The 57,671-nt window shown below is 62.9% G+C and carries 46 protein-coding genes, 1 other RNA gene and 1 pseudogene (1 of these 48 running past the window's edge); 30 read left to right on the plus strand and 18 right to left on the minus strand.

The features are described from left to right. Nucleotides 1–40 precede the first annotated feature (40 nt). Together FEM01_RS21615 and FEM01_RS21620 are read left to right on the plus strand one after the other, a co-directional pair. Nucleotides 41–8,044: an immunoglobulin-like domain-containing protein gene (locus FEM01_RS21615; RefSeq protein WP_346763675.1), complete on the plus strand. Its 8,004-nt coding sequence runs from the start codon at nucleotides 41–43 to the stop codon at nucleotides 8,042–8,044. A gap of 158 nt (nucleotides 8,045–8,202) precedes the next feature. Further along, nucleotides 8,203–8,544: a tryptophan synthase subunit beta gene (locus tag FEM01_RS21620; RefSeq protein WP_138221540.1), complete on the plus strand. Its 342-nt coding sequence runs from the start codon at nucleotides 8,203–8,205 to the stop codon at nucleotides 8,542–8,544. 194 nt (nucleotides 8,545–8,738) lie between these two features. On the opposite strand, the gene FEM01_RS21625 is transcribed toward FEM01_RS21620, so the two are convergent. The 4 genes from FEM01_RS21625 to FEM01_RS21640 are packed head-to-tail and all read right to left on the minus strand — an operon-like array spanning nucleotide 8,739 to nucleotide 11,874. Next, nucleotides 8,739–9,482 (minus strand): penicillin-binding protein activator LpoB, encoded by a 744-nt coding sequence (locus FEM01_RS21625; RefSeq protein WP_138221497.1) that lies wholly within the window; start codon nucleotides 9,480–9,482, stop codon nucleotides 8,739–8,741. Between the two features lie 3 nt (nucleotides 9,483–9,485). Continuing rightward, on the minus strand, nucleotides 9,486–10,073 hold the full coding sequence (lpoB, locus tag FEM01_RS21630) for a penicillin-binding protein activator LpoB (RefSeq protein WP_138221498.1): 588 nt from the start codon (nucleotides 10,071–10,073) through the stop codon (nucleotides 9,486–9,488). A gap of 21 nt (nucleotides 10,074–10,094) precedes the next feature. Further along, nucleotides 10,095–10,466, minus strand: a complete 372-nt coding sequence (locus FEM01_RS21635) for a YcfL family protein (RefSeq protein ID WP_138221499.1) — start codon at nucleotides 10,464–10,466, stop codon at nucleotides 10,095–10,097. 16 nt (nucleotides 10,467–10,482) lie between these two features. Continuing rightward, complete coding sequence (locus tag FEM01_RS21640; protein ID WP_138221500.1) at nucleotides 10,483–11,874, minus strand: COG3014 family protein; 1,392 nt, start codon at nucleotides 11,872–11,874, stop codon at nucleotides 10,483–10,485. A 299-nt stretch (nucleotides 11,875–12,173) separates the two neighbouring features. Here FEM01_RS21640 and FEM01_RS21645 point away from each other — a divergent pair, with 299 nt between their 5' ends. Then, the gene (locus FEM01_RS21645; protein WP_138221501.1) at nucleotides 12,174–14,084 is read left to right on the plus strand and encodes a cytochrome c/FTR1 family iron permease; all 1,911 of its coding nucleotides are present in this window, start codon (nucleotides 12,174–12,176) and stop codon (nucleotides 14,082–14,084) included. Between the two features lie 88 nt (nucleotides 14,085–14,172). Continuing rightward, the gene (locus FEM01_RS21650; protein WP_138221502.1) at nucleotides 14,173–14,625 is read left to right on the plus strand and encodes a YaiI/YqxD family protein; all 453 of its coding nucleotides are present in this window, start codon (nucleotides 14,173–14,175) and stop codon (nucleotides 14,623–14,625) included. A gap of 68 nt (nucleotides 14,626–14,693) precedes the next feature. Here FEM01_RS21650 and elbB read toward each other — a convergent pair whose 3' ends face one another. After that, the gene (gene elbB, locus FEM01_RS21655; RefSeq protein ID WP_138221503.1) at nucleotides 14,694–15,359 is read right to left on the minus strand and encodes an isoprenoid biosynthesis glyoxalase ElbB; all 666 of its coding nucleotides are present in this window, start codon (nucleotides 15,357–15,359) and stop codon (nucleotides 14,694–14,696) included. A gap of 113 nt (nucleotides 15,360–15,472) precedes the next feature. Here elbB and FEM01_RS24455 point away from each other — a divergent pair. Further along, nucleotides 15,473–16,099 (plus strand): annotated as a pseudogene (locus FEM01_RS24455) (sterol desaturase family protein); the annotation flags it as partial. Between the two features lie 501 nt (nucleotides 16,100–16,600). Here FEM01_RS24455 and FEM01_RS21665 read toward each other — a convergent pair. Further along, a complete protein-coding gene (locus FEM01_RS21665; RefSeq protein ID WP_138221504.1) occupies nucleotides 16,601–17,245 on the minus strand; it encodes a DedA family protein in 645 nt (214 codons plus the stop codon). A 208-nt stretch (nucleotides 17,246–17,453) separates the two neighbouring features. On the opposite strand from FEM01_RS21665, the gene hemB reads away from it, so the two are divergent. Beyond that, a complete protein-coding gene (gene hemB, locus FEM01_RS21670) occupies nucleotides 17,454–18,464 on the plus strand; it encodes a porphobilinogen synthase (RefSeq protein WP_138221505.1) in 1,011 nt (336 codons plus the stop codon). Between the two features lie 20 nt (nucleotides 18,465–18,484). Beyond that, the gene (gene ppk1, locus FEM01_RS21675) at nucleotides 18,485–20,719 is read left to right on the plus strand and encodes a polyphosphate kinase 1 (RefSeq protein WP_138221506.1); all 2,235 of its coding nucleotides are present in this window, start codon (nucleotides 18,485–18,487) and stop codon (nucleotides 20,717–20,719) included. A 315-nt stretch (nucleotides 20,720–21,034) separates the two neighbouring features. Here ppk1 and ppx read toward each other — a convergent pair whose 3' ends face one another. After that, nucleotides 21,035–22,537 carry an exopolyphosphatase gene (gene ppx / locus FEM01_RS21680; RefSeq protein WP_138221541.1) on the minus strand — a complete coding sequence of 501 codons (1,503 nt, stop codon included), beginning with the start codon at nucleotides 22,535–22,537 and terminating at the stop codon, nucleotides 21,035–21,037. A 241-nt stretch (nucleotides 22,538–22,778) separates the two neighbouring features. Between ppx and trxA the strand changes: the two genes are divergently transcribed. The 5 genes from trxA to FEM01_RS21705 all read left to right on the plus strand — a co-directional run bounded on the left by trxA (nucleotide 22,779) and on the right by FEM01_RS21705 (nucleotide 28,257). Next, a complete protein-coding gene (gene trxA / locus FEM01_RS21685) occupies nucleotides 22,779–23,108 on the plus strand; it encodes a thioredoxin TrxA (RefSeq protein WP_138221507.1) in 330 nt (109 codons plus the stop codon). 310 nt (nucleotides 23,109–23,418) lie between these two features. Continuing rightward, nucleotides 23,419–24,678 (plus strand): transcription termination factor Rho, encoded by a 1,260-nt coding sequence (gene rho / locus FEM01_RS21690; RefSeq protein WP_011536308.1) that lies wholly within the window; start codon nucleotides 23,419–23,421, stop codon nucleotides 24,676–24,678. 201 nt (nucleotides 24,679–24,879) lie between these two features. Beyond that, entirely contained in the window at nucleotides 24,880–26,346 is a 1,467-nt protein-coding gene (gene ubiD / locus FEM01_RS21695; protein WP_138221508.1) for a 4-hydroxy-3-polyprenylbenzoate decarboxylase, read from the plus strand. Continuing rightward, complete coding sequence (locus FEM01_RS21700) at nucleotides 26,346–27,314, plus strand: CDP-6-deoxy-delta-3,4-glucoseen reductase (RefSeq protein ID WP_138221509.1); 969 nt, start codon at nucleotides 26,346–26,348, stop codon at nucleotides 27,312–27,314. Before ubiD ends, FEM01_RS21700 begins: the two co-directional genes overlap by 1 nt. 292 nt (nucleotides 27,315–27,606) lie before the next feature. Next, complete coding sequence (locus FEM01_RS21705) at nucleotides 27,607–28,257, plus strand: gamma-glutamylcyclotransferase (RefSeq protein ID WP_138221510.1); 651 nt, start codon at nucleotides 27,607–27,609, stop codon at nucleotides 28,255–28,257. Between the two features lie 97 nt (nucleotides 28,258–28,354). Here the strand turns inward: FEM01_RS21705 and FEM01_RS21710 are convergent, their stop codons facing one another. Beyond that, complete coding sequence (locus tag FEM01_RS21710) at nucleotides 28,355–29,332, minus strand: NADPH:quinone oxidoreductase family protein (RefSeq protein WP_138221511.1); 978 nt, start codon at nucleotides 29,330–29,332, stop codon at nucleotides 28,355–28,357. A gap of 157 nt (nucleotides 29,333–29,489) precedes the next feature. Between FEM01_RS21710 and FEM01_RS21715 the strand changes: the two genes are divergently transcribed. Next, complete coding sequence (locus FEM01_RS21715) at nucleotides 29,490–29,894, plus strand: flagellar basal body-associated protein FliL (protein ID WP_138221512.1); 405 nt, start codon at nucleotides 29,490–29,492, stop codon at nucleotides 29,892–29,894. Here FEM01_RS21715 and FEM01_RS21720 read toward each other — a convergent pair whose 3' ends face one another. Then, complete coding sequence (locus FEM01_RS21720) at nucleotides 29,895–30,347, minus strand: EVE domain-containing protein (RefSeq protein ID WP_138221513.1); 453 nt, start codon at nucleotides 30,345–30,347, stop codon at nucleotides 29,895–29,897. A 177-nt stretch (nucleotides 30,348–30,524) separates the two neighbouring features. On the opposite strand from FEM01_RS21720, the gene FEM01_RS24245 reads away from it, so the two are divergent. Next, nucleotides 30,525–30,680 carry a hypothetical protein gene (locus FEM01_RS24245; protein ID WP_171031010.1) on the plus strand — a complete coding sequence of 52 codons (156 nt, stop codon included), beginning with the start codon at nucleotides 30,525–30,527 and terminating at the stop codon, nucleotides 30,678–30,680. Between the two features lie 19 nt (nucleotides 30,681–30,699). On the opposite strand, the gene FEM01_RS21725 is transcribed toward FEM01_RS24245, so the two are convergent. The 4 genes from FEM01_RS21725 to FEM01_RS21740 form a co-directional block, all read right to left on the minus strand. Further along, nucleotides 30,700–31,308, minus strand: coding sequence for a 5-formyltetrahydrofolate cyclo-ligase (locus tag FEM01_RS21725; RefSeq protein WP_138221514.1), 609 nt, complete (start codon nucleotides 31,306–31,308; stop codon nucleotides 30,700–30,702). Between the two features lie 64 nt (nucleotides 31,309–31,372). Continuing rightward, nucleotides 31,373–31,552, minus strand: a non-coding RNA gene (gene ssrS / locus FEM01_RS21730) — 6S RNA. Nucleotides 31,553–31,569: 17 nt separating this feature from the next. Beyond that, nucleotides 31,570–31,887: a cell division protein ZapA gene (locus FEM01_RS21735; RefSeq protein ID WP_138221515.1), complete on the minus strand. Its 318-nt coding sequence runs from the start codon at nucleotides 31,885–31,887 to the stop codon at nucleotides 31,570–31,572. Beyond that, complete coding sequence (locus tag FEM01_RS21740) at nucleotides 31,884–32,093, minus strand: TIGR02449 family protein (RefSeq protein WP_138221542.1); 210 nt, start codon at nucleotides 32,091–32,093, stop codon at nucleotides 31,884–31,886. Before FEM01_RS21740 ends, FEM01_RS21735 begins: the two co-directional genes overlap by 4 nt. A 153-nt stretch (nucleotides 32,094–32,246) precedes the next feature. Between FEM01_RS21740 and FEM01_RS21745 the strand changes: the two genes are divergently transcribed. The 10 genes from FEM01_RS21745 (at nucleotide 32,247) to gcvP (ending at nucleotide 44,609) form a co-directional block, all read left to right on the plus strand. Continuing rightward, nucleotides 32,247–32,801: a YecA family protein gene (locus FEM01_RS21745; RefSeq protein WP_138221516.1), complete on the plus strand. Its 555-nt coding sequence runs from the start codon at nucleotides 32,247–32,249 to the stop codon at nucleotides 32,799–32,801. A gap of 22 nt (nucleotides 32,802–32,823) precedes the next feature. Continuing rightward, nucleotides 32,824–34,158, plus strand: a complete 1,335-nt coding sequence (gene pepP, locus FEM01_RS21750) for a Xaa-Pro aminopeptidase (RefSeq protein ID WP_138221517.1) — start codon at nucleotides 32,824–32,826, stop codon at nucleotides 34,156–34,158. Beyond that, nucleotides 34,155–35,354, plus strand: coding sequence for a 2-octaprenyl-6-methoxyphenyl hydroxylase (ubiH, locus tag FEM01_RS21755; protein ID WP_138221518.1), 1,200 nt, complete (start codon nucleotides 34,155–34,157; stop codon nucleotides 35,352–35,354). Before pepP ends, ubiH begins: the two co-directional genes overlap by 4 nt. Next, nucleotides 35,351–35,833 (plus strand): DUF4442 domain-containing protein, encoded by a 483-nt coding sequence (locus FEM01_RS21760; RefSeq protein ID WP_138221519.1) that lies wholly within the window; start codon nucleotides 35,351–35,353, stop codon nucleotides 35,831–35,833. The genes ubiH and FEM01_RS21760 overlap by 4 nt, the downstream gene beginning before the upstream one ends. Nucleotides 35,834–35,842: 9 nt before the next feature. Continuing rightward, entirely contained in the window at nucleotides 35,843–37,060 is a 1,218-nt protein-coding gene (locus FEM01_RS21765) for a 2-octaprenyl-3-methyl-6-methoxy-1,4-benzoquinol hydroxylase (RefSeq protein ID WP_171031011.1), read from the plus strand. Between the two features lie 133 nt (nucleotides 37,061–37,193). Further along, complete coding sequence (locus FEM01_RS21770) at nucleotides 37,194–38,195, plus strand: extracellular solute-binding protein (protein ID WP_138221521.1); 1,002 nt, start codon at nucleotides 37,194–37,196, stop codon at nucleotides 38,193–38,195. A gap of 136 nt (nucleotides 38,196–38,331) precedes the next feature. Beyond that, the gene (locus tag FEM01_RS21775; RefSeq protein ID WP_138221522.1) at nucleotides 38,332–39,954 is read left to right on the plus strand and encodes an ABC transporter permease; all 1,623 of its coding nucleotides are present in this window, start codon (nucleotides 38,332–38,334) and stop codon (nucleotides 39,952–39,954) included. Between the two features lie 121 nt (nucleotides 39,955–40,075). Further along, nucleotides 40,076–41,158 (plus strand): glycine cleavage system aminomethyltransferase GcvT, encoded by a 1,083-nt coding sequence (gene gcvT / locus FEM01_RS21780; RefSeq protein ID WP_138221523.1) that lies wholly within the window; start codon nucleotides 40,076–40,078, stop codon nucleotides 41,156–41,158. 47 nt (nucleotides 41,159–41,205) lie between these two features. Further along, on the plus strand, nucleotides 41,206–41,589 hold the full coding sequence (gcvH, locus tag FEM01_RS21785; protein WP_138221524.1) for a glycine cleavage system protein GcvH: 384 nt from the start codon (nucleotides 41,206–41,208) through the stop codon (nucleotides 41,587–41,589). A 146-nt stretch (nucleotides 41,590–41,735) separates the two neighbouring features. Then, nucleotides 41,736–44,609, plus strand: coding sequence for an aminomethyl-transferring glycine dehydrogenase (gene gcvP, locus FEM01_RS21790; protein ID WP_138221525.1), 2,874 nt, complete (start codon nucleotides 41,736–41,738; stop codon nucleotides 44,607–44,609). Between the two features lie 65 nt (nucleotides 44,610–44,674). Here gcvP and FEM01_RS21795 read toward each other — a convergent pair whose 3' ends face one another. The 3 genes from FEM01_RS21795 to FEM01_RS21805 form a co-directional block, all read right to left on the minus strand. After that, complete coding sequence (locus tag FEM01_RS21795; protein WP_138221526.1) at nucleotides 44,675–44,989, minus strand: DUF2388 domain-containing protein; 315 nt, start codon at nucleotides 44,987–44,989, stop codon at nucleotides 44,675–44,677. A gap of 93 nt (nucleotides 44,990–45,082) precedes the next feature. Then, nucleotides 45,083–46,765 carry a GspE/PulE family protein gene (locus FEM01_RS21800; RefSeq protein WP_138221527.1) on the minus strand — a complete coding sequence of 561 codons (1,683 nt, stop codon included), beginning with the start codon at nucleotides 46,763–46,765 and terminating at the stop codon, nucleotides 45,083–45,085. A gap of 81 nt (nucleotides 46,766–46,846) precedes the next feature. After that, nucleotides 46,847–47,188 (minus strand): hypothetical protein, encoded by a 342-nt coding sequence (locus tag FEM01_RS21805; RefSeq protein ID WP_138221528.1) that lies wholly within the window; start codon nucleotides 47,186–47,188, stop codon nucleotides 46,847–46,849. A 126-nt stretch (nucleotides 47,189–47,314) separates the two neighbouring features. Here FEM01_RS21805 and FEM01_RS21810 point away from each other — a divergent pair, with 126 nt between their 5' ends. Further along, a complete protein-coding gene (locus tag FEM01_RS21810; RefSeq protein ID WP_138221529.1) occupies nucleotides 47,315–47,785 on the plus strand; it encodes an Lrp/AsnC family transcriptional regulator in 471 nt (156 codons plus the stop codon). Nucleotides 47,786–48,034: 249 nt separating this feature from the next. On the opposite strand, the gene FEM01_RS21815 is transcribed toward FEM01_RS21810, so the two are convergent. After that, nucleotides 48,035–49,414: an inorganic triphosphatase gene (locus tag FEM01_RS21815; protein ID WP_138221530.1), complete on the minus strand. Its 1,380-nt coding sequence runs from the start codon at nucleotides 49,412–49,414 to the stop codon at nucleotides 48,035–48,037. A 142-nt stretch (nucleotides 49,415–49,556) separates the two neighbouring features. Here FEM01_RS21815 and argE point away from each other — a divergent pair, with 142 nt between their 5' ends. Next, nucleotides 49,557–50,699: an acetylornithine deacetylase gene (gene argE / locus FEM01_RS21820; RefSeq protein ID WP_138221531.1), complete on the plus strand. Its 1,143-nt coding sequence runs from the start codon at nucleotides 49,557–49,559 to the stop codon at nucleotides 50,697–50,699. A 125-nt stretch (nucleotides 50,700–50,824) separates the two neighbouring features. Further along, a complete protein-coding gene (gene argA / locus FEM01_RS21825) occupies nucleotides 50,825–52,123 on the plus strand; it encodes an amino-acid N-acetyltransferase (RefSeq protein WP_138221532.1) in 1,299 nt (432 codons plus the stop codon). Between the two features lie 258 nt (nucleotides 52,124–52,381). On the opposite strand, the gene FEM01_RS21830 is transcribed toward argA, so the two are convergent. Beyond that, the gene (locus FEM01_RS21830; protein ID WP_138221533.1) at nucleotides 52,382–53,758 is read right to left on the minus strand and encodes a glutamine synthetase family protein; all 1,377 of its coding nucleotides are present in this window, start codon (nucleotides 53,756–53,758) and stop codon (nucleotides 52,382–52,384) included. A 667-nt stretch (nucleotides 53,759–54,425) separates the two neighbouring features. Here FEM01_RS21830 and FEM01_RS21835 point away from each other — a divergent pair. The 3 genes from FEM01_RS21835 to FEM01_RS21845 form a co-directional block, all read left to right on the plus strand. Further along, the gene (locus tag FEM01_RS21835; RefSeq protein ID WP_138221534.1) at nucleotides 54,426–55,784 is read left to right on the plus strand and encodes a glutamine synthetase family protein; all 1,359 of its coding nucleotides are present in this window, start codon (nucleotides 54,426–54,428) and stop codon (nucleotides 55,782–55,784) included. Between the two features lie 48 nt (nucleotides 55,785–55,832). Continuing rightward, on the plus strand, nucleotides 55,833–57,194 hold the full coding sequence (locus FEM01_RS21840) for an aspartate aminotransferase family protein (protein ID WP_138221535.1): 1,362 nt from the start codon (nucleotides 55,833–55,835) through the stop codon (nucleotides 57,192–57,194). A gap of 169 nt (nucleotides 57,195–57,363) precedes the next feature. Then, nucleotides 57,364–57,671: the 5' end (the start) of a polyamine ABC transporter substrate-binding protein gene (locus FEM01_RS21845; RefSeq protein WP_138221536.1), read on the plus strand. It continues 790 nt past the right edge of the window; only the first 308 of its 1,098 coding nucleotides appear in the window; its start codon is at nucleotides 57,364–57,366; its stop codon lies off the right edge, out of view.

The raw sequence follows: 57,671 nt of genomic DNA on the forward strand, positions 1-57,671 counted from the left end.
TGAGTACCAGGTCAACGTCGATGCTTCCGGTAAGGGCACACTGCAAGTCCCGAACACCAACGTCGATGACGTGTACAAAGACGAAAGCACCGTCACTGCGACCGTCACCAAGGTCGAGGGCGGCAACTTCGAGAACGTTAGCCTGAACGGCGCTTCGGCGACCGCGACTGTGGCCGACACTCTCGACACCACTACCGTCACCGTGACGGCAGATCCAGCGAAAGAAGGCGACGCAAACGTCACCTTCAACTTCCAGCTGAGCAATCCGCCGCAGACTGGCAGCGCTACTACGCTCACCGTGAACGTCGGCGGCACCGAATATCAGGTCAACGTCGATGCCAGCGGTAAAGGCACGTTGCAAGTGCCGAACACCAACGTCGAAGACGTTTATAAAGACGAAAGCACTGTCACTGCGACCGTTACCAAAGTCGAAGGCGGCAACTTCGAGAACGTCAGCCTGAATGGCGCTTCGGCGACCGCGACCGTGGCCGACACTCTCGACACGACCACCGTCACCGTCACAGCAGACCCAGCGAAAGAAGGCGACGCAAACGTCACCTTCGACTTCCAGCTGAGCAACCCGCCGCAGACTGGCAGTGCAACCACCCTGACCGTGAACGTTGGCGGCACTGAGTACCAGGTCAACGTCGATGCTTCCGGCAAGGGCACTCTGCAAGTCCCGAACACCAACACCGATGACGTCTACAAAGACCCGTCGAGCCTGACTGCGACTGTCACTAAGGTGGACGGCGGCAACTTCGAAGCCGTCGACCTAAGCAAATCCAGTGTCACGGCCAACATCGAAGACACTATCGATACCACCACCGTTACTGTCACCGCAGATCCGGCGAAGGAAGGTGATGCGAACGTCACCTTCAACTTCCAGCTGAGCAATCCGCCACAGACTGGCAGTGCAACCACCCTGACCGTGAACGTCGGCGGCACCGATTACCAGGTCAACGTCGATGCTTCCGGTAAAGGCACGCTGCAAGTGCCAAACACCAACATCGATGACGTCTACAAAGACGAGAGCACTGTTACCGCGACCGTCACCAAGGTCGAAGGTGGCAACTTCGAGAATGTCAGCCTGACCGGCGCTTCGGCGACCGCGACCGTGGCCGACACCCTCGACACCACGACCGTTGCGGTCACTGCTGATGCCGCGAAAGAAGGCGATGCGAACATCACCTTCCACTTCCAGCTGAGCAACCCGCCACAAACCGGCAGCACCACCACGCTGACCGTCGATGTCGATGGCGTGAGCAAAACCGTCAATATCGATTCGACTGGTAAAGGCACCCTGGTGGTGGCCAACACCAACGGCGAAGACGTCTACCTGGACGCCAGCTCGGTTACCGCCAAGGTCACCGCAGTCAATGGTGGTAACTTCGAAAATGTCAGCCTGACCGGCGCCACGGCGACCGCGACCATCGCCGATACCCTCGACACCACCACCATCGCGGTGACTGCTGATCCGGCCAAGGAGGGCGATGCGGCTATCACCTTCCACTTCCAACTAAGCAACCCGCCACAGAATGGCAGCGCGACCACGCTGACCGTGGACGTGGGTGGCGTCAGTAGGACCGTCAACCTCGATGCTACCGGCAAGGGCACCCTGGTGGTGGCCAATACCAACGGCGATGACGTCTACCTGGACGCCAGCACCGTGACGGCCAAGGTCACAGCGATCAGCGGTGGCAACTTCGAGAACGTCAGCCTGAGTGGCGCTTCGGCGACCGCAACGGTGGCCGACACCATCGATACCACCACTGTTTCGGTCACTGCCAACCCCGCGAAGGAAGGCGACGCCAACGTCACCTTCAACTTCCAACTGAGCAATCCGCCGCAAACCGGCAGCCCCACCACGCTGACCGTCAAGGTGGGCGCGGTTGACTACCAAGTGACCGTCGATGCGACTGGCAAAGGTACCCTGAACGTACCGAACACCAACGTAGAAGACGTGTACAAGGACCAAAGCACGGTCACCGCGACCGTCACCAAGGTCGAAGGTGGCAACTTCGAGAACGTCAGCCTCAGCGGCGCTACGGCGACCGCGACCGTGGCCGACACCGTCGACACCACCACCATTGCGGTCACGGCCGACCCTGCCAAGGAGGGCGACGCCAATGTCACCTTCCACTTCCAGATGAGTAACCCGCCGCAAACCGGCAGCGCCACCACGTTGACCGTCAACGTGGCCGGCACCAACTACAGCGTGAATGTCGACGCCAGCGGCAAAGGCACGCTGCAGGTGCCGAACACCAACGTTGAAGACGTGTACAAGGACAGCTCCACGCTGACCGCCAGCGTGACCAAGGTGGACGGCGGCAACTACGAGGCCGTCGACCTGACCACGGCCACCGGCACCGCCGAGATCAAGGACACCCTCGACACCACCACCGTGGCGGTTACCGCGGACGCTGCGAAAGAAGGCGACGCCACCCTCAGCTTCCACTTCCAGTTGAGCAACCCGCCGCAAAACGGCAGCACCACTACCCTGACCGTCGATGTCGGTGGCGTCAGCAGGACTGTCAATATCGACGCCTCGGGCAAGGGCACCCTGGTGGTGGCCAACACCAATGGCGAAGACGTGTACCTGGACGCCAGCAGCGTCACCGCCAAGGTCACCGCCGTCAACGGCGGCAACTTCGAGAACGTCAGCCTGAGCGGCGCCTCGGCCACTGTTACGGTCGCCGACACCATCGACACCACCAGTGTCGCGGTCACCGCCGTGAATGCGAAGGAAGGCGATCCGACCGTCACCTTCAACTTCCAGCTGAGCAATCCGCCGCAAACCGGCAGTCCGACCACCCTGACCGTCGATGTGGGCGGCAACCAGTACACCGTCAATGTCGATGCCACCGGCAAAGGCACGCTGAACGTGCCGAACCCGAACGGCGAGGACGTTTACAACGATGCCAGCACCCTCAAGGCAACCGTCACGGCTGTGAATGGTGGCAACTTCGAGGCTGTCAGCCTGACCGGCGCGACCGCGACCGCAACCATCGCCGACACCCTCGACACCACCACCGTGGCCGTCACTGCGGTCAATGCGAAGGAGGGCGACGCGACCGTCACCTTCAACTTCCAGCTGAGCAACCCACCACAGTCTGGCAGCCCCACGACGCTGACCGTGAATGTGGCCGGCACTAACTACACCGTGAACGTCGATGCCACTGGCAAGGGCACCCTGAGCGTGCCGAACCCGAACGGTGAGGACGTTTACAACGACGCCAGCACCCTCACCGCCAGCGTGACCAAGGTCAACGGCGGTAACTTCGAGAACGTCAGCCTGACCGGTGCAACGGCAACTGCAACCATCGCCGACACCCTCGACACCACCACCGTGGCGGTCACGGCCAACCCGGCCAAAGAAGGCGATGCCAGCATCACCTTCAACTTCCAGCTGAGCAATCCGCCGCAAAACGGCAGCACCACCACGCTGACCGTCGATGTCGGTGGTGTTAGCAGGACCGTCAATATCGATGCCACCGGCAAGGGCACCTTGGTGGTGGCCAACACCAACACTGAAGACGTCTATCTCGACGCCTCCTCGGTCACGGCCAAGGTCACTGCGGTCAACGGTGGCAACTTCGAGAACGTCAGCCTGACCGGCGCCACGGCGACCGCAACCGTCGCCGACACGATCGACACCACGACCGTGGCGGTCACTGCTGTCAACGCCAAGGAGGGTGACGCGACCGTCACCTTCAACTTCCAGTTGAGCAACCCGCCGCAGACGGGCACCACCAGCACCCTGACCGTCAACGTCGGTGGCACCAACTACTCGGTCAAGGTCGACGCTAGCGGCAAGGGCACCCTGACGGTGCCGAACCCGAACGGTGAAGACGCCTACAACGACGCCAGTACCCTCAAGGCCACGGTGACCGCCGTGAACGGCGGTAACTTCGAGAACGTCAGCCTGACCGGTGCCACCGCCACCGCGACCATCGCCGACACCATCGATACCACCAGTGTCACGGTCACCGCCGTGAACGCGAAGGAAGGCGATGCCACCGTCACCTTCAACTTCCAGCTGAGCAACCCGCCGCAAACCGGCAGCCCGGCCACCTTGAGCGTGAACGTCGGTGGCACCAACTACACGGTGAACATCGACGCCACCGGCAAGGGTACCCTGGCGGTACCGAACCCGAACGGCGAGGACGTCTACACCGACGCCAGCACCCTGACTGCTATCGTCACCTCGATCAATGGCGGCAACTTCGAAGCCACCAGCGTGACCGGCGCGACCGCAACGGCCACCATCGCCGACACCATCGACACCACTACCCTGTCGATCAGCGGCACCTCGGCGGTGGCCGAGGGTAACAACGCCACCTACACGCTGAGCCTGACCAATCCGGCCAAGACCGATGTGACGGTCAAGCTGGTGTACTCCGGGACTGCCACCAACGGTTCGGACTACACCGGTGTGGCCACTGTCGTGATCAAGGCCAACACCTCGTCGACGACGTTCACCATCCCGACCATCAAGGACAACGTCACCGAAGGGACTGAGCAGTTCACGGTCAAGATCGACTCGGCCGCCGGCGGTAGCTTCGAGAACCTGGCGATCAGCACGGGTGCCGGTAGCGTCACCACGCAGATCTTCGAGCCAGCACCTGTGCTGGACCTGGACGCCAACGATTCGAGCGGCAAGACCGGTGCCGACTACCAGACCACCTTCACCGAGAATCAGCCGGGCAGCGGTGTGTCGATTGGCGATATCGATGTCTCGATCACCGACTTCGACAGCACCAACCTGACCGGCGCCACGGTGACCTTGACCAACCGTCAGCCAGGCGATGCGCTCAACCTGGGTAACAGCGTCAACGGCATTTCCATCAATGCCAACAGCACGGACGGCAAAGTGGTCTTGACCCTCAGTGGCACGGCCTCGCTGGCCGACTACATCCAGGCGATCAAGAACATCACCTTCATCAACACCAGCGAAGACCCGAGCACCACGCCACGGATCATCACGGTGACGGTGACCGACGGCGTCAACACCTCCAACACCGCGACCACCACGGTCAACGTAGTGGCAGTCAACGACGCACCGGTCAGCACCGGCGGTGCCGTGACAGGTACGGAGGACACCGACCTGGTATTGAACTGGAGCGACTTCAAGGTCAGCGACGTCGACTCGCCGACCAGCAGCCTGGGCGTGACCATCACCCAACTGCCGGGCGCTGGCACGCTCAAACTGTACAACGGCACCAGCTGGGTCGATGTGAAGGTGGGCCAGACCGTCAGCCAGGCCGATATCGCCGCTGGCAAGCTGAAGTTCGTGCCGCTGGCCAACCAGTCCGGCGCGGATGGCTACGGCGGTACCGGTGTCGGCAACAAGCAAGCCGACTACGCACAGGTCAAGTACAAGCCAACCGATGGCAAGGATACGGGCAGCGAGGCCACGCTGAAGGTCGATATCAATCCAGTGGCCGACCAGCCGACCTTGTCGATCGGCAACAACAACGTCAACTCGCTGGGCCTGACCAAGGAAACCTGGACCAGCCTCACTGGCCTGGGCACCAACGGCAACGGCATCACGGGCGATGCGTTGAAGAACGTGTTCGCCAATTCCGGCAGCGCTGGCAAGTCCGAGCAGGTTACCACCGCCGATACCTCGGCCACCGTGACACCAGGTTCGGGCTCGAAAACCTCCGGCCTGATCTACCTGGAAGCCGGCAAGACCTACACCTTCAGCGGCGTCGGTGACGACAGCGTGCAGGTCGTGGTCGGTGGCAAGAGCGTGGCCGGCGCCACCTGGGCCGGTAACTCCGGGGTGTTCTCCGGCAGCTTCACGCCGACCACCAGCGGTTACTACACCCTGGAAATCTACAACGCCAACCAGGCCGGCCCAGGCAGTCTGGACGTCAACATCAAGATCGGCAGTGGGGCGGTTACCGACCTTTCCAGCGCCAACATCCCGCTGTACCCGAACGTTACCGCCCTGGCCAACGCCGGCGTGACGGTGTCCGACCTGCACGGCAGCAACGGCACCGGTTACTACGACGGCTACAAGATGAACGAAGGCGGCGAGAACGGTGCCCCGGTCAAGTTGGTGAGCATCAGCACCGCGCTGACCGACACCGATGGCTCCGAAACCCTGAGCGTCAAGCTGTCTGGTATCCCGACAGGCTCGGTGGTGGCCGACAACGCCGGCCACACCTTCACCGTCGGTTCAAGCGCGGTGGATGTCACCGGTTGGAACCTGGGCAGCCTGACCATCAAGCCGCCGGCCTACTACTCCGGCTCGTTCGATGTGAAGGTCAGCTCGACCTCCACCGAGAGCGTGGGCGGCAGCACGGCGCTCAACGAGGGCACCATCAAGGTCACGGTCTATCCGCAAACCTACACCACCAGCAACCTGACCTCGGACAACGACAGCATCACCGGCACCGATGGCAACGACATCATCGTCGCTGACGTCAATGGCCTGCATGTGGTCTCTGGGCAGAACTACAACATCGCGTTCATCGTCGATACCTCGGGCAGTATGGGTTCGAGCGGCGTGGATGCGGCGAAGAAGTCCCTGGAGTCGGTGTTCAAGACCTTGGCCGCCAGCGTCAAGGGCGCTCAGTCCGGTTCGGTGAACATCCTGCTGGTGGACTTCGCGACCCAGGTCAAGAGCACCGTTTCGGTGACGCTCAACGACGCGGGGCTGCAAAAGCTGTTGGCGGCGTTGGGTACATTGAGTTCCGATGGCGGCACCAACTACGAAGATGCCTTCAAAACCACCGCGAACTGGTTCCAGGCGCTGAAGGACGCTGGTAGTACTGCCAGCAACCAGACCTTCTTCATCACCGACGGGCAGCCGACGTACTACCAGACCAACGAGCAGACCAACCCGACGCTCGGGAGCAGCGGCATCAAGCTGGACACCTGGCTGTCGTCGATTAGCTACAAGATGGGCGATGTGGTCAGCCGCACCAGCCTGGACAGCAACAACCGCGTGAGCATCGACTCCAGCGGTACGATCACGCTGCAGACCAAGAGCAACGGCAACTGGTACACCAGCACTGGCTCGTTGCACGCCCAGGGCGACGGCACCTATGAGGTCTCGACCCTCGCCGGTACCGGCTACAGCACCGACAACGCTACCACCGCCAACTCGCAGGACAGCTTCAAGCTGCTGTCGGGTCTCTCGACGGTCGAGGCCATCGGGCTGAACAGCGACGTCAAGGCCAGCGACCTGAAGCCCTACGACTCCGACGGTGTGCCGCAGACCAACATCGACCCGACCAAGCTGGCCGATGCCATCCTTGGCCACACCGAGGCGCTCCTGCCGGGCAACGACACCGTCAACGGCGGTGATGGCAACGACATCATCTTCGGTGACCTGATGACCTTCGACAACATCGCCGGTACCGGCGTCGAAGCGATCCAGGCGTATGTCGCCGGCAAGCTGGGTGTCGAGCTGGGCGATGTCAGTGCCAAGATGATGCACCAGTACATCACCGAGCATTACACCGAGTTCGACGTGTCGCGCACCAATGACGGTGCTGACACGCTACTCGGCGGTGCCGGCGACGACATCATCTTCGGTCAGGGCGGCAACGACTACATCGATGGTGGCAAGGGCAACGACATCCTGCTGGGTGGCTCGGGCAACGACACACTGCTCGGTGGCGAAGGCAACGACCTGCTGTTCGGCGGTGCCGGCAACGACACCCTGATCGGCGGCAAGGGCAACGACATCATGACCGGTGGCAGCGGTGCCGACACCTTCGTCTGGAAAGCCGGTGACGTGGGCAACGATGTGATCAAGGACTTCAATGTCAAGGAAGGCGACCGCCTCGACCTCAGCGACCTGCTGCAGGGCGAGAAGGGCACCACCATCGACAACTTCCTGAAGATCACCACCGTCAATGGCGAATCGACCCTGCAGGTCAGTACCGAAGGCAAGCTCAACGCCGTCGGTGGCCTGGCCAACGCCGATGTGACCATCAAGCTCGAAGGTGTGAACTGGTCCACAACCACGATCAATTCCTTGATCAGCGGCGCCGACCCGACCATCAAGATCGACAACTCCAACAGCTGATCCCCCTCTCCGTAGACGGCCTGAGCTGGCCGTCTACGGGGCTCGGGCTTTCACCATCTTTGCATCGCGCGCATACTCGGGCGCCGGGACGCATGCCCGGGAACTTCGCCTATGCTGCTGACTACCAAGAAGGAAACATCGTGACGAGGGACCACGCCATGTACTACGTGCAACGGGACGCCGACGGCGAGTTGCTGCGTGTAGAGGCTGCCGAGTATCCCGGGTTTACCGAGACATTGCCGGCTGATCATGTGGATATTCAGGAGTGGTTTGCCGACAACCTGGTCGAAAACAGCCTCAGGCAGTTGAAGCAAAGCGACCTGGACATGATCCGGGTGCTCGAAGACTTGATCGAGGTACTGACCACCAAAGGTGTGATCAGCATCACCGATCTGCCGGCTGGCGCTCAGGCCAAATTGCTCAGCCGCTCGTCGGCGCGTCGTGCGTTGGGCAGCCTGACCAATTTGATCGAAGAAGAAGAGAGCAGCGGGTTGATTTGATAGGTAACCGCCAAGTTCGTCCACAGAACCGTGGTCGAGCATATGGCACGCTCCCACAGGGTACGCGGCGCGCTTACGAAATCAGTTTTCTGCGCGGCAGCGCAGCCCAAAGGGCTGGGTAATCTCTCACGGGACCTTTACACATCATCAAGTGATGCGCAGTCCCGCAAGAGCAACTGTATAGCATCAGACGCTCAGTTCAGCACCCGTGCCGGCTCGTCCGGCGGCAGGTAGTTCTGGCTACGCGCCCGGCCTGGTTTGCCCGATACCGGGCCACCCAGCTGTTCGGCCAGTTGCTGGGCCACATCCTCACCCAGCGCTTTCGACACCTCACGCACCACCCGGGGACGGTTCAACGTCACGCGGCGGTCGCGACCATTCACCAACTTGGTGTCCTGGCCTTCACCCATGGCGGTGAAAGCCGAGGTGATCTCGTAGGTGCGCGTGTTGATCAGGCTGAAGTCAGCGACCACGCTCAGGCCCAGCACCGCCGAATAGCTGTCGGTATGGTCCAGGGCGTTGGTGTCCTGCTGGAAGTCGATGTCCGACAAGGTGCCGAACAGCACGTAGTCGGCACCTGGAAAAGCGCCGCCCTTGATCCGGCGGATCACGTCGTAGACATCTTCCTTCGCGTCGGCGGTGTAGGGGCGGCCCTGTACCAGCTGGAACAGGCCGGTCTTGAGAATCTCTCCCTTGATGTCACCACCGAACTTGCGCAGCTCGGTCTGCTCGATGTAGCTGTTTAGGCTCTCGTACTCGCTGTAGCTCGATTGGCCACTGGCGTGGTACATGCTCGCCTGGGCGCTGCTCTGAGCGTTGACGGTGTGGATGTACTCCTGCACCTGCGCTTCATAGGCCAGGTCCGTCACCGCCACCTTCGGTGCTGCCTGGGCGCCGAAGGCGCAGGCCAGGCCAATCATCGCCATCCATGCACGCATCGGTCAGCGCTCCGTGGTCTTGCGGATTTCTTTCTCGTCCATCCACTCGGCCAGGCCGCTCTCGACGTCGATCAGTTGCAGGCTGAACTTGTAGAACACGTCCTTGTAGTCACTGCTGCGCTTGACGATGGAGCTGATCGAGCCTTCCAGGCGGTACTGGGCGGCGATCATGTTGCCGGTCTTGGCCACGCTGCTTTTCTTGTACAGGCCGCTCTGATTCTGCAACTTGAGCTGATCGACCTGGCTCTGCATGTCGGTATTGTCGCTGGCGAAGCGGGCAGTGCCAGACTTCATCAACTGGGTCTTGATGGACGTGGTGATCTCGCGGGTATCGATGTACTCGCTGGTCTTGTTCTTCACATCGTATACCTGAACCACCGGGCGGCCGTGCAGTACGCCGGACTGGGCCAGGGAGCGGGTCATGCTTTCGGCGATCATCTGCAAGTCGGTGGAGCCGAACTCGTTGGTGACCAGTTCCACGGCCTTGCTATCGCCGTAGCTGATGTTCTTGCCGCCGAGGACCGGCGACGGGGTGCTGCAACCGCTGACCAGGGCGATGGCGACGGCAGCGAGGGAAAGGCGTGCAAACATGGGGTGTGCTCCTGAAAGGGATTACCGGGTGTGGACTTCGAGGCGGAAGTCGCGGGCGGCGGGTGTCGGCGCGATGGCGGGCAGGAACTGGGCCTGCTTGCCGTACAGCGGCAGGGCTTTCCAGCTCTCTGCGTCGGCCACCGGGAAGCCGTCGTCGCCCAGCCAGGCGAAGCGGTAGAACAGGGTCTGGTTACTGCGGCTGGTGTTGGTCAGCGCCACGTTGACGGTCAGGAAACCGTTCTCGCGGGCCACACGCATCTGGCCGATCTCGATGTCATCCAGTTGGCCCATGGTCACCACCTTGCTGGCGGCACTGCCCGGGGCAGGTGGAGGTGCAGTGGCGCAGCCTGCCAAGAAAGCGGCGGCGACCAGGGCGAGGCATGTTTTGCGCATGTTCGATCCTTGAAGGTTACTTGAGTGTGGCGATGGCTTGGGCCGGGGCCTGCGGTGCAACCTCGACGGCCGGGCCGCCGGCGAACACGCGGTTGCCGATGACCCGTAGGCTCACGACCTGATAGGGCCGGTCGATCTTCACCTTGACCGGGGTGCCGCCCAGGTTCGAGGGCAGGCTCAATTGATGCTCACCCGGCGCCAGGCGCAGGCGAGCGACCTGGGTCTGGTCGGGCAGGGTACGCCAGGTACGGGTGTCGGCGCCTTCGACCACGGCCGAGGCCAAGCCGACCACCAGGCCGGCCATTGGGTTGGCCTTGTTCAGGTTGTGTTGCGCCACGCCACGGCTGATGCCGCGCACGCTGGTGCGCAGGATGATGCCCGGCATGTCGTCGCGCAGGGCACGGCGCGACATGGCGCTGGTGCTGTTGAGCGAAGTCAGGGCCAGGACCTTGTCGTCCAGGCGGATTTCACCCAGCGCAGCGGTGGAGGTATCGTCGCGGATGATCGGGAACGAAAGCGGGACGATCACCAATTGGTTGTCGATCGGCAACGGCAAGGGAATGCGAATCGAATCGCGGGCTGGGGCAAGGCCGCTCTGCACCACCACCAGCACGTCGCTTTCGCCAGGCTTGGCGGCGTTCTTGTCCAGGTCCAGCAAAGCCTGGTCGAGCAGCGCGGTGTTCGGGCGTAATTCGGCCGCCTTGCGGTAGCCCGGTGCAGCCAGGCCTTTCTCGCCCAGCGCCTCATAGACGAAGCCGGAAAGATAGTGGCTGAAGGCGCTCTGGTAGCTGTTCTTCAGGCTGACCACCTCCGGGGCATCGAGACTGGCGACCGGGTAACCCTGAAGGTCCTTGTACTCGGTCTTGATGCCTTGTTGCTCGGCATCCTGCTCGCGCTTGAGGTATTCCTTGTCACGCAACTCGGCGATCACCGCCTCGCGCTCGTGGGTCTTCTTGATCTCGGTGCGGGCACCGTCGAAGTCGTTCTGCGCCAGCAGATTCAGGGCCATCTGCGTGGTCAGCATGACTTTTTCGTAGTCATAGCCTTCGTAGCGGCGGACCTTGTCGTTGACCAGGTAGCTGCCGAACTGGCTGAGGTACTTGGCGGTATCCAGCTTGACCGTATCTTCCCATTGCAGCACTACGCTGTCGGCGGAACGCCAGGCGGCCTGACTGCCCTGCAGATCACCTTTCGAACGCAGCAGTTCGCCTTTTTCGAAGTAGTAGAGCAGGTCTTTCTGCTCGCCCTTGTTATGGCTTTCGAGCAGCGCCAGGGCGGCATCGACGTTACCAGCGGCCAGTTGCTGATTGGTCTCTTGCAGTTCGCTGTCGTAGCTGCGGAACACCGAGCAACCAGCGAGCTGCACAGCGGCGAACAAGGTCGCCAGGGTTAGGGCACGGGATACCATCGGACTTCATCATTCCCTGAATCGGTGGAGGCCACGGGGCGGGGCGGCGGTCCCTCTGGTTATTACCAGAGCCTCTGAATGGAGGCGTTTTGATTGCAACTGGCTATTTCGGCCGCGCGCAGTATACCTAAAGTGATGGCATGAAGATGGCGCATTGCGTCACGGCGCGGCATGGATCTGGGTTAAGCGCTGGAGACAAATTTGTCGCAAAATTTTTCATGAAATCGACCGGTGAGCCTTGAGTGGTCATGAGTGGAAGTGAACAATGTTTTCTTTCGCATTTCTCTTCGAGAGTGGCCATGAAATCCCCTTCCCGTGCGCTTGCCTGGTTGCCTGCCGTGATCCTTGCCCCGCTGCTGGCGTTGTGCAGCATTGCGGTGCAGGCCCAAGCCCCTGTCGAGGCCGGCAAGGCCTTGCACCTGTTGGATTACCTGGCTGCCGACTACCCGCTGACGGTGCATGACGGCAAGGTGGTGGACACGCGCCAGTACCGCGAGCAACTGAACCGTACCGGTGAGCTGAGCGAACTGCTCCAGGGCCTACCGGCCCATGCCGAGCAGGCCGCACTTGAGCAGCAGGTGCAGCGTCTGCGTCACGCCATGCAGCAGTACCAGGACGGTGCTGCCGTGGCCCGTCAGGCCCGTCAGTTGAGCGCACGCCTGGCGGTGGCCTACGAACTGAGCCAGGCACCGGTGATTACCCCCGACCCGGCCCGTGGCGCGGCGGTGTATGCACAGAACTGCTCGATCTGTCATGGCGACACGGGGTTGGGCGACGGCCCGGCCGGGGTTGGGCTGGAACCTGCACCGTCCAATCTGCGCGACCGTGAGCGCATGGATCAACTGAGCCTGTTCGATCTGTACAACGCCCTTGGGTTGGGTATCGATGGCACCGAAATGCCATCGTTCGCCGATCAGCTCGACGAGCGCCAGCGCTGGGATGTCGCGGCCTATATCGCCAGTTTCAGCGCTGATCCGCAGGCGGGCAACGCTGATCAGGCCTGGAACATCGCCGATCTGGCACGTCAGACCCCGGCCGAAATCGCGGCCAAGGCGGATGCGGCAGCCGTGGCCACTTTCCGCGCCCAGCGCGCGCAGCCGCCGCAGGTCAAGCGTGGCCCGGCGCAGTTGCTCGAATACACCGCCAATACCTTGGACAAGAGCCTGGCGGCCTACCGCGCAGGTGAGCATGACCAGGCCTACGACCTGTCGGTGGCGGCGTACCTGGAAGGTTTCGAGCTGGTGGAAAGCTCGTTGGACAACATCGACGCCGGCACGCGCAAGGACACCGAAAAATCCCTGATGGCCTACCGCCAGACGTTGCAGGACGGCTTGCCGCTGGCCCAGGCCGAGCAGCGCCTGGCCGACGCCAAGGCCAAGCTCGACCAGGCTGCCAAGCTGCTTGGCAGCGACGGTCTGAGCTGGTCGTTGAGCTACCTCTCCGGCCTGTTGATCCTGCTACGCGAAGGCCTGGAGGCGATTCTAGTGCTGGCGGCGATCCTGGCCTTCCTGCGTAACACCGGGCAGCAGTCTGCGGTGCGTAGCGTCAACATCGGCTGGAGCTTGGCGTTGCTCGCAGGTTTCGCCACCTGGGCTGTGGCCGCATACGTGATCGACGTGGGCGGCGCCCAGCGCGAGTTGCTCGAAGGCTGCACGGCACTGTTCGCGGCGGTTATGGTCCTTTGGCTGGGGGTGTGGATGCACGACCGGCGCCACGCGGCGGCCTGGCAGGACTACATCAAGAGCAGCCTGGTCAGCGGCGGCGGGCGTTTCGGCTTCGCCTTGCTGGCGTTCTTCTCGGTGTACCGCGAGCTGTTCGAGGTGATCCTGTTCTATGAAACCCTGTGGCTACAGGCTGGGCCTGCCGGACACCAGGCGGTGCTGGCCGGTGGCACCACGGCGTTGGTGCTGCTGGTGGGGCTGGCGTGGGTGATCTTGCGCGGATCGGCGAAGCTGCCGCTGGCGCTGTTCTTCAGCATCAACGCCGCGTTGCTGTGCACGCTGTCGGTGGTGTTCGCCGGGCATGGCGTCAAAGCCTTGCAGGAGGCTGGCGTGCTGGGGACGCGGCCGGTGGCGTTCTTCGAGTTCGATTGGCTGGGCATCCACGCCGACGCCTACTCGCTCAGTGCCCAGGCCTTGGCGCTGCTGGCGATCCTGTGCCTGTACGGGCGGAGCTGGTTGGCTGAGCGGCGGCGGGCGGTGACCAACTGAGAGCGGTGTGGCTGCGTTCGTGGGCTTGCCCGCGAAGCGGCCAGGTCAGACACTAGCGGTTCGTGAACTGAAAATCGGAACAGCCTCAATGCGTGTATGGATCGATGCCGACGCCTGCCCCAAGGCGGCCAAGGACCTGATCGTCAAGTTTGCCCTCAAGCGCAAGCTGGAGGTCGTGATGGTGGCCGGCCAGCCGCAGATCAAACCGGCGTTCGCCTGCGTGCGATTGATCGTGGTGCCCAGCGGTATGGACGCCGCCGACGATTACCTGGTGGACAACGCCGTGCCCGGCGAGCTGGTGATTTGCAGCGATGTGCCATTGGCCGATCGGCTGATCAAGAAGGGCGTGGCCGCGCTGGATCCGCGTGGCCGCGAGTTTGACGAGCGCAACATGGGCGAGCGGCTGGCGGTGCGTAACCTGTTCACCGAACTGCGCGAGCAGGGGCAGGTCGGTGGCGGGCAGGCGCCGTATGGTGAGCGCGAGAAGCAGGCCTTCGCCAATGCCCTGGACCGCATCCTCACGCGTTTGTCGAAAGCCTGACCGCCTGCTCCCACACGGTATGCGGCGCGCTTGCAAGGCAGATGCGCCGCTCACTGTAAGGAATGTTCTCAATCGTTCTCGTGGGTCAGTTCCAACACACGATCCACCAGCTTGTAGATACCACCTGCCGCCTCGCTGATCGACTTGGCCTCCATGTACGCCGGCGTGGTCACCAGCTTGCGCTGGGTATCCTCGACGATGTCGTGCACATCGCATTCTTCATGGGTGCCGCCCATCTTCACCACGGCCGCCGCCGTATCGGCATCGCTGCCGATGGTACAGACCACGCCTGGCCCGTAGATCTTCGCTGCCAGCGCCGGGGCGATGCAGATCAGGCCCACCGGCTTGCGGGCGTCGGCGAAGGCTTGCGCCAAGGCCAGCACATCGGGTTGCACACTGCACTTGTCGCCTTCGACCGCGAAGTTGGACAGGTTCTTGGCCGCGCCGAAACCGCCGGGCACGATCAGCGCGTCGAAGTCCTCGACCTTGGCCTCGCGGATGTCCTTCACCTCACCCCGGGCTATGCGCGCCGACTCCACCAGTACGTTGCGCGACTCGGGCATCTCTTCGCCGGTCAGGTGGTTTATCACGTGCATCTGCGCGATGTTCGGTGCGAAACACTGCACTTGCGCGCCACGCTGGTCGAGGCGCAGCTGGGTGATCACGCTTTCGTGGATTTCGGCACCGTCGTAGACACCGCAGCCGGACAGGATCACCGCAACTTTTTTCGTCATGCTCATTACTCCAGAGTCGAGGCACTAAATGTCCTCTAGTTTGGCAGATGTCGCCATAGGGTTTCCTGCATCGGCGGCCTAGGCTCTGTGGATAACTTCAGAGACCTTCGCCCATGGACCTGGTTCTGCTGGCCGTGCCGTTGTTCTTCGTGCTGATTGCTGTCGAGCTGGCTGCCGATCGCTTGCGTGGCCAGCGCAACTATCGGCTGGCTGACTCGATCAACAGCCTGAGCACTGGCGTACTTTCCACCAGCACCGGGCTGCTGACCAAGGGCGTAGGGTTGGCCACCTATGCTGTGGCCTGGGAGCACCTGGCGCTGCTTGACCTGCCGGCGAATGCAGCCTGGGTGTGGGTACTGGCCTTCGTGCTGTATGACTTCTGTTACTACTGGCTGCACCGTCTCGGGCACGAGCGCAACGTCCTGTGGGCGGCGCATTCGGTGCATCACCAAAGTGAGGAGTACAACCTCACCACCGCCCTGCGCCAGACCAGTAGCGGATTCATCTTCTCGTGGATCTTCTACCTGCCGCTGGCACTGCTGGGCGTGCCACCTCTGGTGTTTGTCACCGTGGCGTCGCTGAACCTGCTGTACCAGTTCTGGGTACATACCCGCCATGTGCCCAAGCTCGGCTGGCTTGAGTGGGTGTTGATCACGCCGTCCAACCACCGTGTTCACCATGCGCAGAATCCTGTGTACTTGGATCGCAACTACGGCGGGGTGTTCATCTTCTGGGACCGACTGTTCGGCACCTTCCAGGAAGAAGACGAGCGCGAGCCCGTGATCTTCGGCGTAACCACGCCCCTGGCGAGTTGGAATCCGCTGTGGGCCAATTTGCAGTTTTATGCCCAGCTGTACCGCGATGCGCGGCGTACGGCGCGCTGGCAGGATAAGTTGCGAATCTGGTTCATGCCCACCGGCTGGCGCCCGGCAGACGTGGCGGCAGGTGATCCACAGGTGAAGCAGGACCTGACGCGTTTTCGCAAGTTCTGCATTCCCCTGGGGCGCGCGCAGCAGTTGTACGTCACGGCGCAGTTCGCGGTGTACGTGGGGATGGGCAGTTACCTGATGGCGGCAGCCGGGCGCGTGTCGGGTATGGCGCTGGTGCTGGGTTGGGGCGTGATGGTGTTCGGCTTGTTCGTGCTCGGCGCGGCCCTCGAGGACCGGCCTTGGGCACCGCGCCTGGAGCTGGCGCGGCTGTTGTCGGCGGGACCGGCGCTGTACTTGGCCGGCGCCACGGGACTAGTGGTGGTGACGCCCCTGGTCTGGCTCGTGCTGCTCGGATACAGCCTGCTCAGCCTCGTTGGCCTGGCCTTCTGCCGCCGCGCGACGCAGGGCGCGGATATTGCGAAAGCGCCGCCGCAGCCACAGCCCGAGGCCCAGCAGCAGCAAGCCGCCAAGCACCCATAGTTCGTACTTCTTGATGCTGCCCAGCATGCCTTCGAGGATTGCCCCGAAGTGGTAGGCTGCAAGGCCCAATGCCAACGCCCAGACCGCCGCGCCGATGCCGTTGAGTAGCAGGTAGCGGCGCGGTGGGTAGCCCGACAGGCCGATGGCCACCGGCATCACCGTGCGCAGGCCGTAGACGAAGCGAAAACTCAGCACCCAGATGTCCGGGTGGCGACGGATATGCTCCAGCGCCCGGTCGCCCATGGCTTGCCAGCGCGGTTTGCGCGCCAGGATCTTGCGCCCGTGGCGCCGCCCCATGAAGTACCACAGCTGATCACCGGCATAGCTGCCACAGAAGGCCACCAGGACCACCAGCTTGATGTCCATGTATTCGCGGAACGCGAGAAAGCCCGCGAGCACGAGAATGGTCTCGCCTTCGAAGAACGTGCCGAGAAAAAGGGCAAAGTAGCCAAAATCGTTCAGGAATTGTTGGAGCATTTTGCAGGCATGCTGGCGAAATGAACGCGCAGCCTACGCCTTCGCGGGCGTTCGCGAAAGTGTCCAAATGTGTCTCGACGTGAACATTTCCTGCGCGGACAATGGCTGCGGCCACAAGTCGCAGGGTTGCCTCAGGGTGTAACACAGGCGTCATAATGGCCGCTTATAACTGTCGCGCTGCCCGCCCGCGCGGGCTCAGGAGTCTGCCGTGAGCTTTACCCCCGCTAACCGTCTGTTTCCTGCCACCCGCCTGCGTCGCAATCGCCGGGATGAATTCTCCCGTCGCCTGGTTCGCGAGAATACCCTGACCGTCGACGACCTGATTTATCCGGTGTTCGTGCTCGATGGCGAAAACCGCCGTGAGGCCGTGCCTTCCATGCCGGGTGTCGAACGCCTGTCGATCGACCTGCTGCTGGAAGCCGCGCAAGGTTGGGTGGCGCTGGGGATTCCGGCGCTGGCGCTGTTCCCGGTCACGCCGACCGAGAAGAAATCCCTCGACGGCGCTGAAGCCTGGAACCCGGACGGCATCGCCCAGCGCGCTACACGTGCCCTGCGTGCACGCTTCCCGGAACTGGGGGTGATCACCGATGTGGCACTTGACCCGTTCACCACCCACGGCCAGGACGGCATCCTCGATGAAGAGGGCTACGTTCAGAACGACATCACCGTCGAGGCCCTGGTACGTCAGGCACTGTCCCACGCTGAGGCCGGCGCCCAGGTGGTGGCTCCCTCGGACATGATGGACGGTCGCCTTGGCGCGATTCGCCAGGCCCTCGAAGAAGCCGGCTACGTCAACGTGCGCATCATGGCTTATTCGGCCAAGTACGCCAGCGCCTACTACGGCCCATTCCGCGACGCGGTAGGCTCGGCGCTGAACCTGGGCAAGGCCAACAAGGCCTCTTATCAGATGGACCCGGCCAACAGCGACGAGGCCCTGCATGAAGTGGCCACCGACCTCGCCGAAGGCGCCGACATGGTCATGGTCAAGCCGGGTATGCCGTATCTGGACATCGTTCACCGGGTCAAGGCCGAGTTCAAGGTGCCGACCTTCGCCTACCAGGTCAGTGGCGAGTACGCCATGCACATGGCGGCGATCCAGAACGGCTGGCTCAGCGAGGCCGTGATCCTCGAATCCCTCACCGCATTCAAACGGGCAGGCGCCGATGGCATCCTGACCTATTTCGCCGTGCGTGCCGCTCAATTGATGAGAGGGCAGTAACGCCCTCACAGGAACGTCAGATGAATAACGAAGTGCTAACCCCTGTCGCGATCAAGGATGCCCAGGCCGTGCCCGAAGAGATGGTGCAGACCCCGCCGGACCTACCAGCCGCGCCTGCAGAGCCCGTGGTCGAGACGCCAGCCCCTGCGCCGGCACCAGCCCCGGCGATCGTCGTGCCGGGCTTGGACGACAGCAGCCTGTACATTCATCGCGAGCTTTCGCAATTGCAGTTCAACATCCGCGTGCTGGAGCAGGCGCTGGATGAATCCTATCCGCTGCTCGAGCGCTTGAAGTTCCTGCTGATCTTCTCCAGCAACCTGGACGAGTTCTTCGAAATCCGCGTGGCGGGGTTGAAGAAACAGATCAACTTCGCCCGCGAACAGGCCGGCGCCGACGGCTTGCAGCCGCACCAGGCGCTGGCGCGCATCAGTGAACTGGTGCATATCGAGGTGGAGCGTCAGTACGCGATCCTCAATGACGTCCTGCTACCGGAGCTGGAGAAGCACCAGATCCGCTTCATTCGCCGGCGTTACTGGACGACCAAGCTCAAGACCTGGGTGCGCCGCTATTTCCGCGACGAGATTGCACCGATCATCACCCCGATCGGCCTCGACCCGACCCATCCGTTCCCGCTGCTGGTGAACAAGAGTCTCAACTTCATCGTGGAGCTCGAAGGTGTAGACGCCTTCGGGCGCGACTCGGGCCTGGCGATCATCCCGGCGCCGCGCCTGCTGCCGCGGGTGATCCGTGTGCCGGAAGAGGTCGGTGGGCCTGGCGACAACTATGTGTTCCTCTCCTCGATGATCCACGCCCACGCCGATGACCTGTTCCAGGGCATGAAGGTGAAGGGGTGCTACCAGTTCCGCCTGACCCGTAACGCCGACCTGGCGCTGGATTCCGAGGAGGTCGATGACCTGGCCCGGGCCTTGCGCGGTGAGCTGTTCTCGCGCCGCTACGGTGACGCGGTGCGTCTTGAAGTGGCCGACACTTGCCCGAAACACCTGTCGGACTACCTGCTCAAGCAGTTCAGCCTGAGCGAGAGCGAGCTGTATCAGGTCAATGGCCCGGTCAACCTGACCCGTCTGTTCAGCATCACCGGGCTCGATAGCCACCCGGAGTTGCAGTACACGCCGTTCACCCCAGCGATCCCCAAGCTGTTGCAGAACGCCGACAACATCTTCAGCGTGATCGGCAAGCAGGACATTCTGCTGATGCACCCATTCGAGTCCTTCACCCCGGTGATCGACCTGTTGCGCCAGGCCGCCAAGGACCCGCACGTGCTTGCCGTACGCCAGACCTTGTACCGTTCCGGTGCCAACTCCGAGATCGTCGACGCGTTGGTGGATGCGGCGCGCAACGGCAAGGAGGTCACCGCGGTGATCGAGCTGCGCGCGCGTTTCGATGAAGAGTCCAACCTGCAGATGGCCAGCCGCCTGCAAGCGGCGGGCGCCGTGGTGATCTACGGTGTGGTGGGCTTCAAGACCCACGCCAAGATGATGCTGATCCTGCGTCGCGAACAGGGTGAGATCGTGCGTTACGCCCACTTGGGTACTGGCAACTACCACGCCGGCAACGCCCGTCTGTACACCGACTACAGCCTGCTGACCTCCGACGACGCCCTGACCGAAGACGTCGGCAAGCTGTTCAGCCAGTTGATCGGCATGGGCAAGACCTTGCGCATGAAGAAGCTGCTGCATGCGCCGTTCACCTTGAAGAAAGGCATGCTCGACATGATTGCCCGGGAGACCCAGTTCGCCCTGGAGGGCAAGCCTGCGCACATCATCGCCAAATTCAACTCGTTGACCGACGCGAAGGTGATCAAGGCGCTGTACAAGGCCAGCCAATCGGGCGTGCGCATCGACTTGGTGGTGCGTGGCATGTGCTGCCTGCGTCCAGGCATTGCCGGGGTGTCGCACAACATCCATGTACGTTCGATCATTGGCCGCTTCCTCGAACATACCCGGGTGTTCTACTTCCTCAACGGTGGTGAGGAGCAGATCTACCTGTCCAGCGCCGACTGGATGGAACGCAACCTCGACAAGCGCGTCGAGACCTGCTTCCCGGTGGAAGGCAAGAAGCTCTTGCTGCGGGTGAAAAAGGAGCTTGAAGGCTACCTGACCGACAACACCCAGGCCTGGACGCTGCAACCGGACGGGCGCTATGTGCGCAGTACGCCGACGGGTAACCAGAACCCCCGCAGTGCCCAGTCGACATTGCTCGAGCGCCTGAGCAATCCGGTGTTGAACGTTCGGTAGGGGTGAGGCTGGGGCCGCTTTGCGGCCCTTTCGCGGCACAAGGCCGCTCTCATAGAACTACACATAACTTGTTGATTTAGCGAGGACCTGTGGGAGCGGGTTTACCCGCGAACACCGGCGAAGCCGGTGCCATATACCGAGTCGCCTGCTTCGCGGGCAAGCCCGCTCCCACAGGGTACGCGGCGCGCTTGCGAAATCAGTTCTCTGCGCGACAGCGCAGCCCAAAGGGCTGGGTGATCTCCTACAGGGAACCGCGATCCTTGTAGGAGCGGCCTTGTGCCGCGAAAGGGCTGCAAAGCAGCCCCCATAACGCGATTACCTGACACTAAGCACAAAGTTGACCCGTGCCAACCACTCCGCCTCGTTGGCGAAGTCGGCTTGGGTCAGCTGGTTTTTTTCAAGCCAGCCGTCCGGGAAAACCACTTCCAGGCTGTTCTCGCCCGCTTTCAACTCCACCTTCGGCATCTGCTGGGTGCCGCGGATATGGTGGAACAGAATGGCAAAGCGCAGCAGTACGCACAGGCGAATCAGTTGCACGCTCTCATCGCCGAGTTCGTTGAACCTGTCCTTGGGAATATTGCGGCGGTGGCCACGTACCAGCAGCGCCATCATCTGCTGCTCTTCACGGGAGAAACCGGCCAAGTCGGAGTGCTCGATCAGGTAGGCACCGTGTTTGTGGTAGTGGTAGTGGGCGATATCCAGCCCGACTTCATGGATTTTCGCTGCCCATCCCAGTAGATCGCGCCAGTTGCCTTCCTCCAGCCCCCAGGCTTCAGCCACCTGGTCAAAGGCGTGCAATGCCTTGCGCTCCACGCGCGCGGCCTGGCCCTGGTCGACGTGGTAGCGCTCCATCAGCGAATTGAGCGTGCGCTCGCGCACGTCCTCGTGGTGGTGGCGCCCCAGCAGGTCGAACAACACACCTTCGCGCAGCGCGCCGTCGCAGTGGTCCATGCGCTGTAGTTCGAGGGCATCGAAGATGGCTTCGAGGATTGCCAGGCCTGCTGGGAAGATCGTCCTGCGGTCGGGTTTGACGCCTTCGAAGTCGATCTTGTCGGTGTCGCCGAGCTTGAACAGTTTGCGTTTGACCCAGGCCAGGCCCTCTGCATTGACCTCGCCGTTACCCAAGCCACCGGCCTTGATCGCGGCACCAATGGCGCGGATGGTCCCGGACGAGCCGATGGCCTCGTCCCAGGTCAGGCGGTGCAGGGCGTTCTCGATACTCATCAACTCCAGGCGGGCGGCGGTGTAAGCCTGGGCATAGCGCGCCGGGGTGATCTTGCCGTCGCGGAAATAGCGCTGGGTAAAGCTCACACAGCCCATCTGCAGGCTTTCGCGCAGCAGCGGCTCGAAGCGCTGGCCAATGATGAACTCGGTACTGCCGCCGCCGATGTCAGCCACCAGGCGTTTGCCTGGGTTGTCGGCCAGGGTGTGCGAAACCCCGAGGTAAATCAGGCGCGCCTCTTCTCGGCCGGAGATGACCTCAACCGGATGCCCCAGGATAGCCTCGGCGCGCTGGATGAACTCATTGCGGTTGCGGGCCTCGCGCAGGGCGTTGGTGCCCACGATGCGGACAGCGCCTGCGGGCATGCCGTTGATCAGCTGGGCAAAGCGCTTGAGGCACTCAAGGCCGCGCTGCATGGCTTCTTCGCTGAGATGGCGCTCTTCGTTGATGCCAGCGGCCAGTTGAACCTTCTCCCCCAGCCGCTCGAGAATACGAATCTCGGTATGGTGGGCTTTGGCCACGACCATGTGGAAGCTGTTGGAGCCAAGGTCGATGGCAGCGATCAGAGACAGGTTCTTCGCGGTGGTATGCGGCATGATCTGGATGTTCTCGGTCGTTAACCCGGCAATCGTGCCACGATCGTGGCCATACGCCAACGCGCGGCATCGCCGGGCTTGATACATGGCAACGTCGTAGCAATGCTATGACAGACACATGACAGTTTCGATTCGTGGCGTCTTGCTCAACTATAGATACACTCAATCGCTTGTGGCTTCCTGTCGCGCGAGGGTGCGGCTATGATGGGCAACGTTTTTTGCTTACGACCTGGAGATATCCATGAGCAGCGATCTTATCAAACATGTCACTGACGCCAGCTTCGAAGCCGAAGTACTGAAGGCCGAGGGCGCGGTGCTGGTCGACTACTGGGCTGAATGGTGCGGCCCATGCAAGATGATCGCGCCTGTGCTGGACGACATCGCCGCCGAGTATCAAGGCAAGGTGACCATCGCCAAGCTGAACATCGATGAAAACCAGGAGACTCCTGGCAAGCACGGTGTACGTGGTATCCCGACCCTGATGCTGTTCAAGAACGGCAACGTCGAGGCCACCAAGGTCGGCGCGTTGTCCAAGTCGCAGCTCAAGGCGTTCCTCGACGCCAACCTGTGATGTGAAGAAGCCCCGCAAATGCGGGGCTTTTCTTTTATTGACGTAGGACATTTCTGCGGAGGCAGGCACGCCCCAGAATATGGGCCTCTTGGACAAAAACGGGCCGACGACCATGGCCAAAACCACTAGACGTCGAAAAAAGCAAGTGTTACATTCGGCCTCGCACTGCTTCTCCAGTGCCCTCTGCACGCCGTCGCCGAAGCATCCCTAATTCGAATCAGTACGCGATCCTGTCGCCATCTAGCGGCGCGGCCTCATTAAGCCAAATGCTTAACTTCTCCCCTTCTTACATGATTACGTCATTCCCCTTATGAATCTCACTGAACTCAAGCAAAAGCCGATTACCGATCTTTTGGAAATGGCCGAACAGATGGGCATCGAAAACATGGCCCGTTCGCGCAAACAGGACGTGATTTTCGCCCTGCTGAAAAAGCATGCGAAGAGCGGCGAAGAGATTTCGGGTGACGGCGTGCTGGAGATTCTCCAGGATGGTTTCGGTTTCCTGCGCTCGGCAGATGCCTCTTACCTGGCCGGCCCTGACGACATCTACGTCTCGCCCAGCCAGATCCGTCGCTTCAACCTGCGCACCGGCGATACCATCGTCGGCAAGATCCGCCCGCCGAAGGAAGGGGAACGTTACTTCGCCCTGCTGAAAGTCGATACCATCAACTTCGACCGTCCAGAAAACGCGAAGAACAAGATCCTGTTCGAAAACCTGACGCCGCTGTTCCCGAACAAGCGCCTGAAGATGGAAGCCGGTAACGGCTCCACCGAAGACCTCACCGGCCGTGTCATCGACCTGTGCGCTCCAATTGGCAAGGGCCAGCGTGGCCTGATCGTCGCGCCGCCGAAAGCCGGTAAGACGATCATGCTGCAGAACATCGCGGCCAACATCACCCGCAACAACCCCGAGTGCCACCTGATCGTTCTGCTGATCGACGAGCGCCCGGAAGAAGTGACCGAAATGCAGCGCACCGTGCGCGGCGAAGTGGTCGCCTCGACCTTTGACGAGCCGCCGACTCGCCACGTGCAGGTCGCCGAAATGGTGATCGAGAAGGCCAAGCGCCTGGTTGAGCACAAGAAGGACGTGGTCATCCTGCTCGATTCCATCACCCGTCTGGCGCGTGCCTACAACACCGTGATCCCGAGTTCTGGCAAGGTCCTGACCGGTGGTGTCGACGCCCACGCCCTGGAGAAGCCGAAGCGCTTCTTCGGTGCCGCTCGTAACATCGAGGAAGGCGGTTCGTTGACCATCATCGCCACCGCGCTGGTCGAGACCGGTTCGAAGATGGACGAGGTCATCTACGAAGAGTTCAAGGGTACTGGCAACATGGAGCTGCCACTGGATCGCCGCATCGCCGAAAAGCGTGTGTTCCCGGCCATCAACATCAACAAGTCCGGTACCCGCCGCGAAGAGCTGCTGACCGCTGACGACGAACTGCAGCGTATGTGGATCCTGCGCAAGCTGCTGCACCCGATGGACGAAATTGCCGCCATCGAGTTCCTGGTCGACAAGCTCAAGCAGACCAAGACCAACGATGAGTTCTTCCTATCGATGAAACGTAAGTAAGCGTTTCAGACCGGTATTGATTGGGGCTGCTTCGCAGCCCATCGCGGCGCAAGGCCGCTCCTACAGGGCAACGTGTCATCCTGTAGGAGCGGCCTTGTGTCGTGATGGGCACGAAGCAGCCCCAAGTCATTTTTGGCCTTTACCCCCTCAACGGCGCTACACTCTGTCCCCCGACCGACATGCCCCACACGAGGCCCTTGCATGCAGTATCGCGATTTGCGCGACTTCATCCGTGGCCTGGAACAGCGCGGTGAACTCAAGCGCATCCAGGTTCCCATCTCGCCTGTTCTGGAAATGACCGAAGTCTGCGACCGCACCCTGCGCGCCAAGGGCCCGGCGTTGCTGTTCGAAAAGCCCACCGGCTTCGACATGCCGGTGCTCGGCAACCTGTTCGGCACCCCCGAGCGCGTGGCTATGGGCATGGGCGCCGAGTCGGTCGAAGAATTGCGCGAAATCGGTAAACTCCTGGCCTTTCTCAAGGAGCCCGAGCCGCCCAAGGGGCTGAAGGACGCCTGGTCCAAGCTGCCGATCTTCAAGAAGGTCGTGTCCATGGCGCCCAAGGTGGTCAAGGACGCGGTGTGCCAGGAAGTGGTGGTGCAGGGGGAGGACGTCGACCTTGCTCAGTTGCCAATCCAGCACTGCTGGCCTGGTGACGTGGCTCCCTTGATCACCTGGGGCCTGACCGTCACCCGCGGCCCGAACAAAGACCGCCAGAATCTGGGTATCTATCGCCAGCAGGTGATTGGCCGCAACAAGGTGATCATGCGTTGGCTCAGCCATCGCGGCGGCGCGCTGGACTACCGCGAATGGTGCGAGAAGCACCCAGGCCAGCCGTTCCCGGTGGCCGTGGCCCTGGGCGCTGACCCCGCGACTATCCTGGGCGCCGTCACCCCGGTGCCGGACACCCTGTCCGAGTACGCCTTCGCTGGCCTGTTGCGCGGCAACCGGACCGAGCTGGTCAAGTGTCGCGGCAGCGACCTGCAAGTGCCGGCCACTGCCGAGATCATCCTCGAAGGCGTGATCCATCCCGGCGAAATGGCCCCTGAAGGCCCGTATGGCGATCACACCGGCTACTACAACGAGGTGGACAGCTTCCCGGTGTTCACCGTCGAGCGTATCACTCACCGACAAAAGCCGATCTACCACAGCACCTACACCGGCCGACCGCCGGATGAGCCGGCGATCCTGGGTGTGGCGCTGAACGAAGTGTTCGTACCAATCCTGCAAAAGCAGTTCCCTGAAATCGTCGATTTCTACCTGCCGCCGGAGGGTTGCTCGTACCGCATGGCGGTGGTGACCATGAAGAAGCAGTACCCCGGTCACGCCAAGCGCGTAATGCTGGGTGTGTGGTCGTTCCTGCGACAGTTCATGTACACCAAGTTCGTTATCGTCACCGACGACGACATCAATGCCCGCGACTGGAACGACGTGATCTGGGCCATCACCACGCGCATGGACCCCAAGCGTGATACGGTGATGATCGACAACACGCCCATCGACTACCTCGATTTCGCATCGCCGGTATCGGGGCTGGGGTCGAAGATGGGCCTGGACGCCACGCACAAATGGCCGGGCGAAACTACGCGTGAATGGGGGCGCGCCATCGTCAAGGACGAGGCCGTCACCCGCCGTATCGATGAGCTGTGGGATCAGTTGGGAATAGATTGATGCAGGTAACGTTGCAGCCGTCCGGGGCAGTGCTGGCCGTCGAACCGGGCGAGAGGATCCTTGATGCGGCGCGGCGCCTGGGCTACGACTGCCCGAACAGCTGCCGCAACGGCAACTGTCATGTGTGTGCTGCATTGCTGGTGGAAGGCCGAGTGCGCCAGGAGGGGCAGGTGCGCGATCATGGCGAGCTGTTCACCTGCATCGCCGAGCCATTGGAAGACTGCGTGCTGCTGTGGGATGGCGTGTTGGCGTTGGGCGAGCTGCCGGTGCGCTCGCTCGCCTGCACCGTCAGCGAGTGCGTCGAGGTGGGTGGCGATGTCTGGCGGGTGCGTCTGCGTGCTCCGGCCGGCAAGCCGCTGCGCTACCACGCCGGGCAGTATCTGATGATCGAGCGGGCAGGCGCCGACAAGGCGGCGTTCTCGCTGGCGTCGGCACCCCACGCTGGGCGCGAGCTTGAACTGCACGTTCTGGCGCGTGAAAGCAGCGCGGTGCAGTTGATCGAGCAACTGCAACGTAACGGCCTGGCGCGCATCGAGCTGCCCTTTGGCGACACGCACCTGGCCGAGCTGCCCGACTGCCCGCTGGTGTTGATCGCGGCCGGCACGGGCATGGGCCAGATGCACAGCCTGGTCGAACACTGCCGTGCGCAGGGCTTCAAGCACCCGGTTCACCTGTACTGGGGGGTACGGCGGCCCGAGGATTTCTACCAGATCGAGCACTGGAGCGAGTGGCAGCAACTGCCTAATCTGTTCCTGCATAAGGTAGTGAGTGATCAGTGTGTGTGGGAAGGGCGCTGCGGTTTGTTACACGAAGCCGTCTGCGAAGATATCGGCGACCTGAACCAGGTGCATGTGTACGCCAGCGGCTCGCCGAACATGGTCTACGCCACCCTCGATGCCTTGGTCGAGGCCGGGATGGACGCCCACCGCATGCGCGCTGACGTGTTCGCCTACGCGCCTCGCGGCTGACTGTCGCCCGGCCTGCTGCAAGGGCAGGCCGGGGTTATATGAGCCGTTTTTCAACCTCGGCTATATAGCGCCCATACTTACCCAACTGACTTATAACTTTCGTTAGATGCGCACGCTGACTTTCCGTTGGGCGGAAGATTGCGTGAAAGTTTGCTGCGGGGGTTGAGCCTAAGCCGTCTCCTGTTTTACGTTAGAGGCCAGATCCAATCGCGGGGCAAGCCCGCTCCCACGGTCTGCTACGCCGTTGTGCGGGGGCGTCCGAACGGTATATCGGTTTTGATGGCGGCAGCCCATGTCGACGCTTGAAAGTGTTTCCTGGCAAGTTTCATATCCCCCCTCGCTGGACTTCGGCGAACAGTTGACGCGCGAGCAATTGCAGCATTCGATGCAGGCGACCATGTCACAACATGACGGTGGCCCGGTCTGGTTATTTGCCTACGGCTCGCTGATATGGCGACCGGAATGCCAGTCAGTGGAGCGCCAGCGTGCCCGCGTGCATGGCTATCACCGCGGTCTTTACCTGTGGTCCCACGAACACCGTGGCACGCCGGAATGCCCTGGGCTGGTGTTCGGCCTGGATCGAGGTGGTTCATGCAGCGGCTTCGCCTACCGCTTGGACGACAGCCGCCTCGACGATTCGCTGATGGCCCTGTGGCAACGCGAAATGCCTTATCCGGCGTACCGTCCGCATTGGCTAAGCTGCCGCTTGAACGATGGCAGCAAGGTGCAGGCGCTGGGTTTTGTGCTGGAACGGCACTTGCCATGCTATGCCGGCAACCTGCCAGACACCTTGCTCAGCCAGATCCTGGCCAGTGCCAAGGGCCGCTATGGCACCACCCGTGAGTATGTCGAGCAGACCCTCAACGCCTTGCGCAGCCACCAGATGCCCGATCGCAACCTGGAAGCGCGGTTTCGTCGCTGCCACAACCTGCGCGAGGTCTGATTCAATCTGCCGACCTCTGCGCTGGTAAGCCCGCTCCCGCAGGTCATGCGGTTTCTGGCGGGGCGGGCTTGCCTGCGAGGCTCGCAGTGCCGTGCACCTACTGGATCGCCACCACCAACTTGCCCACAGCCTTGCGCTGGCCCAGTTGCTCAATGGCCGCACCGCCTTCAGCCAGCGGATAAGTCTGTGAGACCAGCGGCTTGAGTTTGCCTTCGGCATGCCAGGCGAACAGCTGGCGGAAGTTGGCGGCGTTGTCTTGGGGCTGACGCTGGGCGAATGCGCCCCAGAACACGCCGATCACTGCCGCACCCTTGAGCAGCGCCAGGTTGACTGGCAACTGCGGGATTGTGCCGCTGGCAAAACCCACCACCAACAGCCGACCGTTCCAGGCCAGGCCGCGCACCGCTTGGTCGAACAGCGCACCGCCAACCGGGTCGTAGATCACATCGACGCCCTGGCCACCGGTCAGGCGCTTGATCTCGTCCTTGAGACTGGCCTGGCCGTAGTCGATCAGATCGTCGGCCCCGGCAGCCTTGGCCACGGCAAGCTTTTCGCTGCTGCTGGCTGCGGCGATTACCCGTGCGCCCAGCGCCTTGCCGATCTCCACCGCCGCCAAACCCACGCCGCCCGAGGCACCGAGGACCAGCAAGGTCTCCCCGGCCTTGAGTTGGCCGCGTTGGGTCAGGGCGTGCATAGAGGTGCCGTACGTCATGCCGAAGGCGGCAGCGGTGGTGAAGTCCATGCCGGCGGGAATTGGCAGCACGTTGTAGTGCGGCACCGCCACTTCTTCGGCGAACGCCCCCCAGCCTGTCAGGGCCATGACCCGGTCACCCACCTTGAAGGCGCCGGCCTTCTCGCCGACCGCTGCCACCACGCCCGCCGCCTCGCCGCCCGGCGAAAACGGCAGTGGCGGCTGGAACTGGTATTTACCTTCGATGATCAGGGTATCGGGAAAATTGACGCCCGCAGCATGGACCTGCAGCAGGATCTCGTTGTTCTTCGGCGAAGGGCTTGCCACCTCTTCCAGGACCAGGTCTTGCGCCGGGCCGAGCGCTTTGCACAACAAGGCTTTCATCAGGGCTATTCCTTTGTCGGTGTTGGCCGATATGTAGAGGAAGTCCGCAACGCGGGTCAACGAGCATGGCCGACCCTGATACGCCTGTATAACCTGGGGCTTGGGTTTGGCCTGTGCGCTGGGTAAGCTGGCGCCAACTGTTTTGAGGAGCGAATTCGTGAAAGCGTGGATCTTGATGGTGCTGGCCCTGTTGTTGCCGGCCGCAGCGATGGCCGAGGAAGCCAAGGACGGGCAGCCGAAGGTGGCCTACATCAGCCTCAGTCCGCCCTTCGTCGGCAATTACGCCCTCGATGGCGGCCCCAAGCTGCGTGTCTACAAGGCCGACGTGGCCCTGCGGGTAACCGGCGACGCGGCCGCTGCGGCGGTCAAGCACCACGAGCCGTTGATTCGCAACCAACTGGTGGCGCTGTTCACCCAACAAGGGGTGGATGACATGAGCAATGTCGAAGCCAAGGAAAAGCTGCGTCAGGAAGCCCTGAAGCAGGTTCAGCAGGTGATGGAGTCCGAAGAGGGCAAGCCCATCGTCGAGGACCTGCTGTTCAACAACCTGATCGTGCAGTAATCAACCGGCCAGGGCCATGATGGCTGCCCACTGGGCCTCGGTCACCGGCATCACCGACAGGCGGCTACCTTTTTGCACCAGGGGCAGCTCTTCCAGCGCGGCCTGTTGCTTGAGCAGGCCCAAGCCCAGGACCTGGCTGAAGGTGCGCACATGCGCCACATCCACTGCGCTCCAAGGGTTTTTCTCGGCGCTGGCCTTGGTGTCGAAGTAGTGGCTCTCGGGGTCCAGTGCGGTTGGGTCGGGGTAGGCTGACGCGGTGATCCGGGCGATTCCGGCGATCCCTGGCTGCGGGCAGCTGGAGTGGTAGAAGAAGAACGTGTCGCCCACATTCATGGCGCGTACGAAATTGCGTGCCTGATAGTTGCGTACCCCGTCCCAACGCGCGCCGTCCTGGCGGGCCAGGGCTTCGATGGACAGCTCATCTGGCTCGGATTTCATCAGCCAATAGGCCATGCCGGGTGCTCCTGAAAAAGTTTGTAATAACTAGTTGCATCAAACCGACAGTCGGTTGGCGTCAACGTTTGCGTGTCGACTCATGTTGTCGGAAAATGCGCCGATTTTAACGCTAGACGCTCCGGCAGCCATCCAGAAAGCCGCCGAGCATGGACAGTGGCACTTAGGGGGCAAACCATGAAACAACGCAAGCCGGACCTGCTCTGGATCCTCGCCTTCATCTTTGGCTTGGGCGTGGTCACCACCGGTTATGCGCAGGGTTTCTGGGAGCGCAAGCTCGACGCCGCCTACCAGCAGGCGCCGGTCAATCCCGCGCAACAGGCGCAGCGCTGAGCCTGAGCCGGCTCCGGTCTTACGTGGACGCCCAGTACCAGTCACGGTCCGAAACCGTCCCACGCAGCGGCACATCCCAACTCGCCTGAGCCAGGCGCTCGACCTTCTGGCACTCGTGGGCGAGTCCCAGCAGCAACGGTTTTTTCCAGCCTTTACGCCGCCCTTGGTAGGCAAGGCTGCGATCGTAGAAGCCCCCGCCCATCCCCAGTCGTCCACCCACCTCATCGAAACCGACCAGCGGCAGCAGGATCAGGTCCAGCGCCCAGACCGGTCGTTGCCGTCTGCGCTCGATCACCGGCTCCGCGATGCGAAAGCGATTAGGACGCAGGCGCTCGCCCTGCTCGAAACGCTGGAACACCATGCGTGTGCGTGGCCAGGCGTGCAGCACCGGCAGATACACGGACTTGCCGCGTTTGTGCGCCTCGCGCAGCAGCAGGCGCGGGTCTATCTCGCCATCGTTGGGCAGGTACAGGGCAATATGCCGGGCCCGCCGAAACAGCGGGTGCTGTGCCAGCTGGCGGTACAGACCAAGCGCGGCCTGGCGCTGCTGGGCCGGGGTGAGGGCGCGGCGGGCGTTGCGTAACAGGCGGCGCAGCTGGGGGCGGGTCAGTGGCGAGGTATCGGTCATGGCACGGGTGATCCAGGCTGGCGACCAAAACGAATCGCCCGCCATGAAGGCGGGCAATGGAATGAGGCTCCCCGATAAGACCGCTATCGGTGTAGCCCTTGAACCCGAAAGTTCAAGGTGGAGATTGCAGGGGGCGTTAAGGCTTTCCGTCGGGCGGACATGCACACCGGCCCCAGCGTGCAACCCCCGTGGTTGTGCGTATCGGCTCAGGGACATAACCGACTGGCGCATCCCCCAGGGAGTGGCGCCAGTATACCAATCTCAGTCGTTTTTGCTAACCGGGTCGTCGGACAGTGCCTGGTCGACCCGTTCCAGCAGGTCGCGCACCTGCTCGCGCGTGGCGCCGCCGCTGGCGGCTTCCGGGCGGTCCTGGCGGTGCAGCAGTTCATGGGTGATGTTCAACGCGGCCATCACGGCAATACGGTCGGCGCCGATCACCTTGCCGCTGCTGCGGATTTCGCGCATCTTGCCATCCAGGTAGCGGGCGGCACCGACCAGGTTGTTACGCTCCTCGGGCGGACAGATGATCGAGTATTCCTTGTCGAGGATCTGGACGGTGACGCTATTGCTTGAACTCATGAGTCTTGCTCCAGGGCCTTGAGGCGCATGATCATCGATTCGATCTTGCGTTTGGCGATCTCGTTTTTTTCGATGAGGTGGGCGCGCTCCTCGCGCCAGGTTTTTTCCTGAGCTACTAAGAGTGCGTTTTGCAGCTTTAGTTGCTCGACTCGCTCGATCAGCAACTCGAACCGGCTCATCAACGCTTGCAGGTCGTTCTCTTGCATGGCTTGCACTCGATTCGCTCCATCGTCGACTCACCTGGCGATCATGCCTGCACGGGGGCTTGGCGGCCAGTGCTGATGGTCTTGGCGCGCCTGCCGGTGCTAGGATACAAGGCCTTCATTCTAGTCATTGCGCCGTCTGGCGCCTAGCTGCCCATGCCCAATACCCAATCGCCCTACATTGCCTTCGCCATGCTGCTTTCGAGCAATGGCCATCCTGTCACCCCGGCTGAGCTGCACGGCCTACTGATCGGCCGCAGCTGCGCCGGTGCCGGCTTCGATGCCGACGCCTGGCTGGCCGATGCCGCCCAACTGCTCGAGACCGAGCCTGGCGACAACGTGCGCAACGCCCTGATCGGCCTGCAAGAGATGGTCAAGGCCGAGCTGACCGGCGAAGACGTCGCCATCGTCCTGCTGCTGCCTTCCGATGACGCGGCGCTGACCGACCGTGCTGCTGCGCTGGGCCAGTGGTGTCAGGGCTTCATCACCGGCTTTGGGCTGAACGCCGGCGGCAAGGACCTGTCCACCGATGCGAAGGAAGTGCTCCAGGACCTGGTCGCAATCTCGCAGGTGCAGGAAGCGCTGGAAGAATCCGAAGACGGCGAAAGCGACTACATGGAAGTCATGGAGTACCTGCGCGTCGCCCCGCTGCTGCTCTACACGGAGCTGGCCGCGCCCGCCGCACCTGCGCCAAAACCATCGCTGCACTGATTTCGAGCGGGGACGTTTGCCCATGAGCCACATACCCAAGGCGGAGTACGCCCGTCGGCGCAAGGCGCTGATGGCGCAGATGGTCCCCAACAGCATTGCCATCCTGCCCGCTGCCGCCGTTGCCATTCGTAACCGTGACGTCGAGCACGTGTACCGCCAGGACAGCGATTTCCAGTACCTGAGTGGTTTCCCCGAGCCCGAGGCCGTGATCGCCCTGATCCCAGGCCGCGAGCACGGCGAGTACGTGCTGTTCTGCCGCGAGCGCAACCCTGAACGTGAGCAGTGGGATGGCCTGCGTGCAGGGCAGGAGGGCGCGGTACGCGACTTCGGCGCCGACGACGCTTTCCCGATCACCGACATCGACGAGATCCTCCCCGGCCTGATCGAGGGCCGCGAGCGCGTCTATAGCGCCATGGGCAGCAACCCCGAGTTCGACCGCCGGCTGATGGACTGGATCAATGTGATCCGCTCCAAGGCCCGCCTGGGGGCCCAGCCGCCGAACGAATTCGTTGCCCTGGATCACCTGCTGCACGACATGCGCCTGTATAAATCGGCGGCAGAAGTGAAGGTGATGCGCGAAGCTGCGGCGATTTCCGCCCGTGCCCACGTGCGGGCAATGCAGGCCTGTCGTGCTGGGCTGCACGAGTACAGCCTGGAGGCCGAGCTGGATTACGAATTTCGCAAAGGCGGGGCGAAGATGCCGGCCTACGGCTCGATCGTCGCCGCTGGACGCAATGGCTGCATCCTGCATTACCAGCAGAACGACGCCCCGCTCAAGGACGGTGACTTGGTATTGATCGATGCCGGTTGCGAGATCGACTGCTACGCCAGCGACATCACCCGTACGTTCCCGGTGAGCGGGCGTTTTTCGCCTGAGCAGAAGGCTATCTACGAGTTGGTGCTCAAGGCCCAGGAAGCGGCATTCGCCCAGATCGCCCCAGGCAAGCACTGGAACCACGCGCACGAGGCGACCGTGCGGGTGATCACCGAAGGCCTGGTGGAACTGGGCCTGCTCAAGGGTGAGGTGCAGGCGTTGATCGACAGCGAGGCCTATCGCGCCTTCTACATGCACCGTGCCGGGCACTGGCTGGGCATGGACGTGCATGATGTGGGCGAATACAAGGTCGGCGGCCAGTGGCGGGTGCTTGAGCCCGGCATGGCGCTGACGGTGGAACCTGGCATCTACATTGCCGCCGACAATCAGGATGTCGCGAAGAAGTGGCGCGGTATCGGCATAAGGATCGAGGACGACGTGGTAGTGACCCGACAAGGCTGTGAAATCCTGACCACCGGCGTGCCCAAGACCGTCGCCGAGATCGAGGCGCTGATGCACGATGCCCGCAAGGCGGTGGCATGAGTCGGGTGAACCTCGCGATCATCGGTGGCGGGCTGGTCGGTGCCAGCCTGGCTCTCACGTTGCAAGCCGGTGCCAAGGCGCGCGGCTGGAAGATCCTGCTGATCGAGCCGTTCGCCCCCGGCGACAGCTTCCAGCCCAGCTACGACGCGCGCTCCTCGGCGCTGTCCTATGGCACCCGGCAGATCTACGACCAGTTGGGCCTGTGGTCGACTATCGGTCGGCGTGCCGAGCCGATTCGCCAGATCCATGTGTCCGACCGTGGCCGTTTCGGCGCGACGCGTCTGGACGCGCAGGAGGAGGGCGTGCCGGCGCTCGGCTACGTCGTGGAGAACGCCTGGCTTGGACAGTGCCTGTGGCAGGCGTTGGACAGCGAGGTCGTCACTTGGCGCTGCCCTGCCGAAGTCAAGGCGTTGCAGCCGATAGCCGGTGGCTATTGCGTGCAGTTGGACGATGACACGTCGCTCGAATGCGACCTGGCGATACTGGCCGACGGCGGGCGCTCCGGGTTGCGCGAGCAGTTGGGCATCCATGTGCGCAACACCCCCTACGATCAGAGCGCGCTGATCGCCAACATCACCCCAGGCGAGCCCCACCGCGGCCAGGCTTTCGAACGTTTCACCGAGCAGGGCCCGATGGCCTTGCTGCCATTGCCGGACAACCGTTGCGCATTGGTCTGGACGCGCCAGGGAATGGACGCCCGGCGTCTGGCCGAACTGGACGAGCGCAGCTTCCTGCGCGAGTTGCAGGAGGTATTCGGCTATCGGCTTGGCGGCTTGCGCCAGGTCGGTGCGCGGCACCTCTATCCGCTGGCACTGGTCGAGGCCCAGGAGCAGGTGCGCCCGCACCTAGTCGTGCTCGGTAATGCCGCCCATAGCCTGCACCCGATCGCCGGGCAGGGCTTCAACCTGTCGCTGCGCGATGTGCAGTCGCTCGCCGATGCACTGTTGGCCGGTCCGCAACACCCAGGTGATCTGGCCACGCTGCAGCGCTATCATCAGCGCCAGCGCCTCGACCAGGCCTTGACCATCGGCTTCTCCGATCAGGTCACACGCCTGTTCGGCAGTAACCAGCCGTTGATGGCCGCTGGGCGCAACATCGGCCTGCTGGGGCTGGACCTGCTGCCACCGGCAAGAAGCTGGTTCGCCCGCCAGGCCATGGGCCTGGGTACTCGCCCTGATCCGCGAGGCCAGGCATGAGCCAGACGCGTAAACGGGTGCGGCGCGCGCGCATGCTGCGTTGGCTGCTGAACCTTTACCCGCCCTACCTCGGTGCCGGTATTCGCATCCTGTCGATCAGCCCTGACATGCGCAGCGTCAAGGTGCGCATGAAGCTGACGCGGTGGAATCGCAACTACGTCGGCACCCAGTTCGGCGGCAGCCTGTATTCGATGGTCGACCCGTTCTACATGCTGCTGCTGATCGAGCAGTTGGGGCGCGACTATATCGTCTGGGACAAGGCTGCCAGCATCGATTTCATCTCTCCCGGCAAAGGCCCGGTGTACGCCGAGTTCCACGTCGATGATGCGCTGCTTGAGGACATCCGCCAGCAGACCGCCAGCGGCAAGAAGTACCTGCCACATCTGCAGGTAGAGATCCGCGACGCGGCCGGCGAGCTGGTGGCGCGGGTCGAGAAAACCCTATATGTGCGGCTCAAGCCGCAAGCGAGGCAGGCGTAAGGCATGGAAATGCGCGCAGATCTAGTGATTGTCGGTGCCGGTATGGTCGGCAGCGCCCTGGCCCTGGCCTTGCGTCACAGTGGCCTGGAGATTCTCCTGCTCGATGGCAGTGCGCTGTCGGTCAAACCGTTCGATGCGCAGGCGCCATTCGAGCCGCGCGTCAGTGCCCTGTCGGCGGCCAGCCAGCGTATCCTCGAGCGCCTGGGTGCGTGGGAAGGCATCGCCCGGCGACGGGTGTCGGCGTATTCGGACATGCACGTCTGGGACGGCAGCGGCACAGGCCAGATCCACTTCTCGGCTGCCAGTGTGCATGCCCAGGTGCTGGGGCATATCGTTGAGAACCGGGTGGTGCAGGACGGCCTGCTGGAGCGTCTGCACGACAGCGACGTGGGCTTGCTACCCAACGCGCGCCTGGAGCAATTGCGCCGCTCGGGTGACGAGTGGCTGCTGACCCTTGCCGATGGCCGCCGCTTGCGCGCGCCGCTGGTGATCGCCGCCGATGGCGCCAATTCCGCCGTACGCCGCTTGGCCGGCTGCGAAACCCGCGAGTGGGATTACCTGCACCACGCCATCGTGACCAGCGTGCGTTGCAGCCAGGCGCACCGCACCACGGCCTGGCAGCGCTTCACCGACGAAGGCCCGCTGGCGTTTCTGCCGTTGAACCGGGACGGCCAGCAGGATTGGTGCTCGATTGTCTGGTCGACTACCCCCGAGCAGGCCGAGCAGGCCATGGCAATGGACGATGCCGCGTTCTGCCAGGCGCTCGAGCGCGCTTTCGAAGGGCGCCTGGGACAGGTGTTGGCGGCAGACCCTCGGCTCTGCGTACCGCTGCGCCAGCGCCACGCCAAGCGCTATGTCCAGGAAGGTCTGGCGCTCATCGGTGATGCGGCCCACACCATCCACCCGCTGGCGGGGCAGGGGGTGAACCTGGGCTTTCTTGACGCGGCGGTGTTGGCCGAAGAGCTGGTACGGGCCTGCGAGCGCGGCGAGCGTCTGGCCGATGTGAAGGTGCTCAGCCGTTTCGAGCGTCGGCGCATGCCACACAACCTGGCCTTGATGGCCGCCATGGAGAGCTTCGAGCGCCTGTTCCAGGCCAACCCGCTGCCGTTGCGCTGGCTGCGCAACAGTGGCCTGAAGCTGGTGGAGCAAATGCCCGAGGCCAAGGCCTTGTTCGTGCGCCAGGCACTGGGGCTTTCCGGGGACCTGCCGGCGCTGGCCAGGGCTTGAGGCCAGGCGCGGGGCGCACCGCTGCGACGTGCCCCGCAACACCTTCTGCAACATCCGGTAACTGCTCCAGGGATGAGCGCAAAAATGGGATTCACTACCATTCGCACCTCTCATTTCAGCGAGGAGTGCCCCCATGTTGCCCCGCAAGCCCCTACTGGCCGCTCTGGCCCTCACCCTGTTCGGTGGCACCGCCCAGGCAGCCGACGAAGTGGTGGTGTATTCCTCGCGTATCGACGAGCTGATCAAGCCGGTGTTCGACGCCTACACCGCCGAAACGGGTGTGAAGGTCAAGTTCATCACCGACAAGGAAGCGCCACTGATGCAGCGCATCAAGGCCGAAGGGCAGAACGGCGTGGCCGACCTGCTGCTGACCGTCGATGCCGGCAACCTCTGGCAGGCCGAGCAGATGGGCATCCTGCAGCCGATCAAGTCGAGCATCATCGACCAGAACATCCCGCCGCAGTACCGCGCTTCGTCGCATGACTGGACCGGCCTGAGCCTGCGCGCGCGGACCATCGTCTACTCCACCGAGCGCGTCAAGCCCGCTGAACTGAGCACCTACGAAGCCCTGGCCGACAAGCAATGGGAAGGCCGCCTGTGCCTGCGCACGGCGAAGAAGGTGTACAACCAGTCGCTGACCGCCACCCTGATCGAGAACCACGGCGAGGCTGCCACCGAGAAGCTGGTCAAAGGCTGGATCAACAACCTGTCCACCGACGTGTTCTCCGATGACAACGCGGTGATCCAGGCGATTGCAGCCGGCCAGTGCGACGTCGGCATCGTCAACACCTACTACTACGGACGTCTGCACCAGCAGGATCCGAAGCTGCCGGTGAAGATTTTCTGGCCCAACCAGGGCGACCGTGGTGTACACGTCAACCTTTCGGGTATAGGCCTGACCAAGCATGCACCGCACCCGCAGGCCGCCACCAAGCTGGTGGAATGGATGACCGGGGAGAAGGCGCAGAAGCTGTTTGCCGACATCAACCAGGAATTCCCGGCCAACCCGCAGGTCAAGCCATCGCAGGAGGTGGCGGCCTGGGGTAGCTTCAAGGCAGACAGCATCCCGGTGGAAGTGGCCGGCAAACGCCAGGCCGAAGCCATCAAGCTGATGGACCGGGCTGGCTGGAACTAAGCGCCAGGCTTTATCCTTGCGGGGCCTTCTGCGGCCCCTTCGCGGGCAAGTCCGCTCCCACCGGTTCTGCGAATACGGCCCTGGTGGGCGCAGGCATGCCCGCGATGCGATTGTACCGCCACCGAGATCTTTGCCCTTGCCCCACACCCCTCAACGCCGCTGGTACGTCCCCGTCGGCCTCACTGTCATCCTGGTGCTGCTGCCGCTGAGCGTGCTGCTGCTGTCCTGGCAAACGGTCGACGGGCAGATCTGGGCGCACCTGCTCGATACCCAGATGGGCCGATTGCTGGGCAACACGCTGACGTTGGTGGTGGGCGTGGGTGTGGGGGTGAGCGTGCTGGGTGTGAGTCTGGCGTGGCTGACCAGCCTTTGCGAATTCCCCGGGCGGCGCTGGCTGGACTGGGCACTCATGCTGCCGTTCGCCATCCCGGCGTATGTGCTGGCGTTCGTGTTCGTCGGCCTGCTGGACTTCGCCGGCCCCGTGCAGACCGCACTGCGCGAAGTGTTCGGGCCCATGCGCCTGCCTCGGGTGCGCTCCACCGGTGGCGTGATCACCGTGCTGGTGCTGGTGTTCTATCCCTATGTGTACCTCTTGGCGCGTACCGCCTTCCTGGCCCAGGGCAAGGGCCTGATGGAGGCTGCGCGGGTACTGGGGTTGTCGCCGCTGCAAGCGTTCTGGCGAGTGGCGCTGCCCATGGCGCGCCCTGCCATCGGCGCCGGTATCGCGCTGGCGTTGATGGAGACCCTGGCCGATTTCGGCGCGGTGGCGGTGTTCAATTTCGACACCTTCACCACCGCCATCTACAAGACTTGGTACGGCTTCTTCAGCCTTTCCAGCGCGGCGCAGTTGGCCAGCCTGTTGCTGTTGGCGGTGATTCTAGTGCTGTACGGCGAGCGCCGTGCGCGCGGTGCCAGCCGTAGCGGCCACGAGCGGCCACGCGGGCAGGCGCTGTATCACCTGCATGGCCTCAAGGCCTGGGCGGCCAGCGGCTGGTGCCTGCTGGTATTCGCGTGCGCGTTCGTGATCCCGCTGCTGCAACTGCTGGCGTGGTTCTGGCAACGCGGCCGGCACGACCTCGACGAGCGCTACGTGAGCCTTGTGCTGCACACACTCTACCTGGGTGCGATGGCCGCGCTGGTCACGGTATGCGTGGCCCTGCTGCTGGCTTTCGCCCGGCGTCAGGCGCCGACCCCTGCGGTTGCTGCCGGGGTCGGGCTGGCCAACCTGGGGTATGCCTTGCCAGGTTCGGTCCTGGCGGTAGCGATCATGTTGGCGTTCAGTTACTTGGACAACCAACTGGTGATCCCGCTGTCGCTATGGCTCGGTGGCGCTGGCAAGCCATTGCTGCTGGGCAGCCTGTCGGCGCTGTTGCTGGCGTACCTGGTGCGCTTCATCGCCGTGGCCTATGGTCCGCTGGAAAGCAGTCTTGAGCGTATCCGCCCGTCGCTGCCGGAGGCGGCACGCAGCCTCGGGGTTTCGGGGCCAGGATTGTTTTTCAGGGTGTATCTGCCGCTGCTGGTGCCCGGTGCCCTGAGCGCTGCGCTGTTGGTGTTCGTCGACGTGCTCAAGGAAATGCCGGCCACCCTGCTGATGCGCCCATTTGGCTGGGATACGCTGGCGGTGCGGGTGTTCGAGATGACCAGCGAGGGCGAGTGGTCGCGGGCCTCGCTGCCAGCACTGAGCCTGGTGCTGGTTGGCCTGTTGCCAGTTATTGGCCTGATCCGCCGTTCGGCCCATCGTCCGGGACAATCGCGCTAAGGGTGTCAGGCCGTGCCCTTGCGGCTACAATGCGCGGCATTCGCGCGGCGGCTCCTACAAGAACAGGTGGTGAATAAACACCGCCCACCCGCCGCCTCGCCACGCCCGGAAGGAGAAACCCATGGGACAGCGTACGCCTCTGTATGACTTTCACCTGGCGCTTGGCGCCAAGATGGTCGACTTCGGCGGTTGGGAAATGCCCCTGCATTATGGCTCGCAGGTCGAGGAGCACCATCAGGTGCGCAGTGATTGTGGGGTGTTCGATGTCTCCCACATGACGGTGATCGACATCGACGGCGCCGCCGCCACGCCCTGGTTGCAGCACGTATTGGCCAACGACGTGGCACGCCTGGAGCGCCCCGGCATGGCACTCTATAGCCCTCTGCTCAAGCACGACGGCGGGGTCATCGACGACCTGCTCGCCTATCGCACCGAAGACGGCTACCGCCTGGTGGCCAACGCTGCTACCCGTGACAAGGTCATGGACTGGCTGCGTGCTCAGAGCGAGGGTTTCAAGGTCGGCGTGCACGCCCGGCCGGAGCTGGCGATTCTGGCGATCCAGGGCCCGCACGCCCGCGAAAAGGTCGCCGCGTTGCTCAGTGCGTCGCGCGCTGCCCTGATTCGTGAGCTGCGTCCGTTCGAGGGCGTCGCCGAAGCTGACTGGTTCATCGCGCGTACCGGCTATACCGGTGAAGACGGCCTGGAGATCATCCTGCCGGGTGATCAGGCGCCTGCGTTTTTCAACGACCTGGTGGGCGCCGGCATCGCCCCGAGCGGCCTTGGCGCACGTGATACCTTGCGTCTTGAGGCCGGCATGAACCTCTATGGCCAGGACCTCGACGAAGCCCATACCCCGCTGACCTCCAACCTGGGCTGGAGTATCGCCTGGGAGCCCGCCGCCCGCGCGTTCATTGGCCGTACCGGCCTGCTGGCGGAAATCGAGCAGGGCGTTAAGGAAAAATTGGTCGGGCTGGTGCTCGAAGAGCGCGGTGTATTGCGCGCCCATCAGGTGGTGCGGGTATCCGGGATTGGCGAAGGGGAGATCACCAGTGGTAGTTTCTCGCCTACGCTGAGCAAGTCCATTGCCCTGGCCAGGGTGCCCATGGCCACTGGCGAGCGTGCCGAGGTGGAGATTCGCGGCAAGTGGTACCCGGTACGGGTGGTCAAGCCCACCTTCGTGCGTCACGGCAAGATCCTGATCTGAACATTCAACGGCGGGCCGACCGCTGACCCAAACGAGGAAGACAAGATATGAGCAAGATTCCCGCCGACCGGCGTTTCGCCGAGAGCCACGAGTGGGCCCGCCTGGAAGCCGACGGCAGCGTGACTGTGGGTATCAGCGATCACGCCCAGCAGGCCCTGGGTGACGTGGTGTTCGTCGAGCTGGCCGAAGTCGGCAAGGTCTTCGCCGCTGGCGACGTTGCTGGCGTGGTCGAGTCGGTGAAGGCCGCATCGGACATCTATGCCCCGGTGAGTGGCGAAGTGATCGCCGTCAACGACGAACTGGCCGACAGCCCGGAACAGCTCAACGAAGACCCTTATACCTCGTGGATCTTCAAGCTCAAGCCAAGCGACAAGGCCGAGCTGGACAAGCTGCTCGACGCTGCCGGCTACAAGGCCGCTATCGGCGAATGATCGTTCGCCGAGCATGCCCCTCCTGCTAGGAGCGGGCTTGTTCGGCGATAGCGTGCGCTGCACAAGCGTAATAATCCCCGCACAATCGGCAATCCTTCCTAGACTTGTAAGTCTCCTAGAGAACTGGTCCAGGAAGAGATCTCGCCATGTCCCAGTCGCGCTCCCTGCGTCAACTGCACGTCGCCAACCCGTTCCTACAACGCCACCTGGGGCCCGATGCCCAGGAGCAGCAGGCCATGCTCGCCGCGCTGGGTGTCGCCAGCCGCAGCGAACTGATCGAGCAGACCGTACCGCCGGGCATTCGCTTCAATGGCCCGCTGGCGCTACCTGCGGCCCTGGACGAGCAGGCCGCGCTGGCCAAGCTTGCCGGCTACGCCGCACAGAATCAGCTCTGGACCAGCCTGATTGGCATGGGCTACCACGCCACCCTCACGCCTACGGTGATCCTGCGCAACGTGCTGGAAAACCCGGGCTGGTACACCGCCTACACCCCCTATCAGCCGGAAATCGCCCAAGGTCGGCTGGAAGCGTTGCTGAACTACCAGCAGATGGTCATCGACCTCACCGGCCTGCCGTTGGCCAATGCCTCGCTGCTGGACGAGGCCACCGCTGCCGCCGAGGCCATGGCCCTGGCCCGGCGTGTCGCACGCAGCAAGAGCAACGCGTTCTTTGCGGACGAGCATTGTCACCCGCAGACGCTCTCGGTACTCAAGACCCGTGCCGAAGGCTTCGGTTTCGAGATGATCGTCGATGCTGTGGATAACCTTGGCCAGCACGCGGTATTCGGCGCCTTGCTGCAATACCCCAACACCCATGGCGAGGTGCGCGACCTGCGCCCGCTGATCGACCAGTTGCACAGCCAGCAGGCCTTGGCCTGCGTTGCCGCCGATATCCTCAGCCTAGTGGTGCTCGCCCCACCCGGCGAGCAAGGGGCGGATGTGGTGCTGGGTTCCAGCCAGCGCTTTGGCGTGCCCATGGGTTATGGCGGACCGCATGCGGCCTATTTCGCTTGCCGCGACGACTACAAGCGGGCCATGCCTGGGCGCATCATCGGCGTGTCTCGCGATGCGCGTGGCAACACCGCCCTGCGCATGGCGCTGCAGACCCGCGAGCAGCATATCCGCCGCGAGAAGGCCAACTCGAATATCTGCACCGCGCAAGTGCTGCTGGCCAACATCGCCGGCTTCTATGCCGTCTACCACGGCCCTGAAGGCCTGCGCCGCATTGCCCAGCGGGTGCATCGGCTGACCGCCATCCTTGCCGCTGGGCTGCATAGCAAAGGCCTCAAGCGCCTCAATTCGCATTTTTTCGACACCCTTACCCTGGACGTCGGCGGCACCCAGGCTGCGATCATCGAAAGCGCCGAGGCCGCACGCATCAACCTGCGCATCCTCGGGCGGGGGCAGCTGGGTGTGAGCTTGGATGAAACGTGCGATGAGTCCACCGTGCTGAAGCTGTTCGACATCTTCCTGGGTGTCGACCATGGCCTGGATATCGATGCCCTCGACCAGCAGGCGCTGGCCGAGGGCATCCCCGTTGCGCTGCTGCGGCGCACGCCTATCCTGCAACATCCGGTGTTCAACCTGCACCACAGCGAAACCGAGATGCTGCGCTACCTCAAGCAACTGGAGAACAAGGACCTGGCGCTGAACCAGTCGATGATCCCGTTGGGTTCATGCACCATGAAGCTCAACGCCAGTAGCGAGATGATTCCCATCACCTGGCCTGAGTTCGCCCAGCCGCACCCCTTTGCGCCTGCGGCGCAGATGCAGGGCTACAAGGCGATGATCGACGAGCTGGAAAGCTGGTTGTGCGCCATCACCGGCTTCGATGCTATCTGCATGCAGCCCAACTCCGGTGCCCAGGGTGAGTACGCCGGGCTGATGGCGATCACCCGCTACCACCGCAGCCGCCAGCAGCCGGGGCGAACGCTGTGCCTGATCCCATCCTCGGCGCATGGCACCAACCCGGCGTCGGCGCAGATGGCCGGCATGGAGGTGGTGATCGTCGAGTGCGACGTGCACGGTAACGTCGATATCGACGACCTCAAGGCCAAGGCTGAAGCCGCCGGGGAGCGACTGTCCTGCCTGATGGTTACCTACCCGTCGACCCATGGGGTTTACGAGGAAGGCATTCGCGAGATCTGCGAGGTGATCCACCAGCACGGTGGCCAAGTGTACATGGATGGCGCCAACCTCAACGCCCAGGTCGGGCTGACGCGTCCGGCCGACATCGGCGCCGACGTTTCGCACATGAACCTGCACAAGACTTTCTGTATCCCCCACGGTGGAGGAGGGCCGGGCATGGGCCCGATAGGCGTGCGCGCCCACCTCAAGCCGTTCGTTGCCAGTCACCCGGTAGTGCCGGTGCCTGGGCTGGACCCGAACAACAGCGCGGTCAGCGCCGCGCCCTGGGGCAGCGCCAGTATTCTACCGATCAGCTGGATGTACATCGCCATGATGGGCTCGCAACTGGCTGATGCCAGCGAAGTGGCGATCCTGTCCGCCAATTACCTGGCCTGTCAGTTGCACGATGCTTTCCCGGTGCTCTACCGTGGTCGTAACCAGCGCGTGGCGCATGAATGTATCCTCGACCTGCGCCCGCTCAAGGCGCTTACCGGCATCAGCGAGGAGGACGTGGCCAAGCGCCTGATGGACTATGGCTTTCATGCCCCGACCATGTCGTTCCCGGTGCCGGGCACGCTGATGGTCGAGCCCACCGAGAGCGAGTCGAAGGCCGAACTCGATCGTTTCGTCGAAGCGATGCTGGCGATCCGGGCCGAGATCGATCAGGTGCAGGAGGGCCACTGGCCCGCCGATGACAATCCGCTCAAGCACGCCCCGCATACCTTGGCCGATGTGCTAGTACCGTGGCATCGCCCCTACAGCATCGAGCAGGGCATCGCCCCCAGCGCTCACGCGCGCCAGCACAAGTACTGGCCGGCGGTGAACCGGGTCGACAACGTCTATGGGGACAGGAACCTGTTCTGTGCGTGTGTTCCGTTGCAAGCCTATCGCTAACGGGCGGGGGCTCTCGCGCAGGGGCTTGATCGAACCTGCGCGAGAACGGGCTTATCCGACGAGGCTCACTCGGCCACGGCGTTCTTGGCCAGGATCGCGTTGGCCAGGTCCATGTCACTGGCCTGCACGCCTGGGTTGTCGGCGCGCACTTGGCGAATGGCCGCTTCCAAGAACGGGCCACGGATAGCCCCGTCGCTGGCGACGAAGCTGCCGGCATCGTCCTGGGCAGCGACGATCAGCTTATGGTCCTTGAAGGTCAGGTAGGTCGAGGCAGTAGTGGCTCCCGACGAGATGATGTTGCGCCAGAAGCCGTCGGCCATGGCCGAACCGATGGGCAGTGCGAACAGGACGGTGGCTGCGATGGCTGTTTTGAAACGCATGGTGAATCACCTCGGTCGATGAGGGTTGTGGATATGTTCGCTTTGATCCTCCTGCCCTGATCCAAGTTCCCGGCCACGCGGGGCATTTGTCGGTTATCCACAGACCCTGAGCACCTCCTCCACGCAGGTCATGCCCCGGTTTATGCGGTCTTCGCCACAGCGGCGCAGGTCACGCATACCCTCGGCCTGTGCGTACTGGTGCAAAGCCGCCAAGTCCACGCCGGGGGTGATCCGCTCACGCACGCCGTCGCTGACCCTGAGCAATTCGAACAACCCGGTACGGCCGTGAAAGCCGGTTCCCCGGCATTGCTGACAAACCTGCCCGTTCGCTTGCGTCGTGGGGTGGCACAGCGGGCACAGCATCCGCACCAAGCGTTGCGCCATGACGCCGATCAGCGTGGCCCTGATCAGGTAGTGGGCCACGCCCATTTCCAACAGGCGGGTGATGGCGGCGCAGGCATCGTTGGTGTGCAGGGTCGAGAGCACCAGATGCCCGGTCAGGGCCGCCTGCACCGCCGCCTGCGCGGTTTGCGCGTCGCGGATCTCGCCGATCATGATGATGTCTGGATCCTGGCGCAGCATGGCGCGCACGCCGTCGGCGAAACCCAGGTCCAGGGCGGGCTGCACCTGTAACTGGTTGATCGCAGGTTCCAGGCGTTCGATGGGGTCTTCGATGCTGCACACGTTCATCTGCGGGGTCGCCAGGTGTCGCAGGCTGGCGTAGAGGGTGCTGGTCTTGCCGGAACCGGTGGGGCCAGTCACCAGCAGAATGCCTTGGCGTTGGCTGAGCAGAGAGCGCCAGCGCTCCAGCAGGGTGCCTTCCAGGCCAAGACATTCGAGAGTTTCGTGGCGTTGCCCGGGATCAAACAAGCGCAGCACCAGTTTTTCGCCGAACGGCGTTGGCAGGGTGGAAAGCCGCAGTTCGACCTCGTCGCCGCCGGGCAGGCGACGCTTCAGGCGACCATCCTGTGGCCGGCGTTTTTCTGCCACGTCCATGCGCCCCAGGTGCTTCAGGCGGCTGCTCATCGCCAGCGTGACCCCTGTCGGGAACGCATAGACCGTGTGCAGCAGGCCATCGATGCGCAGGCGCAGGTGGCCTTGTTCGCGGCGGGGTTCGAGGTGGATATCGCTGGCGCGTTGCTCGATGGCGTACTGCAACATCCAGTCGACCACATGCACGATATGCGCATCGTCCGCCGCAGCAGGCCTGTTTCCTGCGCCCAGCTCCAGCAGTTGTTCCAACTCGCCGAGCGCGGCGGGTTGCTGCTGGTCGGCGCCCTGTACCGAGTGGGCCAAGCCAAACAAGGTGGCGGCGAGCTGGCGAATCTGCGTGGGGCTGGCCACGACCCGGCGTACGCGCTTGCCCAGGCTGCGGGCCAGGTCGGCCTCCCAGTCCCGTTGGTAGGGCTGGGCACTGGCCACGGTCACGCTCGTGGCGTCGATGGCTATGGCGAGGATGCCGTGGCGCCTGGCGAAGGCGGCTGACATCAGTGCGCCAACCTGGGCTAGGTCGACTTGCAACGGATCGATGTGCACGTAGGGCTGCTTTACCCGCGCCGCCAGCCACTGGCAAAGGCGTTCAAGGCTCAGTTGCTGGCCGGGTTGTTTCGGGTCGGGCAAGGCCAGCCCTGCGATCAGTTCGAGTGGGTGTTCGGCGGCATTGGTCTGGGCCCGCTCCAAGGCCTGAAGGGCTGCGTTGGCGGTGATCCGTTGCTCGTCCAGCAGGGCGTCGAGCAGGCGGCGCAGGTCGAGATCCAGGGTGTCGTTGGCGAGCATGGCGGCATCCTTGCCAGGTGGTTGGACCTGGAAGGCTAGCCGCACGCGGCAGCCTGCGAGCCGGCAAAGGGTTTCCGAACTTTACCGTGATGCACTGGCGCCGGCAGCGACCTCAGCCAGCTGCGGTAGGTTTTCCAGGCTGACCTGGGCGACGCAGACCAGGTTGCGCAATTTTTGTGCGATCACCTCGGCGCGATGCCAGCTCAGGCCGCCGATGCCGATACGCACGTCGAACAGGTCGTCGTGTTGCTCCACGTGCAGGCTGTGCGGCGTCAGGAACTGCAAGGCGAAGAGGTTGAGAATCCGGCACAGGCTGTCGGGTTCGGCCTCGGCGTGCAGGTGGTAGTGCACGGTGCTGTGGGCGGCCGAGGCGGCCCAGGCATCGAGGCGGGGTGTGGCCAGGGGGCGTTCGAGTGCGTTCATGCTGGATCTCCGCGAAAGTGGGGAAATTCTTGCACGTCGATTCGGGTATTGTTTCGCTATAACTCAACCAATTCCCGTTGATAGCGAATTGAACAATTCATAAACATGCCAATTGGAGAATCAATCATGCAGGGCGGGTTGGATGCCTATGATCGTCGGATTCTGGAATTGCTACAGGAGGACGCCTCGCTCTCCAGCGCGCAGATCGCCGAGCGCGTGGGGCTGTCGCAATCACCGTGCTGGCGGCGTATCCAGCGCTTGAGGGAGGAGGGGGTTATTCGTGGCCAGGTAACCCTGCTCGATCGCAAGAAAGTTGGGCTCAACACGCAGATCTTCGCTGAGGTAAAGCTCAACGCTCATGGGCGCTCGAACTTTGCCGAGTTCACCGAGGCGATTCGCGGGTTCCCGGAAGTGCTGGAGTGCTACGTATTGATGGGGGCGGTGGATTTCCTGCTGCGGATCGTCACCTCGGATATCGAGGCGTATGAGCAGTTCTTCTTTGAAAAGCTGTCGAACGTGCCGGGTATTCAAGAGGTGAACTCGATCGTGGCACTGTCGGAGATCAAGAGCACCACCAGCTTGCCGCTGGGCCGCTGAGCGCCGCCGCGTAGGAGCGGCCTTGTGCAGCGATGGGCTGCAAAGCAGCCCCAGGATTTGTGCGGCAGCTGGGATTCTTGGGGCTGCTGCGCAGCCCATCGCGGCACGAGGCCGCTCCCACAGGGTACGCGGAGCGCTTGCGAAATCAGTTCTCTGCGCGACAGCGCAGCCCAAAGGGCTGGGTGATCACCTACAGGTGCAGCGCTTGCTTCTGGCGTAGGAGCGGGTTTACCCGCGAATGCGCACAGGTCAGGCCTTGAGCAGTTGCTTCCAGGCGCGGTTTTGTTCGATGGCGCGAGCCTGCTCGATGCGCGCTTCCAGCAGTTCGTCCTGGTTTTCTTCGCCCAGCGCTTGTTCGGCTAGCTCGTGCAGCTTGTTCAACTCGCCGTATAAGCGGTCTTGCTGCGGGACATCGAGTACCTGGCGAGCATGATGCAGCCAGGCCAGGATGCCTTCGATGCGCGGCAATTGCTCGGCCAGGTCTTCCGGGCGTTGCACGTACAACGGCAGCTTCAACGCGCGGGCCTCTTCACCGAGCTGGTGGTGCAGCCAGCTAGCCAGTTGCGCCTTGCCCTGGCGCTCGCCACGGCCCTTGCGCTCGACGGTCCATGCACGGGCAGTCAGCCAGCGCGCGGTTTCCAGCGAGAACTGGCCCCAGCGTGGGTCTTGCAGCTCTTCGGCGAACTGTTCGGGCGCGGCGCGACGAATGTCTTCGTCGTCATTGCCCGCCTGTACCAGCGGGCGCCAGTCTTCCAGCAGCGCGTCGAGGCTCGCGCGCAGGGCGCGGGTGACCGGGCGCGGAGCTGCCTGGCCAAGGCTTGCGGTGAGCGCGCGCAGTTCGGCCAGGCAGCGTACCCAGTCCTGCAGCAGGCGCCAGTGGCCGTTGTGGCGATATTGTTCGGCCAGGCGCTGGCTGCTGCCCAACAGTTGCCAGGCCAGCGCGGCATAGGCGTCGTCCAGTGGCATTTCGGCGTCCAGCTCGCTGGCAGGCAGGTCCAGCTCGTAGCTGTTCTCGTCCAGCAGGCGGTAACCACGCTCGGCCTTGCTGATATCGCACGGCATCAGTGCGACGCTGGCGGACAGCTCGGCGGCCAGTTCCAGCAGGGCTTCGGGCGCACCTTCGCGCAGTTCAAGTTCCAGCTCGCAGATTTCTTCCTTGCGCTTGCCGGCAATCACGAAACCCTGGTCCAGGGCGGCTTCGATCACCACCTTGGCCTTGCCACGGCCCCAGGAGATCTCGGCGTATTCACGGGTGAAGTCGGTGGTGAACAGCGGCTTGATGGTCTTCTTGTCCAGCTCGGCCAGTTGCTCGGGCCAGCAGGTGGCATCGAGCTTCTTCAGGTCGAGCTTGACCTTGTCCAGGTGCCATTCGTACTCGTTGCGCTCGGACAGGCCAGCCACGCTTTGCCCGCGACACTTGAGGGTCTGGATGATGACCTCGCCGTCGCGGCGCAGGCGCAGCGCCACGCGCGCGGCGGACAGGTCGCGCTCAGGGGTGTCGAAGTATTGATTGAGCAGTTCGCGGGTCTGCCAGCCGGACTTGTTGCGCTTTTTCAGCAAAGGGTGCTCGCGCAGGGCGGCAAGGGTCTCGCGGCTGGCGCGGAGTTTGAGTTCGGTTTCTTTGTGCATCGCGGGCTCGCAGGGAGGGGCATCGTGGGTGGGGAGTCTACAGGAGTCGGTTGTAGCCTGCCGGATTTGGGCGCCGGTAATGGGTTGCCCTGCGCAGGGAAGGCGTTGTTATGATGCCCGCATGCTTTTGAGGAGTTCGCGCATGCCGTTGCCGTCGCTGAAAGACCAGTTCGCCGCCCTGATCGCCGCCCCGTCGGTCAGTTGCACCCAGCCTGCGCTGGATCAGTCCAACCGTGCGGTGATCGACCTGCTGGCCGGCTGGCTTGGCGATCTTGGCTTCAACTGCGAAATCCAAGAGATCACCCCCGGCAAGTTCAACCTGTTGGCCAGCCGTGGCAGTGGCCCTGGCGGTCTGGTACTGGCTGGCCACAGCGACACCGTGCCCTACGACCCGCAACTGTGGAGCAGCGACCCGCTCAAGCTGACCGAAGTCGATGGCCGTTGGGTGGGCCTGGGCAGCTGCGACATGAAAGGCTTCTTCGCCTTGGTGATCGAGGCGGTGACGCCACTGCTCGAACATGATTTCAAGCAACCCCTGCTGATCCTCGCCACCTGCGATGAAGAAAGCTCGATGTCCGGCGCCCGCGCCCTGGCCGAAGCCGGCCAACCACTCGGTCGCGCTGCGGTGATCGGCGAACCCACCGGGCTCAAGCCGATCCGCATGCACAAGGGCATCCTCATGGACCGCATCGATATCCTGGGGCGCAGCGGCCATTCGTCTGATCCGAGCCTCGGCCACAGCGCCCTGGAGGCGATGCACGCGGTAATGGGCGAATTGATGGACCTGCGCCGTGGATGGCAGGAAAAATACCGCAACCCGCAGTTCACCGTTCCTACGCCGACCATGAACTTCGGCTGCATCCACGGCGGCGACAACCCCAATCGCATCTGTGGCCAATGCGCCCTGGAGTTCGACCTGCGCCCGCTGCCTGGCATGGATGTGGAGCAGTTGCGCGCGGCGATCCGCAGCAAGCTGGCGCCACTGGCCGAGCGTCACGAAGTCCGCATCGACTACGCCCCGTTGTTCCCCGAGGTGCCGCCGTTCGAGCAGGCTGCCGACGCCGAGCTGGTGCAACTGGCCGAACGCCTGACCGGCCATCGCGCCGAAGCGGTGGCCTTTGGCACCGAAGCCCCTTATCTTCAGCAGCTCGGTTGCCAGACCATCGTGCTGGGGCCTGGCGACATTGCCTGTGCCCACCAGCCCGGCGAATACCTTGAAATGTCACGCATCGAGCCTACCGTGCGTCTATTGCGTGACTTGATCCGGCACTATTGCCTGACCTAAACGTCCATTGACCTGATTCGTTCCTGCCTAGAGGAGACCGCGCGTGACCGCAAGCCTGATCCGACGATGACTTTCGAACGTTGTGCGCCTTTTCGTTCTCCGTTCACTTATCCACAGGCCCTGTCATGCCCGATTACGTCAACTGGCTGCGCCATGCTTCTCCCTACATCAACGCCCACCGCGACTGCACCTTCGTGGTCATGCTGCCCGGTGATGGCGTCGCCCATCCGAATTTCGGCAACATCGTCCATGACCTGGTGCTGCTGCACAGCCTCGGCGTGCGACTGGTACTGGTCCACGGCTCGCGCCCGCAGATCGAAAACCGACTGGCCGAGCGCGGCCTGACCCCGCACTACCACCGTGGCCTGCGCATCACCGATGCGGCCACCCTGGATTGCGTGATCGATGCCGTGGGCGCCCTGCGCCTGGCCATCGAAGCGCGTTTGTCGATGGACATCGCGGCCTCGCCGATGCAGGGTTCGCGTCTGCGGGTGGCCTCGGGCAACCTGGTGACCGCGCGGCCCATCGGTGTGCTCGAAGGGGTTGACTACCACCACACCGGCGAAGTGCGTCGGGTCGACCGCAAGGGTATCAGTCGCCTGTTGGACGAGCGCTCCATCGTGCTGTTGTCGCCGCTGGGCTACTCGCCGACCGGGGAAATCTTCAACCTTGCCTGTGAAGATGTCGCCACCCGTGCAGCCATCGAGCTGGGTGCCGACAAGCTGCTGCTGTTCGGTGCTGAGTCGGGGCTTCTGGACGAGCAGGGGCGCTTGGTCCGCGAGCTGCGTCCGCAGCAGGTTGCTCCGCACCTGCAACGCCTGGGCAGCGATTATCAGGGCGAACTGCTCGATGCTGCCGCCGAGGCCTGCAAGGGCGGTGTGGCGCGCAGTCACATCGTCAGCTACGTCGAAGACGGGGCGCTGCTCAATGAACTGTTCACCCGCGCCGGTGCCGGTACGTTGGTGTCACAGGAGCAGTTCGAGGTGGTGCGCGAGGCGACCATTGAGGACGTGGGTGGTCTGCTGGAGTTGATCAGCCCGCTGGAAGAGCAAGGCATTTTGGTGCGTCGTTCGCGAGAGGTGCTGGAGCGCGAGATCGAACAGTTCAGCGTGGTGGAGCGCGAGGGCATGATCATCGCCTGCGCGGCGCTTTACCCGATCGCCGAGTCCGACGCGGGCGAGTTGGCGTGCCTGGCAGTGAACCCTGAGTACCGACATGGCGGGCGTGGCGACGAGTTGCTCGAACGCATTGAGTCGCGTGCGCGTGCGCTGGGGCTCAATACCTTGTTCGTGCTGACGACGCGTACCGCACACTGGTTCCGTGAACGTGGATTTGCGCCGAGTGGGGTAGAGCGCCTGCCGGCAGCGCGCGCTTCGCTGTACAACTACCAGCGCAATTCGAAGATTTTCGAGAAGTCGCTCTGAGGCCGTTGCCCCTGGTAGGAGCGGCCTTGTGTGGCGAAATGGCCGCTCAGCGGCCCCAGAATCTCGGCATCCCGCAGGATCGCCGGGGCTGCTACCCAGCCCTCTCGCGGCACAAGGCCGCCCCTACACGACCGGGCAAGCTGGAACTTCCCAGGCTTACGCGGACATTGTAGGAGCGGCCTCGTGTTGCGAAAGGGCCGCAAAGCGGCCCAATTGGCTTAACTGACTGGCATTACGCCCTTGGGGCGGCGTTTTCGTTTACACGGTATGCAGGTACCAGTTGTACTCGAGGTCGGAGATCGAGTGCTCGAACTCCTCCAGCTCGCTCTCCTTGCACGCGACGAAGATGTCGATGTACTTCGGATCGATGTACTTGTTCAGGATCTCGCTGTCGTCCAGCTCGCGCAGTGCATCGCGCAGGTTGTTCGGCAGGCTCTGCTCCAGCTGTTCGTACGAGTTGCCCTCGATCGGCTCGCCTGGCTCGATCTTGTTGGTCAGGCCATGGTGCACGCCGGCCAGCACGGCCGCCATCATCAAGTACGGGTTGGCATCGGCACCCGCGACGCGGTGCTCGAGACGCACCGCATCCGGCGAACCGGTAGGTACGCGCAGGGCCACGGTACGATTGTCCAGGCCCCAGCTTGGCGCATTCGGTACATAGAATTGCGCGCCAAAACGGCGGTAGGAGTTGACGTTGGGGCACAGGAAGGCCATCGAGGCGGGCAGGGTCTCGAGCACACCGCCGACAGCGTGACGTAGCGCGGCGTTCTGCTCGGGATCCTCGCTGGTGAAGATGTTGTTGCCATCTTTGTCCAGCACGGAAATGTGTACGTGCAGGCCGTTGCCTGCCTGGCCCGGATAGGGCTTGGCCATGAAAGTGGTGTCCATCTCATGGTCGTAGGCGATGTTCTTGATCAGGCGCTTGAGCAGCACCGCGTAGTCACAAGCCTTGAGCGGGTCGGCGACGTGGTGCAGGTTGACTTCGAACTGCGCCGGAGCGCTTTCCTTGACGATGGCGTCGGCAGGGATGCCCTGCTCCTTGGCGCCTTCCAGGATGTCTTGCAGGCAGTCGGCGTATTCATCGAGGTCGTCGATCAGATACACCTGGGTCGACTGCGGGCGCTTGCCCGAGATCGGCGAGCGTGGCGGCTGTGGGCGGCCGTTCACGTTTTCCTGGTCGATCAGGTAGAACTCCAGTTCGAATGCCGCACAGATGGTCAGGCCCATTTCGGTGAATTTACTCACCACCTGACGTAGCACTTCGCGTGGGTCGGCGAAGAACGGCTCGCCCTCGAGTTCGTGCATGGTCATCAGCAGTTGCGCGGTGGGGCGCTTCTGCCACGGTTCGTTGGAGAGGGTGCCGGGAATCGGATAGCAGATCCGATCGGCATCGCCGATGTCCAGACCGAGCCCGGTGCTTTCTACGGTCGAACCGTTGATGTCCAGGGCGAAGAGGGAGGCCGGCAGGTTGATGCCTTTCTCGTAAACCTTGTGAAGGCTCGTGCGTTCGATTCGCTTGCCACGAACCACACCATTCATATCTGCAATCAGAAGGTCAACGTAGAGAACCTCAGGATGTTCCTTAAGGAACGCGTTCGCTTCGTTAAGCTGAACGGCACGCGGGGGTACCGACATGATGCAACACCTTTGTTGTTAAAAATATCAATCAAGGGGGGCTTGCAACCTCAGTCAATCGGAAAGACCAGGTGAAGTCAAGCCAGCCCCATGATGCCCTTAAATGGCACATCTACGGCAGATTTGCTGCATATCGGGGCGTGCCATTATCCGCTATTTTCGTCCCGAAAGGTGATTACGAGCGGGGCGTGTTTTATTTTTTACGGAGTGGTTGTGTAAAAAAATGAACAAGGCTAAGCTCGGTCACAACCCAGAACACAATAATACGAGGGTCACATGGTCCGCCTGCCGAGACCTGAAAACACCGCTTGCACGGTGCGCTCAGGCACATCTCCCGGTTGCCGTCCGGTCATTGCACACCTGCAACAGTGGGTGAGTGCACTGGCCGCAATAATTGACGGATTGCACAAAAAAGCCATACCTCGTAACGCTTTGCCCTACCTCTTGTTGGTCTCCTGCCCATTGGTTTTTTCACGGACTCACCTGTACCGGGTGTTTCCACGGTCGTCCTGCGCAGGGGATTTTGCTTTAGCCATGCACACCCTCCAGAATCAAGGCGCGGGCCTGTCCAGGCCCCTCGGTGCCGTGTGCGCCGCCCTGGAACGACGCCTGGCGTCCATGGCCGCCGGTTGCCCTCAACCTGGCCACATTACCTCCTGAGGTATTTATGAGTAACAACCTCGACCAGCTCACCGATTGGTTGAAAGAGCACAAGATCACCGAAGTGGAATGCCTGATCAGCGACCTGACCGGCATCACCCGAGGCAAGATCTCGCCGACCAACAAGTTCATCGCCGAAAAAGGCATGCGCCTGCCTGAGAGCGTGTTGCTGCAGACTGTGACCGGCGACTACGTCGATGACGACATCTATTACGAACTGCTCGATCCGGCCGACATCGACATGATCTGCCGCCCCGACGAGAACGCGGTGTTTCTCGTGCCCTGGGCCATCGAGCCGACCGCCCAGGTGATTCACGATACCTACGACAAAAAGGGCAACCCGGTCGAGCTGTCGCCGCGCAACGTGCTTAAGAAAGTGCTCAAGCTCTACGCCGACAAAGGCTGGCAGCCCATCGTCGCACCTGAGATGGAGTTCTACCTGACCAAACGCAGCGAAGACCCGGATTTCCCGCTGCAACCGCCAGTAGGCCGCTCTGGTCGCCCGGAAACTGGCCGGCAGTCGTTCTCCATCGAGGCGGCCAACGAATTCGACCCGCTGTTCGAAGATGTCTACGACTGGTGCGAGCTGCAACAGCTGGACCTCGACACGCTGATTCACGAAGACGGCACCGCGCAGATGGAGATCAACTTCCGTCATGGCGACGCGCTGCACCTGGCCGACCAGATCCTGGTGTTCAAGCGCACCATGCGCGAGGCTGCGCTCAAGCACAACGTAGCGGCCACCTTCATGGCCAAGCCGATGACCGGTGAGCCAGGCAGCGCGATGCACCTGCACCAGAGCGTGGTGGATGCTGTCACCGGCAAGAACATCTTCTCCAACCCTGATGGCAGCATGAGCGAGCTGTTCCTCAACCACATCGGTGGCCTGCAGAAGTTCATCCCCGAGGCCTTGCCGCTGTTCGCCCCGAACGTCAACTCGTTCCGCCGCTTCCTGCCCGACACCTCGGCGCCGGTGAACGTGGAGTGGGGCGAGGAGAACCGTACCGTCGGCCTGCGCGTGCCGGATGCCGGTCCGCAGAACCGCCGGGTGGAAAACCGCTTGCCGGGTGCCGACGCCAACCCGTACCTGGCCATCGCCGCGAGCCTGTTGTGCGGCTACATCGGCATGGTCGAAGGCATCGAGGCCAGCGCTCCGGTGCAGGGGCGTGGTTACGAGCGACGCAACCTGCGCCTGCCGCTGACCATCGAGGATGCCCTGGAGCGCATGGAGAACAGCCGTGCGCTGGTGCAGTACCTGGGCAAGAAGTTCATCACCGGCTACGTCGCCACCAAGCGCGCCGAGCACGAGAACTTCAAGCGCGTCATCAGTTCCTGGGAGCGTGAGTTCCTGCTCTTTGCAGTGTGATCAACCCTGAGGCCGCCTGCGCGCGGCCGCCGGAAAATGGAGAGGCACATGAGCGTCAACAACCCGCAAACCCGCGAATGGCAAGCCCTGAGCGGCGAGCACCACCTGGCACCTTTCAGCGACTACAAGCAGTTGAAGGCCAAGGGTCCGCGCATTATCACCAAGGCGCAGGGTGTGCATTTGTGGGACAGCGAGGGGCACAAGATTCTCGATGGCATGGCCGGTCTGTGGTGCGTGGCAGTGGGCTACGGTCGTGAAGAACTGGTGCAGGCAGCAGAAAAGCAGATGCGCGAGCTGCCGTACTACAACCTGTTCTTCCAGACCGCCCATCCGCCAGCGCTGGAACTGGCCAAGGCGATCACCGAGGTCGCTCCCGAGGGCATGACCCACGTGTTCTTCACCGGCTCCGGCTCCGAAGGCAACGACACCGTGTTGCGTATGGTCCGTCATTATTGGGCGCTTAAAGGCAAGCCGCACAAGCAGACCCTCATCAGCCGGATCAACGGCTACCACGGCTCCACCGTGGCCGGTGCGAGCCTTGGCGGCATGAGTGGCATGCACGAGCAGGGCGGTCTGCCGATTCCGGGCATCGTGCACATCCCGCAGCCGTACTGGTTCGGCGAGGGTGGCAACATGACCCCGGAGGCGTTCGGCGTGTGGGCGGCAGAGCAGTTGGAGCAGAAAATTCTCGAAGTCGGCGAGGACAACGTCGCCGCCTTCATCGCCGAGCCGATCCAGGGCGCCGGTGGTGTGATCATTCCTCCAGAGACTTACTGGCCGAAGGTCAAGGAGATCCTTGCCAAGTACGACATCCTGTTCGTCGCCGACGAGGTGATCTGTGGCTTCGGGCGTACCGGCGAGTGGTTCGGCTCGGACTACTATGACCTCAAGCCCGACCTGATGACCATCGCCAAAGGCCTGACCTCCGGTTACATCCCCATGGGTGGTGTGATCGTGCGCGACAAGGTCGCCCAGGTGCTCAGCGAAGGCGGCGATTTCAATCACGGCTTTACCTACTCCGGCCACCCGGTTGCCGCGGCGGTGGCCCTGGAAAACCTGCGCATCCTGCGCGACGAGAAGATCGTCGAGAACGCCCGCGACGAAGTGGCACCCTACTTGCAAAAACGTCTGCGTGAGCTGCAGGACCACCCGCTGGTGGGCGAGGTGCGCGGCCTGGGCCTGCTGGGTGCGATCGAGCTGGTCAAGGACAAAACCACCCGCAGCCGCTACGAAGGCCAGGGCGTGGGCATGGTGTGCCGCAACTTCTGTTTCGACAACGGCCTGATCATGCGCGCGGTGGGCGACACCATGATCATCGCCCCGCCGCTGGTGATCAGCCATGCCGAGGTGGACGAGTTGGTGGAAAAGGCGCGCAAGTGCCTGGACCTGACCCTCGAAGCGATCCGGTGACGGTCTGCTAGGCTGGCGAGGTGACATTAAGTGCTTTCGGGGCGTTGCGTGTGTTGAAACCGCGCCTTGTAACTTGCCAGACTAACGGCTGTTTCAGTCGCCCAGCGCATGTCACGTGGGACCTGGCTGCTGAACAGATGGCTTGATAATAAATTCTGGAGCATTACGCATGAAGAAAATGGGCAAGACGCTGCTGGCCACCGCTCTGATGGGTGTCATGGCTACCGCTGTTCAGGCTGAAGACAAGGTGTTGAACGTCTACAACTGGTCGGACTACATCGCGCCGGACACCATCGCGAAGTTCGAGAAACAGTCGGGCATCAAGGTCAAGTACGACGTATTCGACAGCAACGAAACCCTCGAAGCCAAGCTGCTGGCCGGCAAGTCTGGTTATGACATCGTGGTGCCGTCCAACAACTTCCTGGCCAAGCAGATCAAGGCAGGTGTCTATCAGGAGCTGGACCGCTCCAAGCTGCC

The organism is Pseudomonas mosselii (assembly GCF_005796105.1).
In the GTDB taxonomy this organism is placed as follows: Bacteria; Pseudomonadota; Gammaproteobacteria; order Pseudomonadales; family Pseudomonadaceae; genus Aquipseudomonas; species Aquipseudomonas mosselii_C.

Coding starts and splice junctions, on each gene's coding strand:
- FEM01_RS21620 (WP_138221540.1), top strand. CDS start 8,203: ATGTACTACGTGCAACGGGACGCCGACGGCGAGTTGCTGCGTGTAGAG.
- FEM01_RS21625 (WP_138221497.1), bottom strand. CDS start 9,482: ATGCGTGCATGGATGGCGATGATTGGCCTGGCCTGCGCCTTCGGCGCC.
- lpoB (WP_138221498.1), bottom strand. CDS start 10,073: ATGTTTGCACGCCTTTCCCTCGCTGCCGTCGCCATCGCCCTGGTCAGC.
- FEM01_RS21635 (WP_138221499.1), bottom strand. CDS start 10,466: ATGCGCAAAACATGCCTCGCCCTGGTCGCCGCCGCTTTCTTGGCAGGC.
- FEM01_RS21640 (WP_138221500.1), bottom strand. CDS start 11,874: ATGGTATCCCGTGCCCTAACCCTGGCGACCTTGTTCGCCGCTGTGCAG.
- FEM01_RS21645 (WP_138221501.1), top strand. CDS start 12,174: ATGAAATCCCCTTCCCGTGCGCTTGCCTGGTTGCCTGCCGTGATCCTT.
- FEM01_RS21650 (WP_138221502.1), top strand. CDS start 14,173: ATGCGTGTATGGATCGATGCCGACGCCTGCCCCAAGGCGGCCAAGGAC.
- elbB (WP_138221503.1), bottom strand. CDS start 15,359: ATGACGAAAAAAGTTGCGGTGATCCTGTCCGGCTGCGGTGTCTACGAC.
- FEM01_RS21665 (WP_138221504.1), bottom strand. CDS start 17,245: ATGCTCCAACAATTCCTGAACGATTTTGGCTACTTTGCCCTTTTTCTC.
- ppk1 (WP_138221506.1), top strand. CDS start 18,485: ATGAATAACGAAGTGCTAACCCCTGTCGCGATCAAGGATGCCCAGGCC.
- ppx (WP_138221541.1), bottom strand. CDS start 22,537: ATGCCGCATACCACCGCGAAGAACCTGTCTCTGATCGCTGCCATCGAC.
- trxA (WP_138221507.1), top strand. CDS start 22,779: ATGAGCAGCGATCTTATCAAACATGTCACTGACGCCAGCTTCGAAGCC.
- rho (WP_011536308.1), top strand. CDS start 23,419: ATGAATCTCACTGAACTCAAGCAAAAGCCGATTACCGATCTTTTGGAA.
- ubiD (WP_138221508.1), top strand. CDS start 24,880: ATGCAGTATCGCGATTTGCGCGACTTCATCCGTGGCCTGGAACAGCGC.
- FEM01_RS21700 (WP_138221509.1), top strand. CDS start 26,346: ATGCAGGTAACGTTGCAGCCGTCCGGGGCAGTGCTGGCCGTCGAACCG.
- FEM01_RS21705 (WP_138221510.1), top strand. CDS start 27,607: ATGTCGACGCTTGAAAGTGTTTCCTGGCAAGTTTCATATCCCCCCTCG.
- FEM01_RS21710 (WP_138221511.1), bottom strand. CDS start 29,332: ATGAAAGCCTTGTTGTGCAAAGCGCTCGGCCCGGCGCAAGACCTGGTC.
- FEM01_RS21720 (WP_138221513.1), bottom strand. CDS start 30,347: ATGGCCTATTGGCTGATGAAATCCGAGCCAGATGAGCTGTCCATCGAA.
- FEM01_RS24245 (WP_171031010.1), top strand. CDS start 30,525: ATGAAACAACGCAAGCCGGACCTGCTCTGGATCCTCGCCTTCATCTTT.
- FEM01_RS21725 (WP_138221514.1), bottom strand. CDS start 31,308: ATGACCGATACCTCGCCACTGACCCGCCCCCAGCTGCGCCGCCTGTTA.
- FEM01_RS21735 (WP_138221515.1), bottom strand. CDS start 31,887: ATGAGTTCAAGCAATAGCGTCACCGTCCAGATCCTCGACAAGGAATAC.
- FEM01_RS21740 (WP_138221542.1), bottom strand. CDS start 32,093: ATGCAAGAGAACGACCTGCAAGCGTTGATGAGCCGGTTCGAGTTGCTG.
- FEM01_RS21745 (WP_138221516.1), top strand. CDS start 32,247: ATGCCCAATACCCAATCGCCCTACATTGCCTTCGCCATGCTGCTTTCG.
- pepP (WP_138221517.1), top strand. CDS start 32,824: ATGAGCCACATACCCAAGGCGGAGTACGCCCGTCGGCGCAAGGCGCTG.
- ubiH (WP_138221518.1), top strand. CDS start 34,155: ATGAGTCGGGTGAACCTCGCGATCATCGGTGGCGGGCTGGTCGGTGCC.
- FEM01_RS21760 (WP_138221519.1), top strand. CDS start 35,351: ATGAGCCAGACGCGTAAACGGGTGCGGCGCGCGCGCATGCTGCGTTGG.
- FEM01_RS21765 (WP_171031011.1), top strand. CDS start 35,843: ATGCGCGCAGATCTAGTGATTGTCGGTGCCGGTATGGTCGGCAGCGCC.
- FEM01_RS21770 (WP_138221521.1), top strand. CDS start 37,194: ATGTTGCCCCGCAAGCCCCTACTGGCCGCTCTGGCCCTCACCCTGTTC.
- gcvT (WP_138221523.1), top strand. CDS start 40,076: ATGGGACAGCGTACGCCTCTGTATGACTTTCACCTGGCGCTTGGCGCC.
- gcvH (WP_138221524.1), top strand. CDS start 41,206: ATGAGCAAGATTCCCGCCGACCGGCGTTTCGCCGAGAGCCACGAGTGG.
- gcvP (WP_138221525.1), top strand. CDS start 41,736: ATGTCCCAGTCGCGCTCCCTGCGTCAACTGCACGTCGCCAACCCGTTC.
- FEM01_RS21795 (WP_138221526.1), bottom strand. CDS start 44,989: ATGCGTTTCAAAACAGCCATCGCAGCCACCGTCCTGTTCGCACTGCCC.
- FEM01_RS21800 (WP_138221527.1), bottom strand. CDS start 46,765: ATGCTCGCCAACGACACCCTGGATCTCGACCTGCGCCGCCTGCTCGAC.
- FEM01_RS21805 (WP_138221528.1), bottom strand. CDS start 47,188: ATGAACGCACTCGAACGCCCCCTGGCCACACCCCGCCTCGATGCCTGG.
- FEM01_RS21810 (WP_138221529.1), top strand. CDS start 47,315: ATGCAGGGCGGGTTGGATGCCTATGATCGTCGGATTCTGGAATTGCTA.
- FEM01_RS21815 (WP_138221530.1), bottom strand. CDS start 49,414: ATGCACAAAGAAACCGAACTCAAACTCCGCGCCAGCCGCGAGACCCTT.
- argE (WP_138221531.1), top strand. CDS start 49,557: ATGCCGTTGCCGTCGCTGAAAGACCAGTTCGCCGCCCTGATCGCCGCC.
- argA (WP_138221532.1), top strand. CDS start 50,825: ATGCCCGATTACGTCAACTGGCTGCGCCATGCTTCTCCCTACATCAAC.
- FEM01_RS21830 (WP_138221533.1), bottom strand. CDS start 53,758: ATGTCGGTACCCCCGCGTGCCGTTCAGCTTAACGAAGCGAACGCGTTC.
- FEM01_RS21835 (WP_138221534.1), top strand. CDS start 54,426: ATGAGTAACAACCTCGACCAGCTCACCGATTGGTTGAAAGAGCACAAG.
- FEM01_RS21840 (WP_138221535.1), top strand. CDS start 55,833: ATGAGCGTCAACAACCCGCAAACCCGCGAATGGCAAGCCCTGAGCGGC.